Here is a 57,671-nt window from a genome sequence, read left to right as displayed (position 1 = left end):
TCGCGGATCGACTCTGCAATCACCTTGCCATGGCCCTCCGGATCAAAGCGGTAGACCTTGACCCGATCCGTGCCCAGAAAGGAGCGCACTTCCTCGACGGTGGCGGTCAAAATTTGGTTGAGTTGCAAAGATTGCCGAATTTGATTGGTAATGCGGTTGATCAGGGCATCTCGGTGGAGCCGGACATTAGAAGATGGAATCTCAACACTCATAATCGCAAGCCTGTGTAAAGGGGAGAGGGCCTGCTGACAGGGATCCAGCGTTTTCCCCTTTTTCCAGCATAGAATGCCAGCCCCTCAAATGGCGTTAAAGATTGTATCGAATAGGGATATATTAATCCGTATAAACACGTATGTTGTCAGGGAATGACTACGCCAGTATCGGCAGGCGAAACAATTGGGCGGCATTCTGGCTGGTTTGTTCCGCCAGTTGCTCGGGAGAGATATGTAACAAGTCCGCCAGGGTATGGGCAACCCGCTCCACATAGGCAGGCTCATTGCGTTTGCCACGAAAGGGAGTCGGAGCAAGAAAAGGGCAGTCGGTCTCGATTAGGAGTTGCGACAGAGGCACTTCCAAGGCAGAATCCCGCACAAGCTGTGCATTCTTGAAGGTAACAATGCCGCTAAAGCTCACAAAACAACCCAGCGCCACAAACTCCCGCGTTTCCGCCGGGGATCCACTCCAGCAATGCATCACCGCCCGCACCGGCCCTGCTTCGGCAATCGCCTGGGACAACATTTGGTGGGTGGCTTCAGCCGCATCCCGACAATGGATGATCAGGGCTAAATCTTGGCTTTGGGCAATGGCAATCTGGGCTTGAAAGGCTTGCTTTTGCAGCTCAATATCGGCTGGGTCTGACTTGTAAAAATCCAGCCCTGTCTCCCCAATCGCCACCACACGCGGATCCGCAGCTGCCAACTGGGCAATTTGAGCGGCCATGTCCGGCTGCCACTGGCGGGCCTCCAGAGGATGAAGCCCCACCGACAAAAACACCTCCGGATATTGGTCGGCAATCGCCTGTAACTGCGGAAATTCCTCCGGCGTGACACAGGAATGAACCAATCGGTGGATCCCGGCTTCGCGCCAGCGTTGGGCAACCTCAGGCAAATCCTCAGCAAAATCGGGGTAGTTGAGGTGGACGTGGGTATCCACCCATCCAGCAGGGACAACATCCAACATGACAATGGGCAAAGCTCAGCTTTGGTCGAGATCGTTACGCGTTAAAGTGGCAAGTTACAAATTGTGAATCTGCCCCTACCTTAACCGGGTCGGAGGGATCCCTTCAAGCAGGGGAGGGTCAGGTAGGGATCCCGTTTGCCAACTTTTGTCTTCATCTGGGAGCATGATGAAAAGGAATCTTACCGTTGGAGACCCCGTATGGCTCGCACCCCCTCAACCATGCTGGCCTTGGAGACCCCAGCTCCTGACTTTAGTTTGCCGGATGTGGTGACTGGCAAAACCATCTCTCTGACTAGCTTTGCCGATAAACCTGCCCTCTTGGTGATGTTCATTTGTGAACATTGCCCCTATGTGAAGCATGTCCAGGAAGAATTGGCCCGCCTCGGCAAAGACTATAAGGATCGCGGTGTCGGGATCGTGGCCATCAGTGCCAATGATGCCGAGAAATATCCGGATGATCGCCCAGAAAACCTAAAAAAAATGGCAGAAACCTTGGGCTTTACCTTCCCGTTTTGCTACGACGAAACTCAAGAGGTGGCCAAAGCGTACACCGCCGCCTGTACCCCCGACTTCTTCCTGTTCAATGCTGAGCGCAAGTTGGTGTACCGAGGCCAACTGGATGACAGCCGCCCTAGCCTGACGGATATTCCGGTGACCGGTAAAGACCTGCGCGCTGCCTTGGATAACCTTTTGGCGGGCAAACCCATCGATCCGGATCAGAAACCCAGCCTAGGCTGCAACATCAAGTGGAAACCCGGCAACGAACCCACCTATTTCGGTTAGGGACAAGGGATCCCCAACCTGCGGATGTTGAGCAGTTGCTAAAGTCTCTTTCTGAGCTGATGGCTGGCTTGCCAAAGTTGCCACCCTAACTTTAGGCCCGGCCCCAGCATTCTCCAGCCAGGAAACTGGATAAACAGGGATCCCTGACCCTGCCAACCGACGCGGGTAAACGTGAGGCGAATGTGTTGAGACCACTGAGGGGGTAAGGCTGCAATCAGCCCTAAACATTGCCCCGTTACTGCGGGATCCGCAAAGCCAATCTCCACCCCTCCCTGCCAGGATTTGAGGGAGAGCTGTTTACCGATATCCAGCAGATAAGGCCAGTAGCGAGGCCAATCGGTGGGGGAGCAACGACCCCCCATTCGTGTCGGCCAGCGCCCGTGCCTAGACAGGGATCCCCAACGCCAATGCCAGCCGTGGCGATTGACCCGTAGCCTTTGTCCCATCGGCAGGTGCCAACACCCCCTCCAACCCAAAGGGCCCATCCAGGTCTTGCGGTAGCGGAGGATCAACCTTTGTGGCCAAAGCAGAAACGTCCCCACTAGGCTCATGAGCAGCAGTCCAAACAGGGATCCAGCCACCGGAGTGCTTCCCTTCAGCTCAGTGCGTTGAACGGCAAGGCTCCTTGTAGCAAGCTCTCTCCGATCCTAAGATGAATAATGTGTCTTTTTTTGGATAGCTAGGCATGAAACATTATCTAATCTCTTGGATCAGTGCTGTGCTCCTGAGTGGCCCTATGCTGCTGTTGGGTGTTGCTAACGAGCCCGCAGTGGCTCAATCCTCTGCTCCTGCCATCCGCACTGAGGAGGCGATTCAGATCGCACGGGGTGTAGTTCCCAATGGTGTGATCAAAGAAGTGGAACTGGAACGAAAAGATGGGCGGCTGATTTGGGAAATTGAGTTCACCAATGATATTGAGGTGAAGATCGATGCCAACAGCGGCGATATTGTCGATATTGACGACTGATCCTGACTAAGACTGACAGATTAAGACCCTGCCTGACCGCCTGGATGGGGCCCGCTGAGGGGGGATCCCTTGCTTTTTACCCAGGAGAGCAACTAGAACGCCCTAAGCTAGAATGCTCTCTATCCGTCTCGCTGCCCCCCTGATGGACGACCCTCCTTTATCGTTGGCGGCTGCGGCTGCCTTCCCCGAAACTGAACTTTCCTGGGGAGATGCCTCCTTTAGCCTCCTCTGGGTCATCGGTCTTTTAGCCATTAATGCTTTTTTTGTCGCAGTCGAGTTTTCGTTGGTGTCGGCACGGCGCTCGCGCATGTTGCAGTTGGCCAGCGAGGGGAACCGTCAGGCAGCCCTAGTCCAGAAAGCACAGGAACAACTGGAATATTCCCTCTCCACCACGCAGTTGGGCATTACCCTGGCCAGTGTATTGCTGGGTTGGATTGGAGCCACCAAAGTTGCACCCACTCTGTTTCTGGCTTTAAGCCAGTTAACTTGGCTGCAAGGGATGGATGTGGCCCTAGTGCAGGGGCTGTCGGTGGTGGTGGTGTTTTCGTTGCTCACCTATTTTCAAATTGTGGCGGGGGAGCTGATCCCGAAAACTCTGGCTATTCTCTATTCAGAGCCGATTGCGTTGCGCTTGGCCTGGTTAAACCGCTTGGTCAGTCGTCTGTTGCAGCCCTTTGTGGAACTGCCACGCTTTTCCTCCCGCTGTGTGTTGCGATTCTTGGGGGCGCGGATCCCAGAGGACAGCTCTTTTTACAGCACCATGACGGTGGAGGAGCTGCAACTGTTGATCGCCTCGTCGGTAGAGTCCGGCAACATTGAGGCAGAAGAACGAGAACTCCTCAGCAACATTTTCGAGTTTGGCGAGACCGTCGCCAGTGAGGTGATGATCCCGCGTACCAGCATTGATGCGGTCCCCGAAACCGCAACGGTTCAAGAGGTATTGGCGGAGGTGGCGGAGTCAGGGCATTCCCGTTACCCCGTTTTTGGCGAATCTTTGGACGACATTCGCGGCTTGATCCATGTCAAAGAATTGGTCGGTCAGTTGGCCAAGGGATCCCTGGAACTGCAAAGCCCGATCACCGAGTTCATTCGCGAGGCCCACTTCGAGCCGGAAAACAAACTGATCGCCGAATTGTTGCCCCAGATGAAGCAGCAGCACTGGGCGATGGTGGTGGTGGTAGATGAGTTTGGCGGTACAGCGGGCCTGATCACCATTCAAGATTTGGTGGAGGAGATTGTGGGCAAGCTCTCGGATGGCCCGGATCCAGACGAGAAAGAACCGGATATCCAAGACCTTGACGAATCGACCCTTTTGATTCAAGCCCAGTTGGATATCGAAGAAATCAACGAGCGCCGTGGCCTCAACCTCCCCCTCCATGAGGATTACCAGACCCTGGGGGGCTTCTTGATCTACCACATGCAGAAGATCCCCCGTACCGGCGAAAAGTTCACCTATCAAGACCTAGAGTTTCAGGTGGTGCGGATGGAAGGGCCGCGGGTGGATCGGGTGAAGATCATCCGCCAGCCTAGCTCCATGGAAGGTTCCTTACCGGCTCTCCCCCAACCGCAAACCGCGAGGGCCCATTCATGAGAATTGGGCAGAGGTGCAGATGTAGACTAGGGATCCCCACTAAACCCAGTTCCAGCTAGTCCAGCTTGACCACCTTCAGGGTTTGCAAGCGCACATCCTCCGGGCCATTGATAAACCCGCCTGCCTCATGCACCAACAATAAATAGTCCACCGCCTCTTGGGTCACCTCCTCTCCCGGCACCAAAATCGGGATCCCGGGTGGATAGGGAGAAATGATCTCAGCACAAATGTGGCCAACCGCCTGTTGGAACGGAATGCGGTGAATCGGCGCAAAAAAGGCTTCGCGGGGAGAAAGCCGCCGGGGAGCCAGAGGGGGGCGCTGCAACAAAGAGAGTCGCTGCATTTTGTCCGCCATCGTTTGGGATTGAGGGGATCCCTGAGAGTGCTCGGACAAAGCAGTGAAGCTCTCCACCAGCCGGTCAACGTCCCTTGGAGTATTACCAATGCTGAGGATGAAAACAACATTGTGCAGAGTTGACATCTCCGGCTGCACATGAAAATGGTCGTTCACCCAGTCGTGGGCATCGAACCCAAACTGCCCCAACTCCGACACGGTTACCGTCAGGCGGGTGCGGTCAAACTCAAAAAAACCCGGCGTAGAGCCAATCCGTTCTGACCCAAAACAGTGAATGCCAGGAATCTGATTCAGGCGGGTACGGGCTTGATCGGCTAAAGCCAGGGTTTGGCTGAGCAGGGTTTCGCCCTCCAGGGCCATCTGCCGTCGGGCCACATCCAGGGACATCATCAACACATAGTTGGGGCTGGTGGATTGCAGCAGTTGCAGAATGTTGCGCACCCGGTTGGGGTTAATACGGGATCCCTTGAGGTGGAGCAGAGAAGCTTGGGTCATGCCTGAGATCACCTTATGGGTGGACTGCACCACCAGATCCGCACCCGCCTCTAGGGCAGACAAAGGCAACTCCGGGTGAAAGGCAAAATGAGGGCCATGGGCTTCATCCACCAACAAAGGTAAGCCATGGGCATGGGCAATGGTAGCCAGCGATTGCAGATCACAGCACACCCCATAATAGGTGGGGCTCACCACCAAAACTCCCTTGGCATCGGGGTGTTCCTGAAGGGCTTGTTCTAGTCCGCTTGGGGTAATGCCGTGGGCAATGCCCAGTTCTAGGTCGAAATCCGGCTCAATATAAGCAGGCACTGCTCCTGAGAGGATCACCCCGGCAATGGCAGACTTGTGGCAGTTGCGAGGCAACAAAATCTTGTCCCCCGGATCGCACACCGACATCACCAGCGTTTCCACACCACAGGTGGAGCCATTGACCAAAAACCAGCTGCGGTCTGCTCCATAAGCTTCTGCGGCCAAGGTTTGGGCTTCCAGAATTACTCCATCCGGGTCGTGCAGGTTGTCCACTTCCGGCAATTCGGTTAAATCGGCCCGGAAGACGTTTTCTCCCAACAACGCCAGCAAATCAGCCGGGATCCCGCGCCCCTGTTTATGACCGGGTGTGTGAAAAGGGGCTTTATCTAAACTGCAATAGTGACGGATGGCCTCAAATAGCGGCGCACGTTCTTGGCTCTTACGATCAAGCGAGCGTAAGCGACGGAATGCTTTTGACAGAACCACAGGCCACCCCTACACACAAAAAGGCAATGTGAAGCCATTATCCATCCCAAGTGGGGTGAAGTCCACTGCCAGAGCTGGATCTACGGCTTTGGGTCATTTTCCTGCTAGCCTGGGTTTTCAGGTTGCTTCTGATCTCCCCCAACTTGGCGCCCTATGTTTGAAAAATTGCCTCTCCCCATCAGCACCCTCATCTTATTCGCCGGAGTCGCCGCCACCGTCTGGGGCTTCATCAACTACAATGACCCGACCCTGAACTTAATCGGTATTTTCGCCGGGATCCCGTTGCTGTTGGGCGGGGTAACCATGAAAGTGGTCGAGCTCAAGCCGGTACCTGCTCTCGTCCCTGCCTCTGCGGAGGTGGTTCAAGCTCGCAACCAGCAAGCCACAGAAATTCAAAAGCAAGTGCGCGCCGACATTACCAAGTACAGCTACGGGGCCAACGCCCACCTCGAGGATGCCCTAGAGTTTCTGGGTTTGCGGGGCCCACTGGAAGCGGATCTACCCAAGGTGAAGGGGTACCAAGAAGAACTGCGAGATGGGCAGTACACTTTGGTGCTTCTGTTCGATTCTCCCGCTGTTTCCTTCGAGCAGTGGCAGGAAAGCTACCAGAAAAAAATGCAAGGTTTCTTTGGCCGAGATGTGAAGGTGCAACTGACGCAACCCCAAGAGAACCAAGTGCAATTGGCACTCATCGCTCAGCCGATATCCTCAACCACTTAAGAAAGGCTTAATCTAATTCGCTCACCCTAACCTTACGATTTCACGGCTTTTTCACAACTGGGATCCTACAATCGGCTCAACTCACACGAGTGTGTTGAGGACTGAAACACTAGAGGAAGGATATCCAGGGATCCCCCATTGGTTCGGATCCCTTTTTTGTTGAGGATTTAGCGGGATCCCTCTCTGAGCAGCACAAGGATGACCCCGGCAATAATGCTGATGGTGGCTCCAGCAATCAAACTGGTTGCTAGCCGTTCTAGCCGCTCACCAACAGACTGGGAAGCATCAAACTTGAAGCCTAACTTATCAACATCGCTGGACAGCTTATTCACACTCTGGGAGAGTCCACCCACTTGCCCAGCCAGATCATCCACCCGGTCGGTAAGGTTATCTACCCGATCGGTGAGGTTATCTACCCGGTCGGTGAGGTTATCTACCCGATCGGTGAGGTTATCTACCCGATCGGTGAGGTTATCTACGCGATCGGTCAAGTTATCCACTCGATCGGTCAAGCTATTCATTCGCTGCGACAGCTGATCAACGTGCCCCAGCACTTCCCCCTGCTGGTTAACCAAAGTTTCTACAACACGTTCAATGCGATCCAGCCGATCCTCTGTGGAAGTTGTCATACAGCTTTCGGACTTCTCAGTTCCTATCATAGGTCGCTGGCCCATCCAGGGATCCCTGCTGAGTCGCAGTTCGTTCTATCCTGAGAGGGTTTCAGCAGCCTGATCCTGAATAATCCAGGTGCGCAGAATTTGAATTTCGTGGGGGCTAAAGTGGCCCAGGCGATCCACACTGTTGCCATTGCGGCGAATATAGGCCAGATTATCCTCTCGCCCCGTCAGGGATTAGAAACCAACCCAAAAGCAACATCATCATTCATAATATAAGGAGTTAGCATAAACACTACCTCACTACGACTGTTGTTAACACTCTGAGAACGGAACAGAGAGCCCAGCAAAGGTAGATCACCCAATAATGGCACTTTCCTCACATCAACTATATCTCTATCTTCAATTAAACCAGCAATGATGAATGTTTGACCATCCCTCAACCTCAGTTGAGATGCTTCAAGTTGTCTCTTTTCAATGTTAAAAAGTTGGATGCCTGCGAAATCTCCACCTTCGAGCACGCCTGCAGGCACAGGGATGGAAATTTCTGGTTGAATAGTCAAAGTGACGAATCCGTTGTCATCCACCCTAACTTCCGAGACATCCAGAATAACCCCAGCATCTTCACGAACCAAACGCTGGGTAATGGACTGCTGATTGTCTCCTAGCGGTATGGTAATAGTTTCAACGTTTACAGGTACAGTTGAACCGATACTAACTCGGCTAGAGGATCCATCCGCCACAACAACTTTAGGATCAGTTAATACTTTCCCGGTTTGATTGGTAATTGCAGCATCAACGCGCAGAGCAAGTGATTGCTGAAGCCTATTCAGAGAATTAAATACACCGCTTATAGAACCAGATGAATCTAGAGGACCAACAGACTCCACAGAAGATCCTGCAGGTTGGTTAAGTGGTGTTCCGCCGAAGTTGCCTCCACCAAAGGTTCCAAGTGCAAAGTTACCCGAAGCTCCTCCCAAGCCAACGGATAGGCTTTCATTATTGTCTAACTGGATGTCAACAGCTCTCACCGAAATTAAAACTTGACGTTTGCGCACATCCAATTGGGCAATTTGCGCCGCTGCTATATCTTGCTGCTGGGATGTGCCAATGACTGTAATAGAGTTGGTTCGCTCATCAATCTCAACTTGGGCGGGACTCCCAGGGGTTACAGCATTCAAAACTGCACTCAACTTGGGTGCAAGCTCAGTAGCAACAGCTTGGTTAATACGATAGTTGCGAACCAATCGCTCTGTGATCCCTGGTAAATTAGTCCCAATAAATACGGTTTGCTCTCTCCGCTGGGCCTGTAATTCTTTCAGCCGCAAGATGAAGTTAAACGTTTCCTGTAAGGGTGATTCATTCACATCCAATGAAATCGTCAAGTCTGGGGGAACATCGTTCAACACCACGTTCAATCCTGCCCGGCGCACTAACAGGCTCAAAACATCGCCTACTGGGGCATCCTTCAAGGTTAAGGTGATCTTGGCATTGGAACCCAGATCAACTGTGGGAGGGCTTGGCAAAATCGTACCTACTGCAATATCTCCAGAAGGAGGCGCAATGGCCCGCCCTTGGAATTGAGATTCATTGGGCAGAGCTCCTGGAGGCAATTGGGGTTGATTGAGTTGACCTACTGCTGGAACCTGGGAAATCATCTGCGGGACAGGAGTGGCAGGAGCACCTGCAGAGGGTTGGGGAGGTATTTGGGTGGGACTTTGAGCGATAGGTTGTGGTGCTGGAGGTTGTGAAACAGGAGCTGGGGGAGCCACGACTGGCATTGTCGCTGGGCTGGGAGCGGCAGCCACTTGAGCGGAGGGCAACCCTTCAAAGTCGAAAACCAATTGAGTGGGGCTACGTTGAGCCAGTAATCCTTGGGGAGCTGCTGACGTGCCAGCAATTTGCACCCGCACACTATCACTACCCACTTGCTTGGCTTCGATAAAGCTCACCCCAGGCAATGGCGACTCTTGGCGATAGCTACCTTGGCCCATATCCAACTGAGCATTGGTGATATCGCCGATCCAGGATTGGCCCTGCTGGGTAAAGAACACCTGCGGGCGAGTTCCCCCCACTGTGTCAATCTCGAGTTTCATCCGGTTGCCGTTGGGCACCAAACGGATATCCTTGATGCGGCTGATGCTTTGGGGGTTTGCGGAGGTCAACTGTTGAGCTACAGCTTCATCAACCCGACTTTCCATAGCCAACATGGGCAATGACAGGATCAAGCTCAATGCACACCCATAAGCTACTCGACGGTTCATCATCCTCACACCTCACTCAGTTCGCCCTACCGTGTTCTTGCTTAACCTCACCACGGGTGCTCCTCTGACTCGCTCACCCAGTGCTTCCCTAATCAAACCCGAAATCTTGAGGTTTGCCACTACCTGTAGCAAGTTCATAGAAAATTTTCCCCAGATCTTCGATTAAGAAACACTACCTGTGCTTTGTCGCCGATTTCCTCCTACCTTTTACCCATCCGCCAAAAAAGGATCCTGTTGCTGCAGGATCCTTTTCTATACCAACAGTTGAGCGAGTTATCGATTATGCCAGCCACTCACTGGGTTAGGGAGTCGGCGTTTCTCCTCCTGCAGGTGCTGGAGCGGTACCCAAAGGAATCTCACTGTTGTAGATGTAGGCAATCAGGTCAAATGAACTATTCAACTCGCCGGTATCCGGGATGGGTTGTAATGTGATATTGCTGACCCGGAACAGTGTCCGCAAACGCTCTACATCCCCCATCAGGTTGATTATGTCAGTAAATGGGCCATGCAAGTTGACACGAGTGGTTTGCACCTGAATGGCCGGGGCAATAATGGCTGGAACTTCAGGATTTGCCGAGGAAGCCGGCCCTAAGGGAGAAGGGTTAAAACTGCGCAACTCGCTGCCAATCTGCCCTTGAACCAGACGATTCAAATCAAGCAACTGGGTGTCAGCATTCTCGGGAGTGGAGAGCAACGCACTGATCTGTTGCTGCTCCACGCGAGCCCTCTCGATCTGATTGGGTACATCCTGCAAGCTGGCAATCTGACCCTGTACCCCCTGTAGTTGTGTGGTTTTATTGGCTACGTCCTCTTCCGTTGCTTGTACTTGCTCAATCAGTGGGCGCAGTTGGGTAAAGGCCAAAACCCCCGCTGTACCAATACCCAAGGCCCCAATGAGCAATCCAATCCGGATCGGGGTTAGCTCTATCCCCAACAAAACTGGAGGGCCTGCCGGAGCTACTGCAACCTGTTCGTCGTAGATACTGTCTACTGGGTATTGTCCAGCCATTAGTTCGTCTCCACTTGACGCAAAATTCTGATCTTCTCAACCAAGCCAGTGGCACCCCGCAACTCCAACTCACGAGTAAACTCTGGATCGGGATCCCCCAGGGTGCGTACCGTTACAGTCAGGCCATAGTTGACACTGGGTTCAGTAGTCTGGGTACCATCCACTTTGGAGGCAGTGTTGATGACTGCCCCTGTAACAAAGTTAGAGTCTAACAGGGTCAACAAAAAGTCATTGACGAGAGGAAAATCCAGCGCTCCCCCTTGTACGCTGAGAGTATCACCGGAGGCACTGATTCCTGTTATCCATACCCCTTGACCTGGAACCCTACGGCGGAAGTCTTCAAGAATAGCCGACCAAGGCTGGACGGATCCCAGAAAAGAGCGAAACCCTTGGGTTTGGGCACGAATGGTTTGCAATTCTTGATCGAGGGCCTGCAAACGAGCCAGTTCCGCATTGGCGGTGCTTAGTTCGTTATTCAGACGGGTTTGCTCGGCTTGAAGGGTTTGGAGCTGCCGGGTAAAGCTGTCTTGGAAATAGAGAAAAGCCCCAATTGCCACAGCAGCAGCGACGGCTCCAAGGCCAATGGCCGGGATCCAATTCTGGGATCCCCCGCCAGCACCAGGAGCAACAACAGCTCCTCCACCCGTGCGAACGGTGGTGATGGCATCCGGCCTTTCTTTAAGGAAGTTAATATCCGGTGTGTACATATCTCCTGAGCGCCTCTCGATTTACATCCACTTTTTCCGATTTACCCTGGGCTGACCCATCTCTGGGTTGTCCTCTACTTGGTGTATTCCCGCAGAGCCAATCCCAGAGCTACTCCCATCGCTGGGCGCTCTTCTAAGGGCAATTCTAGGGAATCCGGTACCGCAATGTTGCCAAAGGGATCCGCCAATTCCACCGCCATACTCAGGGATTGGGACAAGAACCCATCCATTTGCCCAATGCTAGCGCCAGGGCCAGCCAGGAGCACTTTTACGACTGGAGCACTGCTTTCTGTATTGATGAAAAAGTCAATGGAGCGCTTGATCTCATCCGCCAAATCGGAGATAACCCGCGTTACAGCGGCGACCCCTGGATTGGTAGTAATGGGTTGTTCTCCGGTTGACAGAACATCGGTGGGGCTAATCAGGGGCAATTTGAGAGATTGCAACAAATCCCCTGTCCGGCTAATCGGCAGGTTCAGCGATTGGGCCAAGACCTGCCGCATATGAATGGTGCCGATATTAACGGTGCGGGTAAATTGCGGGATCCCGTTCACCAAGATGCTGATCTCGCTGCTCTCATAGCCAATCGAACTCAGCAACACCGCCTCTTGCGGGCCATATTGTGTCAGTTGTTCACGAATGGTGCGAATGAGAGAGAAGCTAGCCAGCTCCACACAGCGCACCTTCAAGTTGGCCGCTTGCAGCACTTCCAGGTAGTTGTCTACCACCTCTTTGGGGATGGCCACCAACAGCACTTCAATGCGTTCAATGCCGTCCTGGGAAAGATCCAGACCCAAGGGTTGGTAATCGACATCCGCTTGATCCCGCGGATAGGGGATGTAAAGCTCAGCTTCTTGCTCCAGCACCACCCGACGCAACTCGTCAGCAGGCAGATCAGCAGGCAAACGAATTAAACGAACAATCGCTTCCCGTACAGGTACTGCCGTTGCGGTCGGCAAGTTGGTGGGGATTTTGTTTTCATTCAGTAAATTCATGAGGGCCAAGCCAATCGTGCCCGGATCGAGGATGCGCCCTTCGATCATCGCCCCTTCTGGCATTTCCACACTGTGGTAGTGGGCCAGACGATAGCGACCATTGCCCTGCTTTTTCAGTTGGGCGACCGAGATGCGCTCAGGGTTGATATCCACCCCAAGCATGGTTTGGGTTTTGGAACCGCCGAGAAAGCTAAACACTCCGGGAAATACCGCCCTTTGCGCCACTGCTAGACGCATACTACCCAATTTATTCGGGGGTTACCACCGATTTGCCGTTGACTGTCGGGAAATGCTTGTGTTAACTGACCCGACACCGCCAGGGATCCGGTTCAAGTCCTACGCGGCTCAGGGTTCGCTCGTTTTGGAGTCCACTGCGTAGCTTGAGGCATCTGATTAACGAATCTGTTGACGAGCCCACTCCCGAAACTGTCGAATCGCTTCTATTTCCCCAATACCGTAGCGCTTCTCCAGAAATTCCTGAAGGATAGACGCTGGCAAACTGGGGAAACTCAGGCTTTGGGCAATAGGGAGGTAGGTGTCATCTTGACGTTGGAAATATTGCACAGTGCGTCCGTTGTAAGTCCACACCTCTGGAACCCCCAGCTTGGCGTAAATGGGGAGGCGTCGCTTGGAGGGATGGGTGATGTCGATTTCCAACACCAGGTCTGGGGGCGGATCAACAGCCAAGTCAATTTCCTCTTTGTGGCGGATGAGCGGCTCATGTTGAATGTAGTAGCAAGAGTCAGGCTCTGCCCCCATCTGCAAATCAGATCGCCGCATCGTCCAGGAGCCGAGTTGGCGCAAATTCAGGTTCCACTCTTCGGCAATAACCACGATCAAACTTTCCAGGAAGCGATTGCTGCCTTCGTGAGGAGCAAGGGGAGACATGATTTCTAACCTCCCTTGCCAGTAGTGGAAACGGGTATTTCGCCCTTCCCCTGCTTCTGTCAGCAATCGCTCAAATGTCTGCCAACTGATGTCATTGAGGACAACACGTTCTTCTCCAAGAAGCGGGGAGCGTTCCGTAGATGCCATCTCGGGAGTGGCATAGGTAGCCATGTCGGCCTCCTACCAGAGGAATAGAACTCAGCAACTGTTCAAAATCCATCGTCATCGAGGGCTTGCACATTTTGCACAATGCGGGAGAGCTCGTTTTTCTCATCGACATTGATGCGGGTCGGGGATCCGCTGATGATGCGCTCATAGCCCCGGAAGGAGTCACGGATTTGGATGCCGGCATTGGAGATCAAGTACTCGCGGATGCCTTTGTCGTGCCAGGAGCCACGCATTTTGAAAACATTGAGGGCACGGGCCATCTCGCCGCGGATCTCGACGTATTGCAGCAAAATAATCGTGTCGGTGATGGTGGAGATGTGGGATTCAGTGATGGAATGGGATCCCATGAATTGGTCGGTGGTATTGGTGAAAAAGCCGGTGATCTCCTCCTGTTTGGCCAGGCCGGTGACCCCAATCACAAACTGACGAAAGGCATTCTGGCTCACCCCCCGCGCTAGTGCCGAAAGGGAGTCGATGGCAATGCGAGAGGGCTTGAAGGCCATCATCTCGGTTTTGATCTTCTGGAGGTGATCTTCCAAGCCCGCGGACTCGGGATAGGCGCAGATGATCTTTAGGAGGCCCTGCCGCTCGAACTCTTCTAGGTCGATACCCCAAGAGGAGGCATTGCGGGAAAGCTGGGCCCGCGATTCTTCGTAGGCAAAAAGAATGCACCGCTCCCCATCCAGACAGCCTCGTTCCAGGAACTTGCTCACTAGTGAGGTTTTGCCGGTACCGGTGGCACCTGTGGCCAGGATGATCGAGTCCTTGAAGAACCCGCCGCCGCACATTTCGTCCAGCTTTTCGATGCCGGAGGACACTCGGACATTCGAGGAGCGCTGCGTCAGTTGCATTGCCCCCAACGGGAAGATATTGATGCCATCGTTGGTGATGGTGAAGGGATATTCTCCCTTCATGTGGGTGGTGCCCCGCAGCTTCAAGATTTCGATGGTGCGCCGTCGTTTTTCTCCTTCCAAGATGTTGCGCAAGACCACAACGTTGTCGGAGACAAATTCTTCCACCCCAAAGCGAGCAATCGGGCCGTACTCATCGGTGCGTTCAGTGGTCATGACAGTGGTGACATTGGCCTGCTTGAGGCGAGCGGTGAGGCGAAACAGCTCCCGTCGCACGATGCCGGCAGGGTCGTATTGCTGAAAGATAGCAGTCACTGAGTCGATGGAGACCCGTTTGGCTTTGTACTTACGAATGGCGTACTGAATGCGCTCGATCAGAGCGGAGAGATCGAAATTGCCGCTGACCTCATAGCCTTCCGGATCCGGGGAAGCGTCGAGAATAAACAGTTGGCCTTTGTCGATGAGCGATTGCAAATCCCAGCCAAAGCTGGAGGCATTGCGGATGATATCGGCGGGGGTCTCCTCAAAGGTGACGAAGATGCCCGGCTCTTGGTACTGAACAATGCCGTTGTAGAGAAATTGAGTAGCAAACAGGGTTTTGCCAGTGCCGGAGGTGCCACTGACTAGGGTGGTTCGCCCCAACGGTAGGCCATCGTGGCTGATGTCGTCGAAGCCTTCAATGCCAGTGGGCTTTTTCGGGATCCCGCGCGGCTCCAAAAGTCCCATGCGGCGGCTGGGTTGAGGGGGAGCGGTAGAGACTTCCGCTGCTTTATCCTGCGCCTGCGGCTCTTGTGGCTCAGAAGGCCCAAATGGCTGATTCATCACACTCTCCTCACTCCCATGGCGCGTTTCAAGCCTCTTCGTCCAGTTCTTCGTAGAGCAGATCTAGGCCAATCAGCACTTTCTCCCGGTTTGACAGGTCGCCAATGATCTTTCGTACCGGCGGCGGCAGGATTTTGGCCAAAGTTGGCGTTGCCAAGATCTTATCTTCCTCTGCCAGTTGCGGATTTTTCAAGACATCGATCACCTTGAGGCTGTACACGCCGCGAAACTCTTTTTCCAAAATGTCTTGCAGGGTATTGAGGGCACGCAGGGAATTGGGGGTGTTGCCCGCCACGTAGAGCTTGAGAACATAGGCTTTGCGAGCTTCGGCAGACATATTCAGGGATCCCTCGGCGCGGGTTTGGGAATGGAGCGGCGGTACATTTCGCTCAGGTGGGCCATCACATCGATCAGGGTAATGCGATAGTCCAGCAGGATCTCCTCACTGCGGCCCTCCAATTTCAGTTGTTTGGCAAAATCCTCCATTAAGCCCATGTGTAACTCCAACAGTTGGGCAGCGCCAATATCGGCAAAAAAGGCCAGGGCCACCAGTTCATCGATGCGGGCATTGGCGGTTTCCGGAGACTGGAAGTATTCCAGGACGATGGTTTGGTACAGACCCCGCAGCCTTTGCATTAAGGCCCGTCGCTCCGGCTCAGAAAGGCGTCGATAAAACAGCTCCGGGTCACGATGATAATACACTCCGGCATAGCCCAGCCGTTCCCGAAGCTTTTCTGCCAGCCGCTGCTGTTGCTGGTTGCTATAGGTCAGGTAGGCTTGCCCCTTCGGACGCACTTGCCCCTGCGGCAGACCGCAGGTGGGGGAAACCTGGAGAAACAAGGCGATGGCCCGCTCGATCAACAGTTCTAGAGGAGAGATCCCGCTGCGGTGGGTATGAACCAGCAGATCTCGCGGCGCTAGGGAACGCACCAAGGTGGCGTTGTGGTAAAAAAATTGCTCCCGTTTGAGGAGGGCATTAGCGCTGGCAGTCTGAGAGGAGGTAGATGGCGCTTGGGTGGTTCGCGCAGGATCCGGGACACGGATTGCTTCTTCTGGGCCAGGCTCAGGTTCTGAGGGTTGAAAAACCAGCGCCAAAACAGTGGGCAACAGGAGTCCCCATTCACACAGTTGATTGCCGATATGCTCCAGCTGATCCAGTCGGCTCGGATCCACCAGCAAGACCAGGCAGTCGATGCCGCCATTTTGCTGGTGCAGATGTTCTAGGAAGAGATCGGGTTCGCGGAAACTTTCGCTGGCAAAGCGTTCAGGGGGCAGGAGGGATTCACAAGCCAGCGGCTCCCCATCAGGTGGATCCCAGGCTTGCAGCAGGCAAATACGCAGTGGCTGTGTACTGGGGGGGGTCAATGAGGAGCAAACAGAAGGCCATTTTCGATTGTAAATCTGGCTGGGAAGCTTGCCTACGGGGATAGAAGGGCAACCATAGCCTGAGGAACCGCTTCGGTTTACCTTAGAGTCCAATACCTTAGAGTCCAACAAGGGATCCGGTGCGTACCGCTGTTGCCGTTGCCTCCTACACTAGGGGGTAAGTGAGTTCCGGTTGGGATCCCTATGGTGCGTCCCCTGATCATCGATTGTGACCCGGGACAGGATGATGCGGTGGCCCTGTTGTTGGCTTTGGCCTCGCCGGAGTTGCAGCTGCTGGGGATCACCACAGTGGCGGGGAATGTTTCGGTGCAGCAAACCAGTAGCAATGCGCGGCGCATCTGTGAGTTGGCTGGTCATCCGCAAGTGGGGGTCTATGCCGGCTGCCCGCGTCCATTGCTGCGTCCTCTGGAAACCGCCGAACAGGTGCATGGCAAAACCGGGATTGATGGAGCGGATCTGCCGGAGCCGAAAATGCCACTGGGATCCATCCACGCTGTTCAGTATCTCATCGACACCCTAATGGCCGCTCCGGCGCCGATTACCTTGGCGTTGCTCGGCCCGATGACCAACTTGGCGGTGGCTTTGGTGCAGCAGCCGCAGATTGTCGATCACATTGAGGCACTGGTGTTCATGGGCGGATCCGCTTTTGAGGGCAATGTTACCCCGGCAGCCGAGTTCAACATCCTCACGGATCCCCATGCGGCACAGGTGGTGCTCAGTGCTGGGATCCGGCGAGTGGTAATGTTGGGATTGAATGTGACCCACCAGGTGATCAGTACTCCAGAGCGGATTGAGCGGATTCGCGCCTTGGGTACAAAAGTAGGGCAGACAGTGGCTGCTATGCTGACCTTTTATGGCAAGTTCGATATCGAGCGCTATGGATTGCCCGGTGGGCCGTTGCATGACCCCTGTGTGATTGCCTATTTGCTAGAACCACACCTGTTCCAGACCCAGCCCTGTTATGTGGAAGTGGAAACTGCCAGCCCCCTCAACTTGGGCCGCACAGTGGTGGATCGCTGGGGAGCCAGTGGCCAGCCGGCCAATGCCCAGGTGGCCTTTGGGGTAAATGCCCAGGGCTTTTACGATCTGCTCACCGAGCGATTGGGCCGTTATCAATGAATTCAGGCGAAGCCAACGTGGAGAGCGGTATTCTCGGCCAGAGACCTAAGCTGGCCTGGGTAAACCTACCCACCGCCATTACCCTGCTGCGCTTGGCCGGGATCCCGTTTATTTTGCTGGGGTTAAGTTGGGGATCCCCAGCAGGAGAAGGCTTGGCCTTTTGGGCTTTTCTGCTAGCGGCGGCCACCGATTGGTTGGATGGATACTTGGCGCGGCGCTATGGGTTGGTGACGGAGGTGGGCAAGTTTCTGGATCCCTTGGTGGATAAGCTGCTGGTGCTGGCGCCACTGCTCAGTTTGCTGGAGTTGGGGCGGATCCCGGCCTGGGGGGTGTTTTTGATTGTGGGACGAGAACTGGCCATTGCCGGTTGGCGGGTCAATCAAACCCAGATTCGTGGGGCCAACCTCTGGGGCAAGGCAAAGACGGTAACCCAAATTCTGGCGATTGCTCTGTTGATCTTAGGATGGCCGGTAGGGATCCCCTGTTTTTGGCTGGCGGTGGTTCTGACCTTACTCTCGGGGTTGATGTATCTGCGCAACGACCCTGCTGAGCTAGAGCCGGATCCCAGATCCAGACTGGATAAGGAGAGCACCTCTGCGTAAACCACCCGACCCTTTGCACCAGCAGCCCCTTGCAGCAGCAGATCAGTTGATCCTAGGTCTTGATCCGGGTCTGGGCACCATGGGTTTTGGCTGCATTCTGGCGGGATCCACGGGCTTAAAACCGGTCGATTACGGCGTGATCAGCACCTCTAGCCAACAATCGATGCCAGAACGCCTACAAACGTTGCACGATGATCTGGATCAACTGCTGCGCCAACTGCGCCCCCAACAGGTGGGGCTCGAAAAACTTTTCTTCTACAAAATGGGCAACACCATTGCCGTGGCTCAGGCCCGTGGGGTGATTTTGCTGGTCTTGGCGCAGCATCAACTGCTGCCAATAGAGTTTACGCCCGCGCAAGTGAAACAAAGCCTCACCGGGTATGGACGTGCCGACAAACATGCTGTCCAAACTGCGGTGGCCCGGGAACTGAACTTGCCGAGCTTGCCCCGCCCGGATGACGCTGCCGATGCCCTGGCCATTGCCCTCACCGTTTGGCACCATCGTGCTACGCACGGCCCGGAGGGCCATCGCCCCATATCATAGGTGCATAGAATAGGTTCATAGGCATCAAAAATCCTCTCTCCCCATCGGTCTGAGATTCGGTAAAGATCGGTAAAGAAGATGGGCTAGACTCATTACAACGAAAAGCACAGACGCTATGCCTTCCTCTTCACTGGATGTTCGTGAGCTGCCGTTGTTTCCGCTACCAGAGGTGGTGCTGTTTCCAGGCCGCCCTCTGCCATTGCACATTTTTGAGCCCCGTTACCGCATGATGATTAACACCGTCTTGGAGACGGATCGGCGCTTTGGGGTGCTGATGTTTGATCCTCAGAAGGGATCCCCGGTGCGGGTGGGCTGTTGTGCCGAAGTGTTGCAGGTACAACGGTTGCCGGATGACCGCATGGATATTCTGACCCTTGGACAGCAGCGCTTCCGCCTTCTGGACTATGTACGGGAAAAACCCTTCCGGGTGGGGTTGGTGGAGTGGATCGAGGATGAGCCGACGACTTCTGATTTACAAGGCTTGGTGCGGCAAGTCTCCACTCTACTAGAAGATGTGGTACGCCTCTCGGGCAAGCTGATGGAACGGGATACCGAACTGCCGGATCAACTGCCCACCACCCCAACGGAGTTGTCCTATTGGATTGCTGGTCACTTTCATGGTGCTCCTCAAGAGCAACAGGCTCTACTAGAAATGCTCAGTACCGAGAGCCGCCTGCAACGGGAAGAAGAAATTCTTGAGTCCACCCGTAAGCACCTGGCCGCTCGCACCGCCCTCAAGGATCTGTTCACAGAAATTTCCTGAGCCTGAGGCTGACCTTTTGAGCTGCCCTTGAACAGATTGGAATGACTCGGATCCTCACCTGGGCGGATCTCACCCTGCTTTTGGTAGACAAAGCCTGGTATATCTTCGGAGGATCCCTCCTCTGGTTCCCATGTCCTATTCCCGTCAGTACTTGCGCTTCCCCTCTCGGATTTTGGGCCGGGAGATGGAGATGCTCCACTTCGGGCATCAGGGTTACCCACTGATCTGTCTGCCCACCAGCAATGGCCGCTTCTTCGACCTAGAAGATCGAGGCATTATTGCCAGCCTTAGCCATCATCTGGAGCAGGGCTATCTGCAAGCCTTTTGTGTAGAAACCCTAGACTGGGAAACCTTTTTCAACCGTAAACTGGAATTGCCACAACGGCGGGATCAATGGTTGTTGCTGGAGCAACACTGGGTGGAGGAGCTGATCCCCTATGTCAGGGACGAAGCCCAAAACGATTTTTTGGTGGTAGCCGGGTTTTCGCTAGGTGCAACCCATGCGGTCAATCTCACCTGTCGGCATCCGGGGTTGGTCCGCCGTTGTCTGGCTTTGGGTGGGCCTTACGATGTAGCAGCGCTGGGATCCATTACCGGCTGGGATCCCAAACAGGCGGAACAGGAGCTGTATTTTATCAACCCGCTCGCTTACATGTCCAACATGAGCCGGCAACTGTGGGATCAATTGGGGGGGCGCAATACGGATCTCAAGTTGTTAACGGCGCACCATGACCACTGCCTTAGCGATAATCTGCGTCTGTCAGAAGTTCTCAACCGCAACGGCATCCCCCATCAACTGGAAGTCTGGGAAGGGGATCACGACTGGCCCACGTGGCAAGCGCAAATCCGTGCCTTCGCGTAGGATCCCATGTGAGGAGTGAAGGGAAGACCATGACGGAAGACTACTGGATTGGCAGTTTGCACTTTAGCGAGCCCTTTGGGGATGAAACCGTGGAGCGGCTCAATGCTCTCCCGCCCATCGCTGCTGTCAATGGCCAAACCTATAAGATCCGAGCCGAACATGTCACCATTCACGAGGTTGATCTGGATTACCGCACCAAATATCGCCTGATCTTGGATCGCTTTAGCTATCTATACCCACAGGCAATTGGCTTGTTTATGGGCTTTGCTTTTCAAGGCGTTTATATCATCAATAATCCCTTCAGTTTCTATTATTATCTGCGGAACAAAGATGCTGCCTATATGGTAGTTAAAGACTTGGGTATCTCCATTCCAAAAACCTATATCTTGCCCCCGAAAGAAGCCCCCGCTCTCCAAGGAGACGATTTTAAGTACCACAAATTTTTCGATTGGCAAGGAATGATTGAAGAACTGGGCTGGCCCATTGTCATCAAACCTGCGGAAGGACGGGAGGCGATTGGGGTAGAACTGGCCTATAACCTCGATCAACTGCTGTATTTGTACAACCATTCGGGATCTCAGGTGATGATGCTACAGGAGAAGGTGAAAACTCCCTACCCTTGGCAAATCAGAGCTTTGTGTATTGGTCGTAAAATCATCCCGATCAAGTATATCTTTCGCAAGCTAGATGCCAGTGAATATATTTTTGATCCCGAGTTTCTAACCCCGGAGTTAGGAAGAAAAGTGATTGATACCTGTCGGATTATCAATCGGGTTTTGGGCTATGAGATGAACTCTGTAGAGATGTTTATCGATGAACAGGGAGAACTCCAAGCCATTGATTTTAATAATCCTGTGCCCGATGGCCGTCTGAAAGCCTTGGGAGAAATTTTTTACAATGATTATCAGCAGGCCCTTTGTGACTTGGTAGTCGAGATTGTACGGGAACAGCGCTCTTTCGACTTTCTGCCCCCGGACATCAATACCTTCGCTCATATTGCCCGTCGTTCTGATCTCAGCCGTGAGCAAAAGTTTCAGGCAGCCCTAGAGCTAGCCAACCGCTACTACGAGCCTCGGGATCCCGACTAGAATCAAGGGAAGATAGGCCCCGTCGGGGAGGTTCTGTCTTTGCAAGGGAGTAGCAGCATGGTTTCAGATCCCGTTTCGGAATGGTATGTGATCAAGCAGCCGCAGGGATCCTGTCAGGTGCTGTCCCTTTCTGCTGAGGATCCCTTGTTGAGCCAGCAGGAGCATTGGGGACCTTTCTCCAGCCAAGCTGAAGCAATGGCACGACGGGTTGGATTGATTCGAGCAGGCCAATGTCAACCCGTTTGAAGTTGCGTTGGTGCCACGATATCCGCGAGATCCCAGCAGCCAGCTGGAAAGCGCTGGAAACGGAGCGCACCTCTCCCTTTTTGGAATACGAATGGCTGCACAGTTTAGAAAGCTCAGGATCTGCCAGCCGGAAAACCGGGTGGATGCCCTGCCATCTCTTGGTGGAATCGGAAGGCCAGTTGATTGCTGCTGCTCCGCTGTATTTGAAAAGCCACAGCCAGGGGGAATTTGTTTTTGACCAAGAATGGGCTTCAGTCGCCAGCCAACTGGGGGAACGTTATTACCCAAAACTGATCGGCATGGCCCCGTTTACTCCGGCCACCGGCTATCGCATTCTCGTTCATCCCGAGCATTCGGAAGCAGAACTGTGGCCGCTAATGTTAATGGCGATTGATCACTTTTGCCAAGAGAATGATATTTCCGTTTTCAGTTTACTTTATGTGGATCTGGACTGGCGGTCACAACTGGAAGCGGATGGATTTATTCCCCGCATTACCCATAACTACCAATGGCACAATCCTGGCTATAGCTCTTACGAAGACTTTTTGAGTCAATTTAATGCCAATCAAAGACGGAATATCAAACGAGAACGAGCAGCCATGGAGAAAAGTGGCCTTCAACTGAATATTTATACTGGAGATAACATCTCGCCACGGCTTCTCTCACTGATGTATGACTTTTACAGCAATACCTGCGCCCAGTTTTGGAATTGGAGCAAATATCTTAACCGTCGTTTTTTTGAATCTTTACACTCCCACTATCGGGATCGCGTGGTTTTGGTAGCAGGAGAACGGGCAGGTGATGTGGTGGGGATGTCCTTCTGTATACGCAAGGGGGAGCGGTTGTTTGGACGCTACTGGGGCTGTCGGGAAGAAGTTAAGTTCCTACATTTTAATGTTTGCTATTATGAGCCGATTGCACTTGCGATTCAAGAAGGGATCCGTAATTTCGATCCTGGTGCTGGGGGATCCCATAAAATTCGGCGCGGATTTCCCGCTACACCTGTCTACAGCTACCATCGTTTCTATCACCCACGACTACAACAAGTGTTGATACCCTACCTGAATCGAGTCAATCCTCTCATGTTGGCTGAGCTGGAAAACGTTAATCAAAATGAGGTCCCCTTTCGAGAGGATATCCTGCCTTCTTTATCTACCCTGACCAATCGTTAGATTTTTGGTAAGCCTTTATTACCGACCTTGAGAAATGGAAAAAGCCCAACCTTTGTTTGTCATGTTGTCGGTTTTGGGGGGTCTGGCGCTCACAGGGTGGTCGAATTCTGAAAAGATTCTGGGGAGCTTTATTCAACCGCTGCTAGCTTTGCTGCTCTATCTGACTTTCCTGGGAATTCCGATTCAGAAATTCAAGCAAATGTATTATGCCTCCCAAGTGGTGTGGGCAAGTTTGTTCATCAACTTTCTCTGGACCCCAGCTTTGGCTTGGGGACTGGGGGCTCTTTTTTTGTCGGATCAGCCGGATTTGTGGGTTGGCCTGATCCTGCTGATGGTAACCTCTTGCACAGACTGGTATCTGGTGTTTACAGGGATAGCAGGTGGGGATGTGGTACTGGCCACCGCCCTGTTGCCCCTCAACTGGATTCTGCAAATCCTACTTTTGCCAGTTTATCTGTTATTTTTAGCAGGAGATCTGGTTGAGTTAAATCCTGAAAATCTACTGACTGGATTGCTGTGGATTCTTTTTTTGCCGTTTTTTAGATTTAACGTACGAGGAGTTAGCCTGTTTAACCTGTACCACTTTGGCTCGCAATTCTCCACTCTCTCTGGCGATTGCTGCTTCTGCTTTTACTGAGCGTCCACTGATCCCGTTAGCTTTGGTGATCGGCCCCCTGATTGAGTTACCAGTTTTGACCTTGGTTGCCCAGGTGTTGTTGCGAATTCGAAGAAAAGGATACTGGAATCAGTCTTGATTTAGTCTTGACTTATCTTGGTCTTGATTGGCTCTCCTGACATTTTGGTGTCGATAGTATAATGAGATACTGAGTTCCATGACGAACATTGGTTTCTTTTGATAAGTTATTGGGTCTTGCTGGAGTCAAAACCCAAGAGTTTGTAGAGTTAGAACACCGCGTTGTCCTCAAACTAGAGCTGAATACTAACGAGAGGATTTGTCCTCATTTTGAAGGAATATTCAACTGTCAGTTTGAGCAGCGACAAGCAAAAAAGCCCAAGGGTTTCAGCTCAAGAAAATCAGTATCGACGAGATAAGCATGCGAAAAGGGCATAATCAATATGTGAGAGTTATCAGCGATCTGGAGAATCATTGTCTCATTGAGGTGATTGATGTTCACAAGGCGGAAGAGCTTACTGAATATCTAGAAAGCCTATGGACAGAGGAAGAGAGGCTGAATATCGAAGAGGTTAGCATCGATATAGGGGCTGGATTTGCCAGGGTAGTCAAGCCGGTATTTCCCAAAGCACATATTGTCTATGACAGATTTCATGTGATAAGCTAATCAAACGACAAGGGCATGGGTTTACCAACATGACTAACCTCAGAGCTAGGTTATTAGCAGCTTTCTAGCCTTAGTAATCCTTGATCACCATAAGTCCGGGAGAGCCTCGCTTGACTCTTTGTGGTCAACTCCTTTCGGGTCTACTGAATGTCATTCAACGCACAAATTCGGGAACTTCTTTTCACAGCTTTTCTTGACCAATTTCAAGCCAGGTTCTAGCTTCTTGACCAATTCCTAAATCTTCTCAGCTTTGCAAGATTTAATTTTTTGCAAGATTTAATTTCGTCCCCAGTGCATTCCATTCGCACAATTAAAGCTATTCGCGCCATCCGTCCACATCCCTATAAGATGATTAGGTATCCATTATTTTATTTTTATTTTATTTATTATGTATAGCTTATGTATAGCAGATTGTATAGTGGTATGGTAAGAACAAACACACTACCCATTCGCCTGACAGACATTGAACTTGCAAAGCTAAAAGCTGAAGCCGAAAGGCTCGACATCTCAATGTCAGATCAATGTCAGAGGTTGTCAGAGCGTGGATTAATACCCTGCCTGAACCGAAAGCCAAGTAGCGATAGGTCATCTGTCATTCCGAGAGATTGTTGGCAGGCTCAAGCCCGTCGAGGGCATCGTGCTCCGCACGACCCGGAGGGTCATCGCCTGCCTTGAGGGGTAGGCTTCCCTCCCCGTGTCTGGTCGCGTAAGCGTTGCGTAGCAACAAGCCAGGGGCTTCGCCGCACAAGCTAAACACCACTGGTACGAGCCTGGGTTTGCAGCATTCTCCAGCGAGCCTCCCCGTATACCCCCGATGTGGCGCCGGCAAAGATAAGCGCTCCGCCCAAACAGGTCCACCAATCCGGGATCTCAGCAAACACCCAAAATCCGATCAGGCTAGCCCAGATCAATCGCGAGAAATCCAGGGGCATTACCGTTGTGACATCCGCCAACTTATAGGCTTGGGTAAGGGCCACCTGCCCGATCGTCCCCAGCAACCCCATGGCCACCATCCACAGCCATTGCTCAGGAGAGGGCCAAGTCCAAACCCAAACGGCGGCTAGAAACGACATGGGGGTTTGCAATAGGCCCATGTAGGCCGTAATCGTGATGCTGGACTCGGTGCGGGATAGCATTTTGATCACGATTGTCACCCAGGCGAAGAGGGCCGAAGCGATCAAGGTGAGCCCGATACCCAGGGATCCCTCCTGAAACCCTGGCCTCAACATCACCAAAGCTCCGGCAAACCCAAGGCCCAGAGCCAGCCAACGATAAGGCCGCATCCGTTCCTGTAAAACCAACACCGCAATCAAGCTGGCAAACAACAACTGGGTAAAGCTCAGCGCCGTCGCCTCCGCCAAAGGTAAAATACTGGCGGCCCAAAAGGAAAGCAACATCCCCACCGTGCTGATCACCCCGCGCGACAGGTAAAGACCGATCTTGGTGGTCCGTAAAGACTGGATCCCGGCCTGGAGTAGCAAGGGCGAAAGGGTAAGAAACCCAAACAGATTTCGCAAAAAGACAATTTGAAACGGATGAATCGCAGGAGAGTTAAGCCGGATAATCGCCCCCAAAGAGGCAAAACAGCCGGTGGCCAACAACATCAGGGCAACCCCTTGCCAAGCCTCTACCTGGCTCAGTTCTCCGAAGCGGCCCATCTGACGGCGATACCACGTCCCGAACACCACAGCTCACACCCAAATGTTTTAAGCGCTAAATAATTAGCCTAAGGGGATCCCTATTGGACTGGACTGTGCTCCTCCGCAAAAAACAGATACAAAAGATACTGAGTTCAGGATTTCTGCAGGATCTCCTGCAAGTAGCGAATCACGGTTTCGGGGGGGAGATGGGCCATGCAGGGGTGTCCTTCCACCAGGCAGCCTTCGTTCTTAAATTTGTTCTCCAGGCAGAGCCGACATTTGTACGTTGTTTGGGTAATGTACACGTGGGGCATGCGAGGTGCCCACAGCCGGACTGGGCTAGCCCCGTCTCCGTCGGCATCGTTGCCAAACAAAGCAATGGTCGGACAACCCACCGCCGCCGCGATGTGCATCGGGCCAGCATCTACAGAAATGCACACCTTAGCTCGTTTCAGTGCCCCCGCCAGCTCAATCAGAGAGGTTTTGCCCCGCAGGTCGATCATCCCGGTCTGGGCCAGTAGGTCATCCTCGCTACTGCCCGCATGATAGAGCGCGCGCTGCACATCCGGGGCACTGCCGATCAAGCCCACCTGCAACCCCTGTCCCTCACACCACTCGATCACCTGTTTCCAGTAATCCAGCCGCCACATTTTGGCGCTGCGGGTGGTGGTGATGTGAACCAAGACATCGGGCACCGCAAAGTCGGGATCCCGACTGGGCAGCTCCAAGCGGAAAAAATCCGTCTCGACATAGGCCAGACGACAAAAAATCTCGGCGATGTAGTTGCTGGTGAGCAGATCTCGGTAGCGGTGCAAAAACTCGGGGCTGTTCCAGTTGTCCTCCTGAAGCATCCGTTGCACAGGATCGGATCCCGCTTCCAGCTTGCGCCGGAAGTCCAAGGTTAGGCCCGCGCCCGCAATGTACTGCGGTCGGAGCGCCGTCACTGCCACCAGGTTCAATTCGCTAAATTCATCGCAATTCACCGCCAGATCATAGGGGCCTGCTTGGGTCACCCGTTCCCGTACCGCTGTGGTCAGGGCCTCCAGATAATCAGGGCGGCGATTGTAGAGCGGAAAACTAAAGTCGATGTAGGGGCAGTGGATTTCAAAGTCGTGGGTGATTTCGCTGCCGAAAAAATCCAGCACACAACCGGGGTATTTCTCCTTGAGGCCCCGCAGCAACGGAATCGTGACGACGAAGTTCCCCACTTTGGTGGAGGAAAACACAGCGATATGAGGACGTTCTCGCAAAGGCTGATCAGCGAACCGTTGCATGGGGAAAGCATCACGAGAGTAAGGACAGCCGTTAGGCTAACATCATCCGCCCTTTTGCTTGTTCCTGTGCTTTTAAGGATCCCAGACCCTCAAGGCAAGCTGGCCTGATTGGCATCCCAAATCACCACCACCGCAAAGTTATTCAAGAATCCATCCACCTCGTTCATCTGGCGCAGGCTAAAGGCATCTTCAGCCGTGATCACCAAGTCATAGCCAAGAGTGCGAACGGCACGAATGAGATGGGGGCGTTCCCCAATGCGATTCACCAGCGAGCGGGCCTGCTCTTCAGAAGTGGCATAGGCGGCAGTGCCCTCGCTGCCCACAAAGGCCGCATTCAGGTCTTGGCTGAGATTGACAGGGGTATACACCTGGTTGCCATCGGGGTCGAACAGGCGCATCGACTGGCTGGGGAGGAAATCTAGGCCACGGGCATCCACAATCAGCCCTGTGGTTTGTGGCCCCCGCTGTTGGGCCCCCGCTTCTAACCCTGTTCCCCCACCTGGCCCTTGGCCGGAACCAACCCCCGCCCCTGGACTGGAGCCGCGCACACCACTCTGACCGGTACCGGGGCCAGTCACCTCTCCCTGCCGGGATCCCGACCCACTACCCCCGGGGCTGGTGCCAAATTGTTGTAACAGATCCAAATTAAAGACAGGGCCTTCCGCCAGCTCCGCATCCGGTGGCTCTACGGGATCCACCACTGCATCGGATCCCACCACACGCCAAGGGGCTTCTTCCGAGGGCGTCAGCGGGACGGAGTTCTGAATGGGTTGTGAGATGGGTTGCTCGACAACAGGCTCCACTGCTGGCGAAGCGGCTGGCAGGGATCCCCCTTGCAGGCGGTCAATGACTCGGGGTGTGGGGGCAGTACTGGGAAACAAGGCTTGCGCATGAGCCGTTCCGCTCAAGTTAGTGGGCCAGAGGCCATTTCCTGTTGCGGCGGCAAAACCCAACGCCAAACTTGCTGAAAAAAACCGGCCAATGTTGACGGTTATTTGCCGATTCCATCCCTGCATCCGCGCACCTCACTTTGCCACTCACTCTCCCCCATCCTACTGACCCAACACTTATCTGGCAGGGGATCCCGCGCAATCCAACCCTCCGAGAGATGCAGCCGTGGATCCTCAATCCTTACATCAGATTGACCTTTTAACGAGACAAAACCTGATTTGATCCCGAGTGATCCCCAAGCTCTTGACCCTCAGACAAAAATACGTAAACATAAGTTCATTATTTCTTTGATCCCCGTTGATCCCCAACCTCCGGTTATCAGCGGCTGGAGAGCGAAAAAGTAGGCCATTCACGTCAGCGAGCCGGGGGCCATACTTGGCTCAAGCGGGTATTGGCCTTTCCCAAAGAGAAGCTTGAATGTTCGCACAACGCCCGATTTGTTGAGGACAGGAGACCCCGACCATGCCACAAGAGCGGATCCCACTAGAGGAAATGACCATCCGGCAGTTGCGAGAAGAAGCAGCTCGGTACGAAATTCCCAAATACAGCCGCATGACCAAGGATCAGCTGGTGCTCGCTATCCGAGAGGCACAGGCTATTCGAAGTGGTCGTCCCACCGATGCAATGCCTGAGCCTAGAGGACAAGAACCTGTGAGTGGAGCAAAATTTAATAGCCAAACCGATACCAAGCTGCACCTAGCAGATGTAGACCAAGCTCTAGGAGATTTACCCGGTGGCTATGGGGAGAGCCGCATTGTGCTGCTGCCGCGGGATCCCCAGTGGGCTTATACCTATTGGGATGTTCCCAACGATGCTAAAGAAAGCAAGCGCCGGGAAGGGGGCCAGCAGTTGGCTTTGCGCCTTTACGATGTCACGGACATTGATTTCAACTACCAACCCGCCCACAGTATGCAGGAATATCCCTGTGATGAATTGGCGCGGGAATGGTACCTGCCGATCCCGGTAAGCGATCGTTCCTACATTGTGGAAATTGGTTACCGAGCTGGAGATGGCCGTTGGTTGGTCTTGGCCCGCTCTGCTGCTGTGGCGGTGCCCCCGGTTTATCCCTCCGACTGGTTTGAGGAGCAATTCCTGACGGTGCCCTTCGATATGGCCCTGCAAGGTCGCACCCTGTATCAACTCAATGAACCCTACAAGCGCAGTGCGACTGGTCTGGGTGTCGTGGCCTACAAAGGCAATGAACCTCAGCAAGGAACGGTCAGTGATCGCTTCTTTGAGATGGTGGGTGGCTTTGAATCAATGCGGGTGGCCGGATCCCTGTTTGGTAGCCATCAGATGGGTAGCCGCCAGATGTTGCCGGAAGAAACCCTCAGCTCGTTTGTCATTCCGTCTGGGGTGGGCATGATGTCGATGTCCATGTCAGAGGTGCCTGCTGCTCCCTGGATGGCCTCCGGCTCGGGCTTGGGCCTGTTCTCCGGGGCTTCTGAGGTGATGCCGCAGCGCTCCCGCAAGTTCTGGTTGGTGGCGGATGCGGAGTTGATCGTTTACGGGGCTACTGAACCCGATGCGACGGTCACCATTGGTGGGCGGCAGATCCAGCTGAACCCAGACGGTACTTTCCGCTTCCACATGGCTTTCCCGGATGGCAATATCGACTTCCCCATCTTTGCTGTAGCTGTGGATGGCGAACAAAACCGGGAGATTCACCTTACCTTTGACCGTAGGACACTGTCTCGCCGCACCAATACCAAGGAAGAGGCCGTGGAGGAGCTGCTGCCCTAATGCCTTCTAGTTCTTGTTAGAGTTCCATTGGCTCTCCCAAGGAGGGCCTTTTTTACTTCAGTTTTTTGCTTCAAAAATATAGGTCTGGGATCCCAGTCTGGAATCTCTTTTGGAAGGGGCGATAAAGAAAGGGATCCCGCCCCAAGATCCCTCTCCCTGTTGAGCCCCCGATTCCGGTGCTGCCTCTCCCTCTGCCAAAAACAGATGACGTTCAATGGCAGGGCATCTTCAATGTTTGTGTAGCTTTGCGTAGCACTTATGCTACAGGTTGTGCAGTGCCTCCATCAGGGGATTTTCCAGGCAGGGATCCCTTTGGGCCCCTAGAGGTAGGAAGGTTGGACGAGGTGAGTCAATTGCCGCACCTTGTCCATCACCCGCCCAGAGCAGAACAATTCCCGAGCCAGTTGGATCCCCTCTTCGAGGGATGGGGCATGGCCGAGGTGCCAGAGGTAGCTACCTCCATTCCACAGCGCGGCAGGAGTCAGTTCGCAGGGTTGGCCCGCCAACATGTGCTGCATCTGCCGGATCAGATCCTCCGGGCTGCCCAAGGGGATTTCTGAGCCAGCCAGGGCGTAATCGTGGGCTTTCAAGAGCAGTCTTTTTCCGGCATGGTTGAGAATGGCTGTCCGATCCCGCGGTAGATCACAACTGCCCTCCAGCCCTTTGACAGTGGTAAAGGTAGGGATCCCGCGCAGGGCAAAAAGCTGTACCATCGTCGCCTCGGTGGGGGGATGCACATACCCAGCAATCAGGTGAAAAGGGCCGTCATAGGGAGCCCAAACCAGCTCAAGGGTAGCCAGAGGAGGGCGCTTGCCAATTTGATCCCGATAGTCCATCAGGGCTTGGGCTTGGGGAAAGCAATCGGGCAAATATAAGAACCCCAAGCCGGTTTGTTCCAACAGTTGGCCCACCCGTTCCAAGGACAAACCCCGCCATTCCACGCCTAACCCCCGCCAGAGGGCTTCTAGGGGCAGCCCATACTTGGTGGGACACAGCCCCGAACCATGCAACAAGACGGCTGATCCCGCTGTGGCCAGTAGTAACGCCACCAAAACCCCTACCGGAGCGGTGCGGGAGCGTCCATCATAGGGGTGCCCAAAGATGATCAATGGGCCTGGCAGATCCCGTTTCGGCAGGAGTGGCCCATATTCTTCGTAGGCATCGAGCATGCCCGCCAATTCTTCTGCTGTGGGGCGTTTGATACGATGGGCAATTAAAAAGGCACCGATCTGGGCCGGTGTTGCCTCACCCGTCAGGAGTAAGCGGGTAGCGGTGGCCGCTTCGGCACGGGTGAGATCTTTGTGGGTATGGGTGCCACTGCCGATTTTTTTTAACAGTTCCCGAAATTCATGGCTCATAGAGAAGCTCATAGAGACAGTGACTGTTACAAAGTCTGCAACAGCTTAGCGGATAGATGGGGTGACGTTGCCTCTGCTGTCGAGCGGATCAACTGGGCGGCCAACTGCAAAAAACGCTGAATCGGCGGGATCCGGTAACGGTCGGTGGTGGTGACCATGACCACTTTCCGCTCCAACAGGGGTGCTTCTGTGGGTCTGACCTGCAACTCTGCATCGGCGTAACAATCCACCAGTGCCGATTGGGGCAACAAGGCGATCAACTGTCCCTGCCGCACGACACCGCGAAAGGCATCGAGGGTATTCAGCTCCAAAGCGGCTTTCAAAGTCAGACCCTGTGCAGCCAAATGGGATCCCACCAAAGAGCGCATCGCGTAGCCATCCTTAAACACCGCCTGCGGATACTCCGCCAACACCGACCAAGGGATCCGTTCGTATTGACTGAGGGGATGGGTGGCGGTCATCAACACCTGAATCGGCTCAGAATACAGCGGCTCCACCACCAGTTCTCCGCCACGGGTCAGGAGCGGGTTATCCATCACCAACGCCAAATCCACCAGGCCATCTTTCAAGACCTTCAAAGCGCGGTCACTACCCAAGGCTGTCACCCGTAACTGCACCTCCGGGTATTCCCGACAAAACTGTTGCAGCACCGGCGGCAACTGATGGGCAATCAGGGAATGGATCCCGGCAATACACAATTCCGTTTGTTTGCCCTGCAGCAATTCCGAAATACTCTCCTGGGCCCGTTGCCACTCTTGACACATCCGGCGAGCATGAGGCAACAATCGCTCCCCTGCCACTGTGAGCACCACCGGACTTTTGCGATGCAACAAGAGGGTACCCACTTCTTCTTCTAAGGCTTGGATTTGGCGGCTAATGGCCGATTGGGTCAAGCCACTGACACGGGCGGTAGCCAAAAAACTGCCCGTTTCCACCACTTTCAAGAAGGTCTGCAACAGCTCAATGCGCACCGGGGATCCTCTTGCGGCCAAAACCCATTTCGTGGTGGCATCCTATCTAGGGAATTCATAGGCTTTTGTAGGCGCTGTTACAAGACCCAGAAGCCAGACACCAACCCAATACAAACGGGAGATGGCAGCCGGTGCCCTGGGATCCCACACCCCTAGAAACTCTGATCCATTCTGCGATACCGGGACTTTTTCCAGCAGCGCAAGTGGCGATTCGGCAGGGGGGGAAACTCCTGTTTGCCCGTGCTTTTGGATGCCTGGATCCGGGGGCCGACAGGCAACCTGTGCAGCTGGAGACCTGTTTTGATTTGGCCTCCCTCACCAAGCTCTACACCGCCACCGCCTGCATGGCCCTGGTGGAAACTGGGGCGTTGCAACTGGATCAGCCGGTCAGCCGGCTTTTGCCGGAGCTACAAGGATCCCGCCCCCTACACCCTTATGAGGATCCGTTGCAACCGGGGAAATGGATTGACCTAGAGCCGGAGACTGGGATCCCGATTGGGGTGGATCAGGTGAGCTGGCGGCAGTTGCTTACCCACACGTCCGGCTTACCCGCCTGGCGCCCTTTATTTCGAGAGCCGGATGCGGCATCGGCCCGTCAGATGGCCTTGCACACTTTCTTTTCCTACAGGCCAGGATCCCGTGTGGTGTATAGCGACATCGGCTTCATCCTATTGGGGTTGGGTCTAGAACGCTTGCTGGGCAAAAGTCTGGATTTGATTTTGCAAGGGCAGGTGTTGCAACCCCTGGGTCTCCGTCACACCCGGTTTTACCCAGGGGATCCCTGGAATCCCCCCGTCCCCCCCCCTCCCTGTGCCCCAACCGAGTGGTGTCTCTGGCGACAGCGCCGCCTCTGCGGGCAAGTTCACGATGAAAATGCCGCTCGTCTGGGTGGTATTGCCCCCCATGCCGGGTTGTTTGCGACTGCGCTGGAGGTGGCTGCCTTTGGGGAAAGTTTTTTGCGGGGATCCCTGCTGCAACCGGAAACCGTGGCTGAAATGACCCGCGAGCAGGTGGAAGGTCGGGGCTTGGGGTTTGCCTTACGCTCTTCGGATCCCTTGGCCAGTAGTTACCCCTTTAGCCCAGCCGCCTTTGGTCATACGGGGTTTACTGGAACATCCCTGTGGATTGATCCGCAGCGGCAGCTGGTGGTGGCGCTGCTTACCAATGCCGTTTACCACGGTCGGCAGGACAATGGGTTTCAGGCCTTTCGGGTGGCGGCGCATCAGGCCATTCTAAAAGGGCTTTCGTGAACCGGTGGCAGTGGAAGAGGCATGAACTGGGTAGCTGCGAAGAGAACCGGTTGCTATTGTTATCGGGATCCCTTCTCTTTGCTCCTTACGCATCTCCGCCTATGCTGCTGTTGCTGGCCAATCTGATCGCTGTTTTGCTGTTTTTGCTCTGCCCCTGGTGGGTCCTGAAACGGGAGTTTGGTGGAGCAGGGGTGCTGGCGGGAACCTTTGGCCTGCTCGATCCTCAGAATTTGGGGATCCCGGATACGTTGGCGGTGGGTTGGATCCCGGGGTTCAGTTGGGCTTGGGTGCTGTTGGCGCTAGGCTCCAGTTTGGCTCTGTTGATCCGGGAGCGGCAGTTGCGGGCCCGTTGGCTGTACAGCTTGGGAATAGCTGGGCTGCTGCTGTTTGGGCTGGGGTTGCTGCGCTTTTATGGGGCAATCGGGGCGGTGAATGGGGTGGCCTTGGCGGAAGGGATCCTGCCGGCTCGCTTGCCGTTGCGACGGTTTAGCCCTTCCTTGGCCAGTTATGCCAGCTTGGCCTATGCCCTGCTGCTGTTGCTGTTGGGGCGGCTGCAACTGCCGGGGGGAAAAGCCTTTTTGGTGCGGCGGCGGCAGATTGTGGTACCTCTCAGTGCATTGGGGTTGGCGGTGGCTGTCGGAGCGCTGGTGGTGTGGATGTTGCGTCCTGGCTTAGGGGCCTCGCCAGATCTCACCCCTTTCCTGAACTTGACCACCAAGTTGGATTTGATCACCTACACGTTTCAGTTGTTGTTTAGCCCCCTCACCCATTGGTCCGGGTTGTTCCAGAGTTTGCTCTTAGCTACTCCTTTGATTTTTACGGGGTTGGCAGTGGCCTTCGGCTTTCAGGCGGGCTTGTTCAATATCGGCGCTCCTGGGCAACTGACGATGGGAGCCATTGCCACGATGCTGGTGGGGGTGTACGTGCCGGGGCCAGGTTGGTTGACGTTGCCCCTGTCAATTTTGGCGGCGGCGGCGGGTGGGGCTTTTTGGGGCGGGATCCCCGGTTGGTTGAAGGCCCGTTTTGGCACCCACGAGGTGATCAACACGATCATGATGAATTACATCGCCGCCTCGATCTTTTTGTTCTTAATTTCCGCCAACCAGTACCGTTTCTTTGGGTATCCGGTCACGTTGCCCTTCAAAGCCCCTGGCCCAGAAGCCCGCAGCTATGAAATTCGCCCCGAGTCGCGGATCCCGACCCTGTTGGAGTTGCTGGGATTACAGGGATCCGGTGCGGGAGAACTGTCCTGGGCTTGGCCCCTGGCTCTGGTGGCGGGAGTGGGGGTTTACCTGCTCTGGAAAGGTGTATCGATTCAAAAGCGGCTGATTGCATCCCTGGGGGCGGGGGTGCTGGGCTATCTGCTGGGGGGAATCCTACCCGGTTGGCCGGTGGAAGTTCCGGCAGGGTTGGCGGCCATCCGCTTGAATGGGGCATTTCTAATTGCCCTCTTGGCGGTGGCAGTGGTGAATGTTTACCTGTGGCGGACGATTGAGGGCTATGAGCTGCGGGCCATGGGCCTTTCCCCGAAAGCGGCGGAGTATGCCGGGGTGAACTTGGGTCAGAAGCGGATCTTGGCCATGGCCGTTTCTGGCGCGTTGGCGGGGTTGGCGGCGACCCACTATGTGTTGGGAGCGGGCATTGAGGAATATCGCCTTAAACAGTCTCTGCCTGCCAATGTTGGTTTTGATGGGATTGCCGTGGCCTTGATGGGACAAAACTCACCGCTGGGGATTACCCTCACCGCCCTTTTGTTCGGGGTGCTGTTGACGGGGGGGCTGCAACTGAATTTGGAACTGGGCATCAGTCGGGAATTGGTCACGACGTTACAAGCCTTGATCGTCTTGTTCATTGCTGCCGGCGGACTGTTGCCCACCTATTTTACGGATCCCTTACAAGCGGCGCAGGTGGAAATGGATGCGCAAAGGGCTATGACCTCACCTGTAGAAAAAGAAGGGATCCCGGAGTCTAACCCCCCTTCCGCCCCCCAACCGCAATCTTGACCTCCCTCTGAGCAGAAGACCCCCATGTCTATCCCTTTCTTAGCCCTGATTCCCGCCACGCTTCGCTCCACTACCCCGCTCTTGCTCACGGCCTTAGGAGGCATGTACTCCGAACGCAGCGGTGTGGTCAATATCGCTCTGGAAGGGATTATGCTGTTTGGGGCATTGGCGGCAGCGGTGACCACCCAACAACTGGAGGCTCCCATCCTGGCGCAAACTCCGGCGGCACAGGTGGCTTGGATCCCTTGGGTGGGGCTGCTGGCGGGGGCCTTGGGGGGCGTGGCGATTGCCTTTGTCCATGCTTTGGTGTGCATTCACTACAAAGCCGATCAAATTGTCAGCGGCACTGCCATTAACCTGTTGGCCCTGAGCGTTCCCTCACTGGTGCTGCAATCTTTCTACGGCAACACCACCAACTCCCAGGAAGTGGTGAATCGGTTGCCACTGTGGAATGGTTTTAGCCCCTTGGTGTATCTGGCCTTTGCCTTGGTGCCGGTGTCTTGGTGGTTGTTGTTCAAAACCCCTTGGGGCCTGCGGCTACGGGCAGTCGGGGAACACCCTCAGGCTGCCGATACGGTGGGGGTGGATATTCTGCGCATGCGCTATGGGGCGGTGATGCTCTCCGGTCTGCTGGGGGGCTTGGCGGGAGCTTATCTCTCGATTGGCTTTTTGAACCAATTTGTCCGCAATATGTCGGCGGGAAAGGGTTTTATCTCTCTAGCCGCCATGATCTTTGGCAAATGGCACCCTCTGGGCATTCTGGGTTCTACCCTGCTGTTTGGGGCCACCGATGCCCTGGCCATTCAACTGCAGGGGGGGGATGTGATGCCGCCGGTTTTGATTCAGGCTTTGCCCTTTGTGTTGACCATGTTGGTGCTCTCGGGAATGTTGAGTCGGATTCGTCAGGCCCGCCCACCGGCAGCCCTGGGCAAGGCTTACAGCAAGTAATGCTTTGGCTCTGGGATCCCTGGGGATCAGCGGGGATGCTGAGCGGTTCAGGGTTTGGCCTGCCGATCGCGTCAGCGGGAGATCATCCTTGATGTAATTCACTTGATGTAATTCATCTGGAATGTCCTCAACTGGCCTACACTTTTTGACTGCAAATTTTACCGATGGACTTTTCTCCGAAATTTCCCCCGGTGCATTAAGACATCCTGGTAAAATGAGATACATAACTTGAGCGTGAGTCTCTCAGCAGTCTTCCTATGCCCTGTTCCGCCTGTGAAACTCTGCCAACCCTACCGCAAGGGCGGGGACGGTTGTTTCTTTGGGTGCCGATCCCCCATAGCCACAGTAAACTGCTGCATGCTCTAACTGCACAGCCGATAGAGGCCCAAACGCTTGCACAGTCAGATGTCCAAGCCTTGGAGGATCTGGGATTGGCCATCTCCATTGCGGAGGGCAGTCTTAAATCCACGTTGGAACGCATTGCCGGGATCCTAGCTCGCGAAGAAATGCACTCCAGTCGCGCCTTGTTTTTGCCGGGGGATGTGGAGCCACGCTGGCAGGATTGTGGGCGGGTGGAGCCGTTGACGCAGTTGTTACACCGTGCCCATGCGGAGCTTCTATTGCAGGTTTTGGCAGAGAATCGACTCACCAGCCATTTTCAGCCGATTGTCTGTGCTCGGGATCCCAAACAGGTGGTGGCTCATGAAGCCCTGGTGCGGGGGACTGATGGTGATGGGAATTGGATCAGCCCCGGCCCATTGTTTGAGATGGCACGGGAGGCTCACCTGCTCTACCAGTTGGATTTGGCTGCCCGTCGCTCCGCCATTCAAGCCGCAACCCTACAGAAGTTAGAGGGGGATCTGTTCATTAACTTCAACCCCACCGCCATTTACGATCCCGCCTTTTGTCTGCGCTCCACCGTTTGGGCCATCCATCGGGCCGGGATCCCGCCGGAGCGGGTGGTGTTTGAGGTGAATGAATCGGATCGCAGCCAAGATATCCGCCATTTACCGCCATTTACAGGAGATCTTGCAGTTTTATCGGCAGGCGGGCTTTCGTATGGCCCTGGACGATCTCGGCTCTGGCTATGCTTCCTTGAACTTGATCCATCAATTACACCCGGACTTGATCAAGCTGGATATGCAGTTGATCCAGGGGGTGGATCGGGATCCCTACAAGGCCGCCATCGCCCAAAAGATCCTAGAACTGGCGCAAAGCTTGGGGATCACCACCGTTGCAGAAGGAGTCGAAACCCCGGCAGAGTTGCAATGGGTTCAAGAGCATGGCGTAGATCTGGTGCAAGGGTTTTTGATCGGCAAACCCGCTGCAGTTCCCGTCCGTACTACTGCCCGAGAAGATGCGGGGATCCCTTGCACCGCCGCTCGCTCACATCCCTAGCCTCATCCTCGGAGCTGGGATCCTGGAGAAGACAGCAATAGGGCCACCAGAATGACCGCCCCCAACCCTTGTGCTGCCACAGAGAAGATCACCAAGCTGCGCAAGGACAGATCGTAGAGAAGGCCCATGAGGGTGCTGCCCAAGAACCAAGCCAACCCGTAGCCACTGGTAAACAGGCCAAAGGCCACCCCTCGGCATTCTGGAGGCACCATACCCGCTACAGCCGCTTTCATGATCGACTCCTGTGCTCCCATGCCAATCCCCCACAGCACCATGCCCAGCACCGTCAGGTCGTAGCGCCCAGAAAAAGCCAGAGGCGCAAAGCCACAGGCCAACAACACCGCCCCCAACAAGCTCCACAGACCGACCCGATCAAACAGCCGCCCACAGATCAGGGCCGCCACCGCGTCCACCCCCATCGCCAGAGCATACAGCAGGGGGATCCCTATCCCTACTCCCGCGCTCCCCTGCCCATTCACCTGCTGCAGATGCAAAGCAATCAAGGGGAAATCCGCAAAGCCCATCGCCACACAGCCAGCAGAAAGCAGGTAAATCCAAAACAGTCCTGGCAGCCCTTTGGCTGTGGCCTCCGGCCCACTGACGGGAACGGCAGACGGGGGATCCGGTTCAAAAGCTCTCGGGTTGGGATAAAGCTGTTGCCCCAGCAGCAAGACCCCTAACCCGATCAAGGCCGGGATCCCGAGTACCAGAAACCCACTGCGAAACCCTTGCCCAGCCCAGAGCATCGCCACCACCAACAGCGGTCCCCCTACGGCCCCAATTTGATCCATGGCCTCGTGCAGCCCAAACCCAAAGCCTCGGCCCACCTGCATAGCGGCATGAGAAAGCAACACATCACGCGGGGGCGTGCGGATCCCTTTGCCCGTTCGTTCTGCCAACAGCAGCAAAGCCGCCAGGGGCCATTGGGCCACCCCAGCCAGAGCAGGGATCACCAGTGTATTGATGACATAGCCCAGGGTGGTGAGCTGCCAGTAGCGCCCCGTGCGATCGCTCAAAACCCCAATCCCGAGGCGCAATCCGTAGGCCAACAACTCGCCGCCGCCAGCCACCAGGCCCACGACGGTGCCACTGGCCCCCAGGGATCCCAAAAAAGCACCCGAAATGCTGCGCGCCCCTTCATAAGTGGCATCCGCACACAAACTGACGATCCCCAACAGCAGAATAAAGCGCAGGGCACTGGGTGAATCAGGCATAGGAATCTCTTAGGTGACTCTAATCGCGTTGGGGTACATGGATTTTTGTAATTATCATAGAAACGTTTAATGCATTGCCACGCTCTTTCAGCCGAGACTTGACGGGCTTGAGAGTTAAGTTTCTTCACCCATTCATACTCTTTTGCCAAAACCCCGCAGAGGGTTGACAGGTCATATTGCCCACACCATGATTATTCACCTGGTGCCGAATACAACTATTTCTGATCAAGCCAGCTGATCAAGCCAGTCGTGCGAATCATTTCGTCAATGACCGCAAACTGCTTCACGGAACCTCTGAGTTTGCCTTCGAGCACGAACACGATCAAGAGATCAAATTTATGGCTGTATGCTATCATAGCTTTTGTTTGTTGGTCGAAATTCTCAATCAAAAATTAGAGTGCGATCCTTCTTTCGACATTAAGGTGACAAAAAGGGATCCCTGCTGGGGATATCGTCACCCTATCTGAAGCCAAACTGATTTGAGTTTCATGAAGAACATCTCTTCAAAACGATCATTGTTCCTGATGATAACCTGCGCCTGGATTATTTTGTTGGGCTGTAGTGTAGTGCGACATCATTTGTTTCAATCTGGGGGCTACGATCTTGGTATTTTCGATCAATCTGTTTATCTAATCAGTCGTGGAGAAGTGCCTTTTTCCACCATTCGAGGGATCCATATTCTTGGAGATCATGCTGCCTTTATTCTTTATCCTATCAGCTTGCTTTATCGAATTTTTCCCTCTGTCTACTGGCTGTTTGGGATCCAAGCCTTAGCACTGGCTTTAGGGGCACTGCCAACCTACCACCTTGCCTTACAAGCAACCATCGGTCACAGGCAAGCTCTGTTCATTGCAGGAGCTTACTTAGTTTATCCAGCCATTTTCAATGCCAACCTTTTTGACTTTCATCCAGAGGTCTTGGCTGTTCCCCTGATGCTGGCAGCGGTGTTGGCTGTACGTGCTGGTCAAGTGGGAGTCTTCTACCTCTGTCTAGTCGGTATCCTCAGTTGCAAGGCTGTCTTGTCCTTGACTGTCATTGCCTTGGGGATCTGGCTATTGATTTGGGAACATCGTCGAGTTGAGGATCTCTGGCAAAAGCGATGTCAAGTGGCCGGGTGGATGGCTGTGGTGCTGGGATCGGTGTGGTTTGTTATTGCAGTGTTCTGGGTTATTCCTCAATTTAGTGGTGATGCTCCGGCAGCGATCTCTCACTATAGTTATCTCGGCCACTCGGTGGTTGAGGTTGTCCAGAACCTATTTTTCAAGCCAAGGCTTGTCGGGAGTCGTTTGGTTTCTCTGGACACTCTATTTTACCTATTCTTGCTGATTTCACCCTTGATTTGGGGTCTTTCTTGGCGACATTGGGATCCCTTGTTCCCAGCCTTACCCACATTGGTTCTTAATATTTTGTCTAGCAATCCTGCTTATCGAGATCTCGTTCACCATTATGCCTTGCCCATCATTCCCTTTTTAATCTTAGCGACCATCGAAAACCTGAGGACAATTTCGTTGAATATTCGTTTTATGAGAATGAGTTTGGCATGGTCAATTTTGGCTTTTCTAGCTTTGGGAAAATATGGTTTTTTCGGGTCAATTTATCTCAATTCTTTAGAGACTTGGCAGGCAACTCGACAGGCTATTGCTCAGATCACTTCTGACGGGGGGGTGTTAACAACCCATGAACTCAGTCCCCATCTGAGCCATCGCTCGGTGATCTACTTCACTGATGAGAGCAGAATGTCTCAGGGACTTACCTCAATGCAATGGGATCTCTTTGATTATGTTTTGTTAAACACTCGTTTTCCAGGATGGCAAAGCAGTGGTGAGTTTTCTAAGGCTTTGGTCAGGGAACTGCAGCGCCAAGAACAATTTCAGCTGCTCTATCACCGGGATGGGGTATACCTATACTCCCGTTTACGGCCCTTTGCGCCAAGGGCACGCTAGCGCGACCGCTAGTCACCTAGCACGGGGTCAATCCCTTTCGCGCCAGCGGTGCGGAGCACTCTAGCCCTTTTGAAATCGATGATGGAAACTACCGTTGTTGTGGCAAACCCGCATTCACTTTTGGGGTGGCGCAGCCTGCCGTAGGCATTGTTGCTACGCAACGCTAATGCTATGCGACACGCGACTGCGGAGCATTAAAGGGCTGTAGGTAAACAACAGTTGGTCAATTCACCCAAACCTGCTCAGCCAAGCCCAGTTGTATCCGTGCTGTTTGACAATCCTGCTGAATTTGTTCGATCAACTCCGCCACACCAGGGAAGCGCCGCTCTGTACGAATAAAGCCTTCTAGTACCACCTGTAACTCTTGCCCGTACAAATCCCCAGCCCAATCCAGTAGATGCACCTCAACAGTATGTTGCAGGCCCGCAAACGTAGGACGATGTCCAATGTTCATCACACCCGGTAAAGCCTGAACAGCGCCCGGCAAATACACCCAAACGCTGTACACCCCATCCCGAGGCAAAAATTTCTCCGGGGGCAACCGCAAGTTGGCGGTGGGAAAGCCCAGTTGGCGGCCCCGTTGATCCCCCTGCACCACCTCCCCGATCAGTCGGTAGGGACGTCCCAACAGATCCGCTGCTGTTGACACCTCTCCGGTAGCCAAAGCCGCGCGAATGCGTGAGCTACTGACCCGTTCCCCATGAAATTGGGTTTCTGGGATCACCTCCACCGGAATGCAATGGTCGGATCCCCAGGTTTGCAGGGTTTGGGCATTGCCGGAGCGGCGATGGGCAAAGCAGAAATCCCATCCCACACTGAGATGACGGGCTCGTAAACCCTGCTCCAGAATGTCCCGAATAAATTCTTGAGGATTTTGGCGGGCAAAGGCAGCGGTAAAGGGGAACAAAATTACTTGTTCAAAGCCCATTTGAGCCAACAGGGCTAGCTTTTCTGTGGGGGGGGTGAGCAACAGTTGGGAGCGCCCCGTCAAGACCTCCTGTGGGTGAGGATGAAAGGTGAGGACAGTGCGTACTCCCCGTTCAGACTCTTGAATAGGCCGCAGTACCCTCTGATGGCCAAGGTGCAACCCATCAAAATTCCCAATGGCGACAGCGGTGGGTCGCAAGGTTTGAGCCAGATCAGAGGTGATATGCACAGTTTGGGATCCCAATCAAAAACACCAAGACAACCGTTTCTTACCAAAGCGGCCAACACAAGGCCACCAACCCACTCAGCCCCAGCACCCCCCAGAAGCTTCGCCGCACTCGCCGCAAAACAGGGTCGATCTGATAACTAACGACCAACCGATGCTGAGCCACTTCTTCTTCAGATTTGACATACATCGCCCCGTCGTACCAGCCGCTTTCTTCGTAGGGGATCCGCACCTGCACCAAGCGTCGCCGAATGTAGGCCCACCCCAAATACAGATGCATCAGCACCAAACTCAGCAGGGCATTGGCCCCCAACAGGGATCCCGAAGCAAAATGGCCCCAATCTCCGGCAAAGCTGCTCCAAACTATGGGGGAAATCAAGATTAACACCCCTCCCCAAACCCCCAAGATCCGTTTGAGATAGGGGATCCATTCCAACACCGGCCAGCAAAAGGGAAAAGCTTCCCGCAACTCTTCGTACTGTTGTAGCGGCTGCTGCTCCACAGGAATGGGATGGGAAGGCTCCACCATACATCCTTAATGTATCTACACAAAATCATACCGGTCAGGTCAGTCCCCCGCCAACCCTGCACTGAGTACCTCTAGGGTTGAGGGAACTGTACATGGGGCTCATCTTGGGGCGGTCAAGGTATCGTATTAAGGTGCGGTCATGCCCACGAACCCACGAGTATCTGAGTCATGAGCATCATGAGCCAATCTGCCACCACTGCTGCTCCTTATGTGCTTTTGAAAGAGCCCGATGGCAGCCAGAGGAAGCATATTTTGGCTGGAGCTACGGCTTGGACGTTGGGCCGCGATGAAGACAATGCCATTGTACTGACGGATCCCAGCGTTTCCCGCCAACATGCTCTGCTGCAATACCTAGATGACAACAGCATTTATCTGATTGATCTGGGCAGCCGTAACGGATCGTTTGTCAACAATCGCCGGGTCAGCATTCCCACCCTCCTGCAAGATGGGGATCACCTCACCCTGGGGCAATCGGAGATCGAGTTTCGCAGCGGATCCCTGGCCAGTCCAGAGCCTAGCCCCTCGGTGGGACCCAAACAGTCCGACACCCTAGTTTTACAAACCCGCTGGCTGATCTCGGTGGCGGTGGTGGATGTGCGGGGATATGGACAATTGACCCAACAACTGGACGAACGCCTGCTTTCCCAGGTGATGGGGGATTGGTTCCGGCGCGGCGGCGATATCATTCAGCAGCATGGCGGCACCGTCGATAAGTACATCGGCGATGCGATTATGGCGGTTTGGTTTCATGCACCTCAGGCCAATACCGCTCCATTTGGGGCGGGACAGCTGGAGGTGAACCCGGATGTGAAGTCGGTGCTGCGGGCCTTGGTCAAGCTTTTTCAGATGACCGAGCAACTGAACCACGAATTTCCGCTCCCTTCCCCGATTCGCCTGGGGGCCGGGGTCAATACTGGTTCAGCCATTGTCCGTCAGGTGGGCAACAACACCCGTCAGGAATACACCGCTCTTGGGGATACGGTCAATTTGGCCTTCCGTATCGAAAGTTCCACCCGCGCCCTCAATGCCGATTTGGCCATCAGCCAGGATAGCTATGCCTGCTTGGTCAAACAACTGGGGCAGCCTGCTTCCTGTTTCTTGCAACAGGCGGTGGAGCTGAAGGGGTATGCCGAACATCACCAGGTGTATCACTGCGATGTGGGATCTTTACAGGCTTTGCTGGGTGCGTAGACCAGAGGCAGGGATCCTGTTGTTCTCTAAGAACCTTCCGTAAACCCTTGTCCCCTTAGGATGACAAGGCCCTTGTTGAGAGGTGAAGAGTTTGACCCATGACTGTGGTGAATCGTCCCGAGGTGGTGGCAGAGTTAACGGCCCTCTATCAACAGTACGAAACGGCCCTTACCTGCAATGATGTACCCACCCTGACCCGTCTATTTTGGGATGGGCCGCAGGTGGTGCGGTTTGGAGTCGGAGAAAACCTCTACGGGGGGGAAGAAATCGAGGCTTTTCGCAAACAACGCCCCGCCATGAACTTGGCCCGTGAGATGCTGCGGCTGGAGGTGGTCACCTTTGGAGAAGACTGTGGTTCGGTCACCCTAGAGTTTCGCCGCCCCGTGAACGGGATCCCGCGTTTGGGCCGCCAAAGCCAGATGTGGTACAAATTTCCCGATATTGGCTGGAAGATCGTTTCTGCCCATGTTTCTTTTTTGCCGGAGGGATCCTAGCTAAGGTAGAGGGCTGGGAAAACGATGGGGATCCAACTCGCCAACATAAGTATTCAAGCCTATCGCCGTCGCCACCAAAGCGCCATCCACCTCCACACCTCGATACTGAGCCACCGCCTCCGCCAAAGGGACAGCCACCACACGCCGATTTTGCCAAGCCACCATACAGTCAAATTGACCACGGGCGATCAAATCCACTGCCGCTACCCCAAAGGCCGCCCCCAGCAGCCGATCCAAAGGAGAGGGGGTTCCCCCCCGCTGCAAATGACCCAGGATCATCACTCGGGTTTCAATGCCGGTGCGCAGGGCAATCTCGTTGCCAATATACTGACCAATGCCACCATAGAGACACTGCCCCAGGCTGTTGGTGTAGGTGATGGGTGCACCGGATTCGGTTTTAACCGCCTCAGCCACTACCACAATGCTGAAGTTATTGCCCCGTTCTTTACGGTCGATGATTTTTTTGCAGACATTCTCCAAGGTATAGGGAATCTCTGGGATCAAGATGACGTGGGCTCCACCGGCAATTCCGGCACTAATAGCAATGTGACCGGCATCTCGCCCCATCACCTCCATGACCATGACCCGACTATGGCTAATGGCGGTGTAGGTCAGTTGATCCAGGGCTTCCACCGCAACACTCAGGGCCGTATTAAACCCGACGGAATACTCGGTGGCACCGACATCATTGTCGATGGTTTTGGGTACGCCGACAAAGTTCCAATTGCCCTGCAAAGCCAACTTGCGCAGGATGGCCAAGCTCCCATCCCCGCCCACCCCAATCAGCGCATCCAACCCCAGCCGGTGATAGCCCTCGATCACTTCTGCGGAGCGATCCGCCAGGCTGCCATCGGGCATGGGGAAAGCAAAAGGGTTGCCTTTGTTGACAGTACCCAGAATCGTGCCGCCATAGCGCAAAATGCCAGATACCCGCTTGACATCCAGCAGTTCTGCTTCGACTGGACGAGCCATGAGCCCTACTGTCGCATCTTTGATGCCAAAAACCTCCATGTCATAGTCGCGTGCCCGGCGTACCACCGCCCGAGTCACCGCATTCAGGCCGCCACAGTCGCCACCGCTGGTGAGGATCCCAATCCGCTTACGCTTTGGCATAGATCTCCAGTTAGAACCCGTCAACGCCTAGCCCATCAAAAGGGAGTAGGGATGAGTGTCCAACCCAAAGCAGGGAAATGGAGAAAATTTAAGACGATCTACAAGATCAGGGTTGGGTTCATTGTCAGTATAAGCTCAACCCACTCACCCGGACTCACTCCCACATCCTGGCATTCTGCCCATGAGTATCGACGGTGTGGAACGAAGGTTGATGTAAAAGGCATATCAAGTTGAGAGTACAATTTTTCCCAACTCCATGGAGATTTTGAGGCAGCCCAGAATCCCTGTCGGGCTGAACATGAACCGATGTGAGCTGTCGCCAGCAAAAAGCTACATCCTGCTAGAGGAAGCTCTGGAAGAAATTGTAAAACTAATTTTCTTTGTGTTTACCAACAAATCAGGACTAATTCTGCAGATTTCTTTATAGACGTTGACAAAATGTGCTGGTTCTCAAAGCCGCCCTAGAATGGATATATGCAGGATAAAGCCAAGGGCAAAAAAACAACATGATTGTTGAGAAATGTCGACCACATTCTTCGGACTGAATGCAATCTCAAATGCAATCTCAACTGTAGTCCCTTTGCTCTTGGTTGAAAAGATTCTGTCTTTGCACCCAATCCTAGGAGAGCAGATATGGTTGTCGATGTATTATCACGGCCTCAAGAACACGAAATCGCCAGTCAGGTTGCTCCACAGCCTTTTGTAGCCGGATCCTGGCAAACCACCATCGATGTCAGAGACTTCATTCAGCGCAATGTCACCCCCTACACAGGCGATGAGTCTTTTCTGGTGGGGGCCACCGAGCGCACAGAGCAACTGTGGGCCAAGGTTAAAGACCTGATGGCGCAGGAACGGGAACGGGGGATCCTGGATGTGGATACGGCTGTACCCTCCACCATCACCAGCCATGCCCCTGGTTACATTGACCCAGATCTAGAGCAAATTGTTGGGCTTCAAACCGACAAGCCCCTGAAACGGGCCATCATGCCCTTCGGCGGCATTCGCGTGGTACAGGGATCCCTGGAGGACTACGGCTACAAACTGGATCCCCTAACGGAGGAGATTTTCACAAAATATCGCAAAACCCACAACGACGGGGTTTTTGATGCCTATACCGAAGAGATGCGCCGCTGCCGCCGCTCCGGGATCATCACAGGACTGCCAGATGCCTATGGTCGGGGTCGAATCATTGGGGATTACCGGCGGGTGCCTCTCTACGGGGTGGATCGGCTGATTGCCGACAAACAGGCGCAAAAAGAGAGCCTTGATCTAGATGTCATGGACGAGGCCACCATCCGTCTGCGGGAAGAGATCTCCGAGCAGATCAAGGCGCTGCAGGAGCTTAAGGAATTGGGCTCCCGCTATGGGTTTGATCTGTCTCGTCCGGCAACCAACGCCCGCGAAGCCATCCAGTGGCTGTATTTGGCCTACCTGGCGGCGGTGAAGGAGCAAAACGGGGCGGCCATGTCCCTGGGACGGGTTTCCACCTTTTTGGATATCTACATCCAGCGGGATCTGCAAGCCGGGATCCTCACCGAAACCGAAGCCCAGGAACTGATCGACCACTTTGTGATGAAGCTGCGCATGGTGCGGTTTTTGCGTACCCAGGAGTACAACGAGCTGTTCAGTGGGGATCCCACCTGGGTGACGGAGTGCATCGGTGGCATGGGCATCGACGGGCGCCCCCTGGTGACCCAAACCAGCTTCCGGGTTCTGCATACCCTCACCACCCTCGGCCCTGCTCCTGAACCCAACCTAACGGTGCTCTGGTCGGAGCGACTGCCGGAGCCCTTCAAACGCTACTGCGCCAAAGTCTCCATTCAAACCAGCTCCATCCAGTACGAAAATGACGACTTGATGCGGCCCTACTGGGGGGATGACTACGGCATCGCCTGCTGTGTCTCCGCCATGCGCATTGGCAAGCAGATGCAGTTTTTCGGGGCACGGGTGAACCTGGCCAAATGCCTGCTCTACGCCATCAACGGCGGCAAGGATGAAAAAACAGGGGTACAGGTGGCTCCGGCCTATGCCCCCATTACTGGTGATGTGCTGGACTACGAGGAAGTTTGGCCCCGCATGCAACAGATGATGGCTTGGTTGGCGAAAACCTACGTCAACACCATGAACATCATTCACTACATGCACGACAAATACTGCTACGAGCGCATCGAGATGGCCCTACACGACCGGGATGTCCTGCGGACGATGGCCTTTGGGATTGCCGGTTTGTCGGTGGTGGCGGATTCTCTCTCGGCTATCAAACACGCACGGGTGCGGGTGATCCGGGATGAGCGGGGTCTGGCCGTCGATTACGTCATTGATGGGGACTTTCCCAAATATGGCAACAACGATGACCGAGCCGATCAACTGGCGGTGCAACTGGTGCAAACCTTTATGGCGGAACTGCGCAAGCACAAAACCTATCGGGATGCCGTGCCCACCCAGTCCATCCTCACCATCACCTCCAATGTGGTGTACGGCAAAAAGACGGGTAATACCCCCGATGGCCGGCGAGCCGGGGATCCCTTTGCGCCGGGGGCTAACCCAATGCATGGGCGGGATACCAAGGGGGCAGTGGCCTCTCTGGCTTCGGTGGCCAAGTTGCCCTATGCCGATGCCCAGGATGGCATTTCCAACACCTTCTCGATTGTGCCGGGGGCCTTGGGCCGCACCGAGTCGGAGCGGGTGGAGAACCTGGTGGGGTTGCTGGATGGCTATGTGCAGGACGGAGGCTTCCATCTGAATGTGAATGTCTTTAGCCGTGAGACCCTGCTGGATGCCATGGATCACCCAGAACTCTATCCACAACTGACGATCCGAGTCTCCGGTTACGCGGTGAACTTCATCAAGCTCACCCGTGAACAGCAGCTGGATGTCATCAACCGTACGTTCCATCACCACTGTTGAGGATCTAGCTGAGCGAGCAGGGATCCCTGTCATTCCCCGCAAGCTGGGTCGAAAGAGGGGATCCCTGATGAATTCATTGAGGAGGCCCTATGACCATGACTGCCTATCGTGTTGAAGATGTTGTCCGTCACTATGCATCCGGACGACGAGATTTTCAGGAGATTGAACTGCAATACACTGATCTACGCGGGATCCACTTGGCGGGAGCTGATCTGAGCTATGCCGACTTCAGCGGGGCCAACCTAACGAGGGCCAATTTGCGCGGGTGTGATCTCAGTTTTGCGGATTTTAGTGGCGCTAACCTATCAGGAGCTGACTTGCGAGGATGTCTACTCTTTGGCAGCAATTTCCAGGGAGCGGTCTTAGCAGACGCTTTGCTGGATCAGTCAGATTTCGACACCTATACCCACTTTCCCAAAGAGTTTGATCCCAGAGCTCATCGCATGCACAACACATCTATGTAAGTATGTAAGCCGCCTAGAATCACCCAAAACATTCCTTTTCTGAAGGAAAACAAAAACCGTATTGGATTTAACACAAGAACATCAATTCGAAAGAAAACCTCAAGATCGGTTGAGGTTTTCAAAAAGCAATCCAGGATGAAAGCATGGACACTGTGATCAACACCCTTACTCCAGTCACGGGACGGATTCACTCCATCGAGACCTGTGGTACTGTCGATGGCCCTGGGATCCGCTTTGTGATTTTTACTCAGGGGTGCCCATTGCGCTGTCTGTATTGCCATAACCCCGATTGTCGGGATCCCCATGACGGGAAAGCAGTAACTGTCGAAGAGTTGATGTCGGAGGTACGAAAGTACAAACCCTATTTGCGCAAAGGGGGCGTCACGATCACTGGGGGGGAACCCTTGATGCAGCCCCATTTTGTTGCCGAGATCTTGCGTCGCTGCCATGAATTGGGGTTACACACAGCCTTGGATACATCCGGTTTTGTGGAGCTTGAAGCGGCAAAATCTGTGTTGGAGCATACGGATTTGGTGTTGCTGGATATCAAGTCTTTTCTGCCAGATCTGTACCGCGAAGTCACCCATGTGCCACTGGAGCCAACGTTGATATTTGCCCGCCATTTGGCCCAAATTAACAAGCCTACCTGGATCCGTTTTGTGCTTGTCCCAGGGCTGACGGATCCCGAAGAAAATGTGAAAGGATTGGCTCAGTTTGTAGCGACTTTATCCAATGTCGAGCGAGTAGAGGTGCTGCCCTTTCACAAGATGGGGGAATACAAATGGCAGCAGTTGGGTCTGCCCTATCTACTCAAGGATGTGGAGCCACCCTCGCCAGAACAAGTGGCCAAGGTGGTGCAGATATTTCGGGATCAGGGCCTCAAGGCCAGTTGAGTTTTAGGAGTTTTGGTATGGATGTACGCATCACCTATCAAGATGGGGTCAAATTTCAAGCCGAAAGTCGCGGGCATCGCATCTTGAGCGATCAACCCCTGGATAACCACGGCCAAGATGGCGGCATGACCCCGCCGGAATGGTTTTTGGCTTCGTTGGGGGCCTGTGTTGGCTTTTATGCCGTGAAATATCTGGAAGCGCGACAGCTGGATCCAAGTGGGTTGGAGGTGGTGGTGACGGCAGAAAAAGTCCTCAATCCCACTCGTCTAGACAACATTCGCATTCAAGTTAAAACCGGCATCCCGTTGGATGACCGCCATCAAAAGGGCCTGGAAAAAGCCGTCGATGCCTGCATTATTCACAACACTCTCACCCACAACCCAACCTTGATCACTGAGATTCAAGTTCCTGCTGGGGTTTAGAGATGGGATCACACTATCCTCTGTGATTCTGTGATGATGTAAGACTTCATAGTTGCCATTGTGTTCGTAATCGCTGACTAGCTTTGGAGGGATCTATGCCTGTATCCAACCTCGCAGACCTAGAAGAATTGATCCAACAGGTAAAAGCCGCCCAAGCCCAATACGCCACCTTCACCCAAGAACAAGTGGATCAAATCTTCCGCAAGGCAGCCTTGGCGGCCAATAATGAACGGATCCCGTTGGCTAAGCTAGCCGTGCAGGAAACCGGCATGGGCATTGTGGAAGACAAGGTGATCAAAAATCACTTTGCTTCGGAATATATCTACAACAAATACAAACATGAAAAAACCTGTGGTGTGATTGAGCGAGATGAAAGCTTTGGTTACGAAAAAATTGCTGAACCAGTTGGGCTTCTGGCCGGTATTGTGCCCGTGACCAACCCCACCTCCACCACAATTTTCAAAGCACTGATTGCTCTCAAAACCCGTAACGCCATTATCTTTTCGCCTCACCCCAGAGCCAAAGGCTGTACCATTGCTGCGGCCAAGATCGTTAAGGAGGCTGCTGAGGCTGCGGGTGCTCCCGTAGGCTTGATTGGCTGGATTGATGAACCCACGGTCGAACTGTCCCAGGCTTTGATGCAGCACCCTGAGGTGAAATTGATCCTGGCTACCGGTGGCCCCGGCATGGTCAAAGCCGCCTACTCCTCTGGGCATCCTTCGTTAGGGGTGGGGGCGGGCAATACCCCGGCGGTGATCGATGCCAGTGCGGATATTCCAATGGCAGTCAGCTCGATTTTGTTGAGCAAAACCTTCGACAACGGCATGATCTGTGCCTCTGAGCAATCGGTAGTGGTGGTGGATGCCATTTATGAACAGGTGAAAGCTGAGTTTCAGAATCGGGGAGCGTACCTTTTGGATGCCGAACAAACGGCAGCAGTCCGACAAATTATCCTCAAAGATGGCCGCTTGAACCCAGCGATAGTGGGTCAACCGGTTGAGGCGATCGCAGCCTTGGCTGGGATCCGGGTGCCTGAAGAAGCCAAAGTGTTGATTGGGGAAGTGGATAGCGTTGGCGTTGAGGAACCCTTCTCCTACGAAAAATTAGCCCCGGTCTTGGCCCTCTATCGCGCCCAAGATTTTCATGCTGCTGTCGAGATTGCTTCGCAACTGGTCAATTTTGGCGGTAAAGGCCATACTTCAGTCCTCTACACGGATCCCGCCAATCGGGACGATATCGCCTACTTTGAAAATGCCCTGCAAACTGCGCGAGTCCTGATCAATACACCCTCCTCTCAAGGGGCGATTGGGGATCTCTACAACTTCAAGTTGGATCCCTCCCTCACCCTCGGCTGCGGTACCTGGGGAGGCAACTCGGTTTCCGAAAATGTCGGGCCGCACCATCTGCTCAATCTCAAAACCGTCACCCAACGCCGAGAAAACATGCTCTGGTTCCGGATCCCACCGAAGATCTATTTCAAGCCGGGTTGTTTGCCGGTGGCCTTGCGGGAGTTGGAAGGGAAAAAACGGGCCTTTTTAGTCACCGATAAACCCCTCTTTGACTTGGGTATGTTGCAGCCCATCACCCAGGTGTTGGATGAGATCAAGGTGAACTGGGATGTTTACCACGATGTGGAGCCGGATCCCACCCTCAGCAACGTCAATCGCGGCCTGGAGCAACTGCGTAACTTCCAGCCGGATGTGATCATTGCCGTTGGCGGGGGATCCCCGATGGATGCGGCCAAGGTGATGTGGCTGATGTACGAGCAGCCCCAGGTGGAGTTTGAGGGGCTGGCGATGCGCTTCATGGATATCCGCAAGCGCGTCTATGAGTTGCCAGCGTTGGGCCAAAAAGCTCAGTTGATCTGTATTCCCACGACTTCTGGCACGGGATCGGAAGTCACCCCCTTTGCAGTGGTCACCGACGACCGGGTGGGGATCAAGTATCCCCTAGCAGACTACGCCCTCACCCCCAATATGGCCATTGTGGATCCCGACTTGACCTTGAACATGCCCCGACGACTGACCGCCTATGGTGGCATCGATGCCCTCACCCATGCCCTGGAGAGCTACGTGTCGGTCATGGCCAGCGACTTTACCGATGGACTGGCGCTGCAGGCGATCAAGCTGCTGCTCACCTATCTGCCGCGAGCCTACCAAAAAGGAGCGGAGGATCCCGAAGCCCGTGAGAAGGTTCACTACGCCGCCACCATCGCCGGGATGGCCTTTGCCAACGCCTTTTTGGGGGTGTGTCACTCGCTGGCCCACAAACTGGGATCCACCTTCCATGTACCCCATGGGTTAGCCAATGCCTTGATGATCAGCCATGTGATCCGCTATAACGCCACGGATGCCCCCTTCAAACAGGCCATCTTCCCGCAATACCGTTATCCCAACGCCAAGCACCGCTATGCCGAGATTGCCGATCACCTGCAACTGGGCGGAGCCAACGACGATGAAAAGGTGATGCGGCTCATCGATGCCATTGAGGATCTGAAGCAAAAAGTCGGGATCCCGATGACCATTCGGGAAACCCTCAGCGAAAGTGAGCAGGAGTTTTACGATCACCTGGAAACCATGGCGGAGCAAGCCTTTGACGACCAATGCACCGGAGCCAACCCCCGCTACCCCCTGATTCGGGATATGAAGGAGTTGTACGTTCTGGCCTATCGCGGCTTTAAGGTGGATGCCACCCTCTACCACCAAGAGGATCCTGTGTTGGCTTGAGGGAGCTAGTGTCATGCAAATCAAGTACTTTGAAGCTACCGACACTCTCTTCTATATTGTTTTCAATCAAAACTCTCCGATCGAGACTCGTGACTTAGATGAGAACACTCTGTTGGATTTCGATCAAGAAGGTCAGCTTTGCAGCATGACCCTGGAACATGCCAAAGAACGGGCAGGGATCCCTGAGATTGACTACCAAACTCTGAGAGGATAGCTATGCTGATCGAATCTCTGCGAGCACAAAAGGAAAAGATCGAAGCCCTTGGTCGGGAACATGGAGCACGTAAAATTCGAGTTTTTGGTTCAGTTGCTAGGAGGGAAGAGCATTCTGATAGTGATGTTGACTTTCTGGTAGATTTTCCGCCTGGCTACGATCTATTTGCCCAGCGTTTATCTCTCAACGAGTGCCTGACACAACTGTTGGGCCGTCCTGTTCAAATTGTCCCAGAACACGAACTGAATCGACATATTCGAGAGAGTGTATTGAAAGAGGCTGTTGATTTGTGAGTAAATCCTGGCGATTGTATGCCCTCCATATTCCATATTTTGGATGCCATTGCCAAGATTCGGCGGATTCAAGAGCGGGGAGATTTGACTCAAGATGAGATCCTCTATGATGCAGCTCTACGAAATCTGCAAACTCTTTCAGAATCAACCCAAAGACTGCCCTCTGAATTGAAAGATCTATATCCAGGGATCCCGTGGCAAAACATCAGTGGCTTTCGTAATATCTTGGTGCACAACTATCTCGGCGACATTGATCCATTGATCCTTTGACGATTTCCTCTGTCATTCAAAATCATCTTCAGCCGTTAGAATCCGCCATCAAAGCCATGCTGGAGAGGGATCCCCCATTACCCAAGAAGTGAAGGCTATGCTGTACTGCCCAGACCCTGTCACCGATGTGTGGAAAACGGGATCCCATCCCCTAGATCCGATCTTTTCACCGCGCTCAGTTGCCGTGATTGGCGCTACGGAACGGGAAGGGAGTGTGGGGCGAACGGTCTTGTGGAACCTGATCAGCCATCCCTTTGGGGGGACAGTTTATCCCATCAATCCCAAACGGCACAATGTCTTGGGAATCCGCGCCTATGACCGGATTCAATCTTTGCCCGAGCCGGTGGATTTGGCGATAATTGCCATTCCTGCCGCTGGGGTGCCTGCTGTGGTTCAAGAGTGTGTTGAAGTTGGAGTCAAAGGCGCGATTATTCTCTCCGCCGGTTTCAAAGAAACGGGAGCCGCAGGGATCCAACTGGAACATCAAATTCAGCAAATTGCCCAGGGAAAACTGCGCCTCATCGGCCCCAATTGCCTAGGGATCCAAAACCCCCACATTGGATTCAATGCCACCTTTGCCAGCCAAATGGCCCGCCCTGGCAATGTCGGATTTATCAGCCAAAGTGGGGCCTTGTGTACCTCGATTTTGGATTGGAGCCTGCAAGAAAATGTCGGCTTCAGCGCCTTTATTTCCCTGGGATCCATGCTGGATGTGGGCTGGGGCGATCTGATCGACTATTTGGGGGACGATCCCCATACCCACAGCATTGTGCTTTACATGGAATCCATTGGCGATGCCCGCTCCTTTCTCTCAGCGGCCCGCGAAGTGGCCTTGAGCAAACCGATCATCGTCATCAAAGCCGGACGAACCCAGGCGGCAGCCCAAGCGGCGGCCTCCCATACAGGATCCCTGACCGGCAGCGATGATGTACTGGATGCGGCCTTTCGCCGCTGCGGCGTGTTGCGGGTGGATCACATCGAAGATCTGTTCGATATGGCCGAGGTCTTGGCTAAGCAACCCCGACCTAAGGGTCCCTATCTCACCATTATCACCAATGCGGGCGGGCCTGGAGTATTGGCCACCGATGCCCTGATCCGGGCGGGTGGATCCCTGACGGAACTCTCGCCGACAACTGTCGAGGCCCTCAATCCGTTTTTGCCCCCCCACTGGAGCCACGGCAACCCCATCGACATCTTGGGGGATGCAGAGCCGGAGCGCTTTGCCCAAGCCCTGCAAGTGGTGTTGCGGGATCCCGACAGTCACGGCTGTCTGCTCATCCTCACCCCGCAAGCGATGACGGATCCCACCCGGACCGCCACCCAAGTGGTGGAAACCTGGCGCAACAGCGGATCCCGACAGCCGATTTTGGCCAGTTGGATGGGAGGAGCTGAGGTGGATCCGGGCGAAGCCATTCTCAACCAAGCCGGGATCCCCACCTATCGCTATCCCGACCAGGCGGCCCGTGTCTTCAGCCATCTCTGGCGGTTTAGCTACAGTCTTAAGGCCCTCTACGAAACCCCCACCCTCGCCACCCACGAGCAGATCGAGCGGGACAAAGTGGAGCAGCTCCTGCAGCAAGCGGAGGTGGAACAACGCACCCTTCTGACGGAAGCGGAATCCAAAGGGATCCTCGCCGCCTACGGGATCCCAGTAGTGCCCACCCTGGTGGCGGATAGCCCTGAAGGCGCGGTACGAGCCGCCGAAGGCATCGGGTATCCGGTGGTGCTCAAGCTCTATTCCCATACCCTGACCCACAAAACCGATGTGGGCGGGGTGCAGCTCAACCTACCGGATGCAGAAGCGGTGCGCCGAGCCTACCAACAGATTCAAAGCAATGTCACCGAAAAAGCTGGGCCGGAGCATTTCCAAGGGGTGACGGTGCAGCCGATGATCCGCACTGATGGCTATGAGCTCATCCTGGGCAGCAGTCAGGATCCGCAATTTGGGCCGGTGTTGGTGTTTGGCAGCGGTGGCCAACTGGTGGAGGTGTTTCAGGATCGCTCCATTGGCCTGCCCCCCCTCAACAGCACTCTGGCCCGCCGCATGATGGAGAACACCCTCATCTACAAGGCTCTTAAAGGGGTACGGGGCCGCAAAGCGGTGGATTTGGAGGCCCTAGAACAACTTCTGGTGCACTTCAGCCAATTGGTGGCCGAACAACCTCGCATCAAGGAGATTGACATCAATCCACTACTGGCCTCTCCGGAGGGGTTGCTGGCTCTGGATGCCCGCGTCATTTTGCGATCCGAGCAGGATCCGCAGGTGCCGTTAGCGATTCGGCCTTACCCGATGCAATACACCTGGCCCTTCCGGGATGGCATCACCATTCGCCCGATTCGCCCGGAAGACGAACCCCTGATCATTGCCTTTCATAAACACGTATCCGACAAGAGCGTCTATCTTCGCTATTTCCACGCCATGAAATACAGTGCCCGCGTGGACCACGACCGCCTCACCCGCATCTGTTTCAACGACTATGACCGTGAGATTGCCCTCGTAGCAGAACGGCTGGAGCCAGAGCCTGCCATTCTAGGGGTCTGCCGTCTGACCAAAAAACACGGGATCCCTGAGGCAGAGTTTGCCATGCTGGTGCCGGATCCCTATCAGCGGCAGGGGATTGGCACCGCCTTGCTGACCCATCTGACAGAAGTAGCTCGCTGGGAAGGACTCAACCGCTTGACAGGGGAGATGTTGTCGGAGAACGAAGCCATGTGCCGTCTGTGTAAACGAATCGGCTTCCAACTGCAACCTGCAGGTGAACCCGGAATCCTCAATGCTTCCCTAGCCCTGACTCCACTCCCCGAGTCTTAAAGAACTGACTTACGGCTCCCGTTCAGGTACAGTGCTTTGCCAATATTCTGCTGGAACCTCACCTACTGCGCTGATCGAATCGAGTACGGATCCCTGTGGGAGCTTAAACCGACTCCGTCAGAACCTCGGGCAAACAGACCTTGGTACCACCCAAGCCGCAGTAACCACCAGGATTTTTGGCCAAATACTGCTGATGATAATCTTCGGCGTAGTAGAACTCAGGTGCATCCAGAATTTCTGTGGTGATCTTCCCGTAACCCCGTGCTTGCAGCGCCTCTTGATAGATGTCCCGAGTTTTTTCCGCCCATTCTCGCTGAGCCTTAGAGTAAACATAGATGCCAGAGCGGTACTGAGTGCCGACATCATTGCCTTGGCGCATCCCTTGAGTGGGATCGTGATTTTCCCAGAACACTTTCAGCAACTGCCTATAGCTGACCTGAGCCGGGTCATAAACCACCCGCACCACCTCGTTGTGTCCTGTGAGACCGCTGCACACTTCTTGATAGGTGGGGTTGGGAGTAAACCCACCAGCATAACCCACAGAGGTGCTAAACACTCCAGGCACTTGCCAAAACTTGCGCTCTGCCCCCCAGAAGCAGCCCATACCAAACAAGGCCAGCTCCATCCCCTCTGGAAAGGGCGGTTGCAACGGATTGCCGTTTACAAAGTGCCGATTAACAATTGGCATAGGCTCAGCCCGCCCCGGCAAAGCCTCACGTTCGGTGGGTAGGGAGAGCTTCTTGCCAAATCCAAAGAGCACCATAGGAACAATCCGATACGTTTGTTCAACATTCGTTAGTCTAACGCAATCCCCTTGGAGGTGTCTTTGGGCAGAATCGCACACGATCAGGATAGGGCCCAAATAAAATACTTTTTGGTGATCCTGAATACAGTTAGATCAGAAGCAGACCAGAGACATGATGATGGAACTGAATGGAACCCTGATGCCGTATTTGCAGCGTTACCCGCTCTGGAATCGGTTGCTGCTAGAACCTAGTTCTCAATAGGGTTTAAGATGCATTTACCCTGCTATCGCTAGTAGAATCTTTTTTTTGCTGGGGGCAAAGTACCATGCTCTGCGCTCTTTTTTCGTAGCTTAATCTAACTTGTAATACTTCTGGGATCCCGGCTTTACAGGGGTAGTAAGTCGGTATGCACTTCTTCGGATTGCTTGGAGAGGAGCCGTTGCAGACTTCCTTTGGCCTCGGGGAAGTTGGGGTAAATTTCTAGTGCCAGGCGAAATTGCTCGATCGCTTGCTCAAGCTTACCTT

The 57,671-nt window shown here is 54.2% G+C and carries 54 protein-coding genes (1 of these 54 running past the window's edge); 31 read left to right on the top strand and 23 right to left on the bottom strand.

What is annotated here, in order from left to right:
- Nucleotides 1–212, bottom strand: the 5' end (the start) of a protein-coding gene (locus tag JX360_RS06610; RefSeq protein ID WP_244349854.1) for a sensor histidine kinase. 2,350 nt of this gene lie to the left of the window's left edge; 212 of the gene's 2,562 nt are visible here — the first part of the coding sequence; the start codon lies at nucleotides 210–212; the stop codon falls past the left edge of the window.
- A gap of 157 nt (nucleotides 213–369) precedes the next feature.
- Nucleotides 370–1,179, bottom strand: coding sequence for a TatD family hydrolase (locus JX360_RS06605; RefSeq protein ID WP_244349872.1), 810 nt, complete (start codon nucleotides 1,177–1,179; stop codon nucleotides 370–372).
- 198 nt (nucleotides 1,180–1,377) lie between these two features.
- Between JX360_RS06605 and JX360_RS06600 the strand changes: the two genes are divergently transcribed.
- Nucleotides 1,378–1,962 (top strand): thioredoxin family protein, encoded by a 585-nt coding sequence (locus tag JX360_RS06600; protein WP_244349853.1) that lies wholly within the window; start codon nucleotides 1,378–1,380, stop codon nucleotides 1,960–1,962.
- 38 nt (nucleotides 1,963–2,000) lie between these two features.
- On the opposite strand, the gene JX360_RS06595 is transcribed toward JX360_RS06600, so the two are convergent.
- Complete coding sequence (locus tag JX360_RS06595; protein WP_244349852.1) at nucleotides 2,001–2,543, bottom strand: hypothetical protein; 543 nt, start codon at nucleotides 2,541–2,543, stop codon at nucleotides 2,001–2,003.
- 104 nt (nucleotides 2,544–2,647) lie between these two features.
- Between JX360_RS06595 and JX360_RS06590 the strand changes: the two genes are divergently transcribed.
- A complete protein-coding gene (locus JX360_RS06590; protein WP_244349851.1) occupies nucleotides 2,648–2,929 on the top strand; it encodes a PepSY domain-containing protein in 282 nt (93 codons plus the stop codon).
- Between the two features lie 142 nt (nucleotides 2,930–3,071).
- The gene (locus tag JX360_RS06585; protein WP_244349850.1) at nucleotides 3,072–4,520 is read left to right on the top strand and encodes a hemolysin family protein; all 1,449 of its coding nucleotides are present in this window, start codon (nucleotides 3,072–3,074) and stop codon (nucleotides 4,518–4,520) included.
- Between the two features lie 55 nt (nucleotides 4,521–4,575).
- On the opposite strand, the gene JX360_RS06580 is transcribed toward JX360_RS06585, so the two are convergent.
- Nucleotides 4,576–6,105 carry an aminotransferase class I/II-fold pyridoxal phosphate-dependent enzyme gene (locus JX360_RS06580; protein WP_244349849.1) on the bottom strand — a complete coding sequence of 510 codons (1,530 nt, stop codon included), beginning with the start codon at nucleotides 6,103–6,105 and terminating at the stop codon, nucleotides 4,576–4,578.
- A 153-nt stretch (nucleotides 6,106–6,258) separates the two neighbouring features.
- Here JX360_RS06580 and JX360_RS06575 point away from each other — a divergent pair, with 153 nt between their 5' ends.
- Entirely contained in the window at nucleotides 6,259–6,825 is a 567-nt protein-coding gene (locus JX360_RS06575; RefSeq protein ID WP_244349848.1) for a DUF2854 domain-containing protein, read from the top strand.
- 167 nt (nucleotides 6,826–6,992) lie between these two features.
- Here the strand turns inward: JX360_RS06575 and JX360_RS06570 are convergent, their stop codons facing one another.
- The 9 genes from JX360_RS06570 to JX360_RS06530 all read right to left on the bottom strand — a co-directional run bounded on the left by JX360_RS06570 (nucleotide 6,993) and on the right by JX360_RS06530 (nucleotide 16,508).
- Nucleotides 6,993–7,454, bottom strand: coding sequence for a ssr2422 family thylakoid membrane protein (locus JX360_RS06570; protein WP_244349847.1), 462 nt, complete (start codon nucleotides 7,452–7,454; stop codon nucleotides 6,993–6,995).
- Nucleotides 7,455–7,669: 215 nt separating this feature from the next.
- Nucleotides 7,670–9,706: an AMIN domain-containing protein gene (locus tag JX360_RS06565; RefSeq protein ID WP_244349846.1), complete on the bottom strand. Its 2,037-nt coding sequence runs from the start codon at nucleotides 9,704–9,706 to the stop codon at nucleotides 7,670–7,672.
- Nucleotides 9,707–10,004: 298 nt separating this feature from the next.
- A complete protein-coding gene (locus JX360_RS06560; RefSeq protein WP_244349845.1) occupies nucleotides 10,005–10,712 on the bottom strand; it encodes a hypothetical protein in 708 nt (235 codons plus the stop codon).
- Nucleotides 10,712–11,419 carry a PilN domain-containing protein gene (locus tag JX360_RS06555; RefSeq protein WP_244349844.1) on the bottom strand — a complete coding sequence of 236 codons (708 nt, stop codon included), beginning with the start codon at nucleotides 11,417–11,419 and terminating at the stop codon, nucleotides 10,712–10,714. The genes JX360_RS06560 and JX360_RS06555 overlap by 1 nt, the downstream gene beginning before the upstream one ends.
- Nucleotides 11,420–11,493: 74 nt before the next feature.
- A complete protein-coding gene (pilM, locus tag JX360_RS06550; RefSeq protein WP_244349843.1) occupies nucleotides 11,494–12,651 on the bottom strand; it encodes a type IV pilus biogenesis protein PilM in 1,158 nt (385 codons plus the stop codon).
- Between the two features lie 156 nt (nucleotides 12,652–12,807).
- Nucleotides 12,808–13,473 carry a Uma2 family endonuclease gene (locus tag JX360_RS06545; RefSeq protein ID WP_244349842.1) on the bottom strand — a complete coding sequence of 222 codons (666 nt, stop codon included), beginning with the start codon at nucleotides 13,471–13,473 and terminating at the stop codon, nucleotides 12,808–12,810.
- A gap of 38 nt (nucleotides 13,474–13,511) precedes the next feature.
- Nucleotides 13,512–15,143: a circadian clock protein KaiC gene (kaiC, locus tag JX360_RS06540; protein WP_279611301.1), complete on the bottom strand. Its 1,632-nt coding sequence runs from the start codon at nucleotides 15,141–15,143 to the stop codon at nucleotides 13,512–13,514.
- 28 nt (nucleotides 15,144–15,171) lie between these two features.
- Nucleotides 15,172–15,480, bottom strand: coding sequence for a circadian clock protein KaiB (kaiB, locus tag JX360_RS06535; RefSeq protein ID WP_244349841.1), 309 nt, complete (start codon nucleotides 15,478–15,480; stop codon nucleotides 15,172–15,174).
- 2 nt (nucleotides 15,481–15,482) lie between these two features.
- Nucleotides 15,483–16,508, bottom strand: a complete 1,026-nt coding sequence (locus JX360_RS06530; protein ID WP_244349840.1) for a circadian clock protein KaiA — start codon at nucleotides 16,506–16,508, stop codon at nucleotides 15,483–15,485.
- Between the two features lie 204 nt (nucleotides 16,509–16,712).
- Here JX360_RS06530 and JX360_RS06525 point away from each other — a divergent pair, with 204 nt between their 5' ends.
- From JX360_RS06525 to JX360_RS06480, 10 genes are all read left to right on the top strand, one after another.
- The gene (locus tag JX360_RS06525) at nucleotides 16,713–17,648 is read left to right on the top strand and encodes a nucleoside hydrolase (RefSeq protein WP_244349839.1); all 936 of its coding nucleotides are present in this window, start codon (nucleotides 16,713–16,715) and stop codon (nucleotides 17,646–17,648) included.
- Nucleotides 17,645–18,250: a CDP-diacylglycerol--glycerol-3-phosphate 3-phosphatidyltransferase gene (gene pgsA, locus JX360_RS06520; RefSeq protein WP_244349838.1), complete on the top strand. Its 606-nt coding sequence runs from the start codon at nucleotides 17,645–17,647 to the stop codon at nucleotides 18,248–18,250. Before JX360_RS06525 ends, pgsA begins: the two co-directional genes overlap by 4 nt.
- A gap of 46 nt (nucleotides 18,251–18,296) precedes the next feature.
- On the top strand, nucleotides 18,297–18,794 hold the full coding sequence (gene ruvC, locus JX360_RS06515; protein ID WP_279611300.1) for a crossover junction endodeoxyribonuclease RuvC: 498 nt from the start codon (nucleotides 18,297–18,299) through the stop codon (nucleotides 18,792–18,794).
- A 115-nt stretch (nucleotides 18,795–18,909) separates the two neighbouring features.
- Nucleotides 18,910–19,557, top strand: a complete 648-nt coding sequence (locus tag JX360_RS06510) for an LON peptidase substrate-binding domain-containing protein (protein WP_244349837.1) — start codon at nucleotides 18,910–18,912, stop codon at nucleotides 19,555–19,557.
- A gap of 130 nt (nucleotides 19,558–19,687) precedes the next feature.
- Entirely contained in the window at nucleotides 19,688–20,419 is a 732-nt protein-coding gene (locus JX360_RS06505) for an alpha/beta hydrolase-fold protein (protein WP_244349836.1), read from the top strand.
- Nucleotides 20,420–20,448: 29 nt separating this feature from the next.
- On the top strand, nucleotides 20,449–21,507 hold the full coding sequence (locus JX360_RS06500; RefSeq protein ID WP_244349835.1) for an ATP-grasp domain-containing protein: 1,059 nt from the start codon (nucleotides 20,449–20,451) through the stop codon (nucleotides 21,505–21,507).
- Nucleotides 21,508–21,564: 57 nt separating this feature from the next.
- Entirely contained in the window at nucleotides 21,565–21,753 is a 189-nt protein-coding gene (locus JX360_RS06495) for a hypothetical protein (protein WP_244349834.1), read from the top strand.
- A complete protein-coding gene (locus tag JX360_RS06490; protein WP_244349833.1) occupies nucleotides 21,738–22,925 on the top strand; it encodes a GNAT family N-acetyltransferase in 1,188 nt (395 codons plus the stop codon). The genes JX360_RS06495 and JX360_RS06490 overlap by 16 nt, the downstream gene beginning before the upstream one ends.
- 34 nt (nucleotides 22,926–22,959) lie before the next feature.
- A complete protein-coding gene (locus tag JX360_RS06485; protein WP_244349832.1) occupies nucleotides 22,960–23,562 on the top strand; it encodes an arsenic resistance protein in 603 nt (200 codons plus the stop codon).
- A 397-nt stretch (nucleotides 23,563–23,959) separates the two neighbouring features.
- Nucleotides 23,960–24,226, top strand: coding sequence for a transposase (locus tag JX360_RS06480; protein ID WP_341830534.1), 267 nt, complete (start codon nucleotides 23,960–23,962; stop codon nucleotides 24,224–24,226).
- Between the two features lie 749 nt (nucleotides 24,227–24,975).
- Here the strand turns inward: JX360_RS06480 and JX360_RS06475 are convergent.
- The 3 genes from JX360_RS06475 to JX360_RS06465 form a co-directional block, all read right to left on the bottom strand.
- Nucleotides 24,976–25,911, bottom strand: coding sequence for a DMT family transporter (locus tag JX360_RS06475; RefSeq protein WP_244349830.1), 936 nt, complete (start codon nucleotides 25,909–25,911; stop codon nucleotides 24,976–24,978).
- Between the two features lie 107 nt (nucleotides 25,912–26,018).
- Nucleotides 26,019–27,140, bottom strand: coding sequence for a glycosyltransferase family 9 protein (locus JX360_RS06470; protein ID WP_244349829.1), 1,122 nt, complete (start codon nucleotides 27,138–27,140; stop codon nucleotides 26,019–26,021).
- 89 nt (nucleotides 27,141–27,229) lie between these two features.
- The gene (locus JX360_RS06465) at nucleotides 27,230–28,156 is read right to left on the bottom strand and encodes a hypothetical protein (RefSeq protein WP_244349828.1); all 927 of its coding nucleotides are present in this window, start codon (nucleotides 28,154–28,156) and stop codon (nucleotides 27,230–27,232) included.
- A gap of 397 nt (nucleotides 28,157–28,553) precedes the next feature.
- Between JX360_RS06465 and JX360_RS06460 the strand changes: the two genes are divergently transcribed.
- Nucleotides 28,554–29,834: a DUF4912 domain-containing protein gene (locus JX360_RS06460; RefSeq protein WP_244349827.1), complete on the top strand. Its 1,281-nt coding sequence runs from the start codon at nucleotides 28,554–28,556 to the stop codon at nucleotides 29,832–29,834.
- A gap of 320 nt (nucleotides 29,835–30,154) precedes the next feature.
- Here JX360_RS06460 and JX360_RS06455 read toward each other — a convergent pair whose 3' ends face one another.
- Both JX360_RS06455 and JX360_RS06450 read right to left on the bottom strand, forming a co-directional pair.
- Nucleotides 30,155–31,192, bottom strand: coding sequence for an anthranilate phosphoribosyltransferase family protein (locus JX360_RS06455; RefSeq protein ID WP_244349826.1), 1,038 nt, complete (start codon nucleotides 31,190–31,192; stop codon nucleotides 30,155–30,157).
- A 26-nt stretch (nucleotides 31,193–31,218) separates the two neighbouring features.
- On the bottom strand, nucleotides 31,219–32,163 hold the full coding sequence (locus JX360_RS06450) for a LysR family transcriptional regulator (protein ID WP_244349825.1): 945 nt from the start codon (nucleotides 32,161–32,163) through the stop codon (nucleotides 31,219–31,221).
- A 131-nt stretch (nucleotides 32,164–32,294) separates the two neighbouring features.
- On the opposite strand from JX360_RS06450, the gene JX360_RS06445 reads away from it, so the two are divergent.
- From JX360_RS06445 to JX360_RS06430, 4 genes are all read left to right on the top strand, one after another.
- Nucleotides 32,295–33,413 (top strand): serine hydrolase domain-containing protein, encoded by a 1,119-nt coding sequence (locus tag JX360_RS06445; RefSeq protein WP_244349824.1) that lies wholly within the window; start codon nucleotides 32,295–32,297, stop codon nucleotides 33,411–33,413.
- A gap of 101 nt (nucleotides 33,414–33,514) precedes the next feature.
- On the top strand, nucleotides 33,515–35,416 hold the full coding sequence (locus JX360_RS06440) for an ABC transporter permease (protein ID WP_244349823.1): 1,902 nt from the start codon (nucleotides 33,515–33,517) through the stop codon (nucleotides 35,414–35,416).
- A gap of 24 nt (nucleotides 35,417–35,440) precedes the next feature.
- A complete protein-coding gene (locus tag JX360_RS06435) occupies nucleotides 35,441–36,364 on the top strand; it encodes an ABC transporter permease (RefSeq protein WP_244349822.1) in 924 nt (307 codons plus the stop codon).
- A gap of 257 nt (nucleotides 36,365–36,621) precedes the next feature.
- On the top strand, nucleotides 36,622–37,803 hold the full coding sequence (locus JX360_RS06430; RefSeq protein WP_244349821.1) for an EAL domain-containing protein: 1,182 nt from the start codon (nucleotides 36,622–36,624) through the stop codon (nucleotides 37,801–37,803).
- Here the strand turns inward: JX360_RS06430 and JX360_RS06425 are convergent.
- Nucleotides 37,765–38,976, bottom strand: coding sequence for an MFS transporter (locus tag JX360_RS06425; protein ID WP_244349820.1), 1,212 nt, complete (start codon nucleotides 38,974–38,976; stop codon nucleotides 37,765–37,767). The genes JX360_RS06430 and JX360_RS06425 overlap by 39 nt on opposite strands.
- Before the next feature lie 524 nt (nucleotides 38,977–39,500).
- On the opposite strand from JX360_RS06425, the gene JX360_RS06420 reads away from it, so the two are divergent.
- A complete protein-coding gene (locus JX360_RS06420; protein WP_244349819.1) occupies nucleotides 39,501–40,919 on the top strand; it encodes a DUF2079 domain-containing protein in 1,419 nt (472 codons plus the stop codon).
- Nucleotides 40,920–41,142: 223 nt separating this feature from the next.
- Here the strand turns inward: JX360_RS06420 and JX360_RS06415 are convergent, their stop codons facing one another.
- The gene (locus JX360_RS06415; RefSeq protein ID WP_244349818.1) at nucleotides 41,143–42,075 is read right to left on the bottom strand and encodes a bifunctional riboflavin kinase/FAD synthetase; all 933 of its coding nucleotides are present in this window, start codon (nucleotides 42,073–42,075) and stop codon (nucleotides 41,143–41,145) included.
- A 40-nt stretch (nucleotides 42,076–42,115) separates the two neighbouring features.
- The gene (locus tag JX360_RS06410) at nucleotides 42,116–42,601 is read right to left on the bottom strand and encodes a CGLD27 family protein (protein ID WP_244349817.1); all 486 of its coding nucleotides are present in this window, start codon (nucleotides 42,599–42,601) and stop codon (nucleotides 42,116–42,118) included.
- 177 nt (nucleotides 42,602–42,778) lie between these two features.
- Between JX360_RS06410 and JX360_RS06405 the strand changes: the two genes are divergently transcribed.
- Both JX360_RS06405 and hpxZ read left to right on the top strand, forming a co-directional pair.
- Nucleotides 42,779–43,792: an adenylate/guanylate cyclase domain-containing protein gene (locus JX360_RS06405; RefSeq protein WP_244349816.1), complete on the top strand. Its 1,014-nt coding sequence runs from the start codon at nucleotides 42,779–42,781 to the stop codon at nucleotides 43,790–43,792.
- 98 nt (nucleotides 43,793–43,890) lie between these two features.
- Complete coding sequence (gene hpxZ, locus JX360_RS06400; RefSeq protein WP_244349815.1) at nucleotides 43,891–44,286, top strand: oxalurate catabolism protein HpxZ; 396 nt, start codon at nucleotides 43,891–43,893, stop codon at nucleotides 44,284–44,286.
- Here the strand turns inward: hpxZ and JX360_RS06395 are convergent, their stop codons facing one another.
- Entirely contained in the window at nucleotides 44,287–45,399 is a 1,113-nt protein-coding gene (locus JX360_RS06395; RefSeq protein WP_244349814.1) for an ATP-dependent 6-phosphofructokinase, read from the bottom strand. It abuts the gene before it with no gap.
- A gap of 633 nt (nucleotides 45,400–46,032) precedes the next feature.
- Here JX360_RS06395 and pflB point away from each other — a divergent pair.
- From pflB to JX360_RS06350, 9 genes are all read left to right on the top strand, one after another.
- Nucleotides 46,033–48,306, top strand: coding sequence for a formate C-acetyltransferase (gene pflB / locus JX360_RS06390; RefSeq protein ID WP_244349813.1), 2,274 nt, complete (start codon nucleotides 46,033–46,035; stop codon nucleotides 48,304–48,306).
- An 89-nt stretch (nucleotides 48,307–48,395) separates the two neighbouring features.
- The gene (locus JX360_RS06385; RefSeq protein WP_244349812.1) at nucleotides 48,396–48,770 is read left to right on the top strand and encodes an Alr5209 family pentapeptide repeat protein; all 375 of its coding nucleotides are present in this window, start codon (nucleotides 48,396–48,398) and stop codon (nucleotides 48,768–48,770) included.
- Nucleotides 48,771–48,913: 143 nt separating this feature from the next.
- Nucleotides 48,914–49,663: a pyruvate formate-lyase-activating protein gene (pflA, locus tag JX360_RS06380; RefSeq protein ID WP_244349811.1), complete on the top strand. Its 750-nt coding sequence runs from the start codon at nucleotides 48,914–48,916 to the stop codon at nucleotides 49,661–49,663.
- A 17-nt stretch (nucleotides 49,664–49,680) separates the two neighbouring features.
- Nucleotides 49,681–50,085: an OsmC family protein gene (locus JX360_RS06375; protein ID WP_244349810.1), complete on the top strand. Its 405-nt coding sequence runs from the start codon at nucleotides 49,681–49,683 to the stop codon at nucleotides 50,083–50,085.
- A 95-nt stretch (nucleotides 50,086–50,180) separates the two neighbouring features.
- The gene (gene adhE / locus JX360_RS06370) at nucleotides 50,181–52,811 is read left to right on the top strand and encodes a bifunctional acetaldehyde-CoA/alcohol dehydrogenase (protein ID WP_244349809.1); all 2,631 of its coding nucleotides are present in this window, start codon (nucleotides 50,181–50,183) and stop codon (nucleotides 52,809–52,811) included.
- 13 nt (nucleotides 52,812–52,824) lie between these two features.
- Nucleotides 52,825–53,025 carry a DUF2283 domain-containing protein gene (locus tag JX360_RS06365; protein WP_244349808.1) on the top strand — a complete coding sequence of 67 codons (201 nt, stop codon included), beginning with the start codon at nucleotides 52,825–52,827 and terminating at the stop codon, nucleotides 53,023–53,025.
- A gap of 2 nt (nucleotides 53,026–53,027) precedes the next feature.
- On the top strand, nucleotides 53,028–53,318 hold the full coding sequence (locus JX360_RS06360) for a nucleotidyltransferase family protein (protein ID WP_244349807.1): 291 nt from the start codon (nucleotides 53,028–53,030) through the stop codon (nucleotides 53,316–53,318).
- A gap of 18 nt (nucleotides 53,319–53,336) precedes the next feature.
- Nucleotides 53,337–53,588, top strand: a complete 252-nt coding sequence (locus tag JX360_RS06355; RefSeq protein WP_244349806.1) for a HepT-like ribonuclease domain-containing protein — start codon at nucleotides 53,337–53,339, stop codon at nucleotides 53,586–53,588.
- Between the two features lie 97 nt (nucleotides 53,589–53,685).
- Entirely contained in the window at nucleotides 53,686–56,400 is a 2,715-nt protein-coding gene (locus tag JX360_RS06350) for a bifunctional acetate--CoA ligase family protein/GNAT family N-acetyltransferase (protein WP_244349805.1), read from the top strand.
- Nucleotides 56,401–56,503: 103 nt separating this feature from the next.
- On the opposite strand, the gene msrA is transcribed toward JX360_RS06350, so the two are convergent.
- Nucleotides 56,504–57,163 carry a peptide-methionine (S)-S-oxide reductase MsrA gene (msrA, locus tag JX360_RS06345; RefSeq protein WP_244349804.1) on the bottom strand — a complete coding sequence of 220 codons (660 nt, stop codon included), beginning with the start codon at nucleotides 57,161–57,163 and terminating at the stop codon, nucleotides 56,504–56,506.
- Nucleotides 57,164–57,671: the final 508 nt, after the last annotated feature.

The organism is Thermostichus vulcanus str. 'Rupite' (genome assembly GCF_022848905.1).
Classification (GTDB): domain Bacteria; phylum Cyanobacteriota; class Cyanobacteriia; order Thermostichales; family Thermostichaceae; genus Thermostichus; species Thermostichus vulcanus_A.
Note: the sequence above shows the minus strand (reverse complement) of the source record. Positions and strands in the feature narration are given on the sequence as shown.

Bases quoted from the DNA above. Each gene is read 5' to 3' on its own strand.
- JX360_RS06605 (WP_244349872.1), bottom strand. From the start codon at position 1,179: ATGTTGGATGTTGTCCCTGCTGGATGGGTGGATACCCACGTCCACCTC.
- JX360_RS06600 (WP_244349853.1), top strand. From the start codon at position 1,378: ATGGCTCGCACCCCCTCAACCATGCTGGCCTTGGAGACCCCAGCTCCT.
- JX360_RS06590 (WP_244349851.1), top strand. From the start codon at position 2,648: ATGAAACATTATCTAATCTCTTGGATCAGTGCTGTGCTCCTGAGTGGC.
- JX360_RS06585 (WP_244349850.1), top strand. From the start codon at position 3,072: ATGGACGACCCTCCTTTATCGTTGGCGGCTGCGGCTGCCTTCCCCGAA.
- JX360_RS06575 (WP_244349848.1), top strand. From the start codon at position 6,259: ATGTTTGAAAAATTGCCTCTCCCCATCAGCACCCTCATCTTATTCGCC.
- JX360_RS06570 (WP_244349847.1), bottom strand. From the start codon at position 7,454: ATGACAACTTCCACAGAGGATCGGCTGGATCGCATTGAACGTGTTGTA.
- JX360_RS06565 (WP_244349846.1), bottom strand. From the start codon at position 9,706: ATGATGAACCGTCGAGTAGCTTATGGGTGTGCATTGAGCTTGATCCTG.
- JX360_RS06560 (WP_244349845.1), bottom strand. From the start codon at position 10,712: ATGGCTGGACAATACCCAGTAGACAGTATCTACGACGAACAGGTTGCA.
- JX360_RS06555 (WP_244349844.1), bottom strand. From the start codon at position 11,419: ATGTACACACCGGATATTAACTTCCTTAAAGAAAGGCCGGATGCCATC.
- pilM (WP_244349843.1), bottom strand. From the start codon at position 12,651: ATGCGTCTAGCAGTGGCGCAAAGGGCGGTATTTCCCGGAGTGTTTAGC.
- JX360_RS06545 (WP_244349842.1), bottom strand. From the start codon at position 13,473: ATGGCTACCTATGCCACTCCCGAGATGGCATCTACGGAACGCTCCCCG.
- kaiC (WP_279611301.1), bottom strand. From the start codon at position 15,143: ATGAATCAGCCATTTGGGCCTTCTGAGCCACAAGAGCCGCAGGCGCAG.
- kaiB (WP_244349841.1), bottom strand. From the start codon at position 15,480: ATGTCTGCCGAAGCTCGCAAAGCCTATGTTCTCAAGCTCTACGTGGCG.
- JX360_RS06525 (WP_244349839.1), top strand. From the start codon at position 16,713: ATGGTGCGTCCCCTGATCATCGATTGTGACCCGGGACAGGATGATGCG.
- pgsA (WP_244349838.1), top strand. From the start codon at position 17,645: ATGAATTCAGGCGAAGCCAACGTGGAGAGCGGTATTCTCGGCCAGAGA.
- JX360_RS06510 (WP_244349837.1), top strand. From the start codon at position 18,910: ATGCCTTCCTCTTCACTGGATGTTCGTGAGCTGCCGTTGTTTCCGCTA.
- JX360_RS06505 (WP_244349836.1), top strand. From the start codon at position 19,688: ATGTCCTATTCCCGTCAGTACTTGCGCTTCCCCTCTCGGATTTTGGGC.
- JX360_RS06500 (WP_244349835.1), top strand. From the start codon at position 20,449: ATGACGGAAGACTACTGGATTGGCAGTTTGCACTTTAGCGAGCCCTTT.
- JX360_RS06495 (WP_244349834.1), top strand. From the start codon at position 21,565: ATGGTTTCAGATCCCGTTTCGGAATGGTATGTGATCAAGCAGCCGCAG.
- JX360_RS06490 (WP_244349833.1), top strand. From the start codon at position 21,738: ATGTCAACCCGTTTGAAGTTGCGTTGGTGCCACGATATCCGCGAGATC.
- JX360_RS06485 (WP_244349832.1), top strand. From the start codon at position 22,960: ATGGAAAAAGCCCAACCTTTGTTTGTCATGTTGTCGGTTTTGGGGGGT.
- JX360_RS06470 (WP_244349829.1), bottom strand. From the start codon at position 27,140: ATGCAACGGTTCGCTGATCAGCCTTTGCGAGAACGTCCTCATATCGCT.
- JX360_RS06465 (WP_244349828.1), bottom strand. From the start codon at position 28,156: ATGCAGGGATGGAATCGGCAAATAACCGTCAACATTGGCCGGTTTTTT.
- JX360_RS06460 (WP_244349827.1), top strand. From the start codon at position 28,554: ATGCCACAAGAGCGGATCCCACTAGAGGAAATGACCATCCGGCAGTTG.
- JX360_RS06455 (WP_244349826.1), bottom strand. From the start codon at position 31,192: ATGAGCCATGAATTTCGGGAACTGTTAAAAAAAATCGGCAGTGGCACC.
- JX360_RS06440 (WP_244349823.1), top strand. From the start codon at position 33,515: ATGCTGCTGTTGCTGGCCAATCTGATCGCTGTTTTGCTGTTTTTGCTC.
- JX360_RS06435 (WP_244349822.1), top strand. From the start codon at position 35,441: ATGTCTATCCCTTTCTTAGCCCTGATTCCCGCCACGCTTCGCTCCACT.
- JX360_RS06430 (WP_244349821.1), top strand. From the start codon at position 36,622: ATGCCCTGTTCCGCCTGTGAAACTCTGCCAACCCTACCGCAAGGGCGG.
- JX360_RS06425 (WP_244349820.1), bottom strand. From the start codon at position 38,976: ATGCCTGATTCACCCAGTGCCCTGCGCTTTATTCTGCTGTTGGGGATC.
- JX360_RS06420 (WP_244349819.1), top strand. From the start codon at position 39,501: ATGATAACCTGCGCCTGGATTATTTTGTTGGGCTGTAGTGTAGTGCGA.
- JX360_RS06410 (WP_244349817.1), bottom strand. From the start codon at position 42,601: ATGGTGGAGCCTTCCCATCCCATTCCTGTGGAGCAGCAGCCGCTACAA.
- JX360_RS06405 (WP_244349816.1), top strand. From the start codon at position 42,779: ATGAGCCAATCTGCCACCACTGCTGCTCCTTATGTGCTTTTGAAAGAG.
- hpxZ (WP_244349815.1), top strand. From the start codon at position 43,891: ATGACTGTGGTGAATCGTCCCGAGGTGGTGGCAGAGTTAACGGCCCTC.
- JX360_RS06395 (WP_244349814.1), bottom strand. From the start codon at position 45,399: ATGCCAAAGCGTAAGCGGATTGGGATCCTCACCAGCGGTGGCGACTGT.
- pflB (WP_244349813.1), top strand. From the start codon at position 46,033: ATGGTTGTCGATGTATTATCACGGCCTCAAGAACACGAAATCGCCAGT.
- JX360_RS06385 (WP_244349812.1), top strand. From the start codon at position 48,396: ATGACCATGACTGCCTATCGTGTTGAAGATGTTGTCCGTCACTATGCA.
- pflA (WP_244349811.1), top strand. From the start codon at position 48,914: ATGGACACTGTGATCAACACCCTTACTCCAGTCACGGGACGGATTCAC.
- JX360_RS06375 (WP_244349810.1), top strand. From the start codon at position 49,681: ATGGATGTACGCATCACCTATCAAGATGGGGTCAAATTTCAAGCCGAA.
- adhE (WP_244349809.1), top strand. From the start codon at position 50,181: ATGCCTGTATCCAACCTCGCAGACCTAGAAGAATTGATCCAACAGGTA.
- JX360_RS06365 (WP_244349808.1), top strand. From the start codon at position 52,825: ATGCAAATCAAGTACTTTGAAGCTACCGACACTCTCTTCTATATTGTT.
- JX360_RS06360 (WP_244349807.1), top strand. From the start codon at position 53,028: ATGCTGATCGAATCTCTGCGAGCACAAAAGGAAAAGATCGAAGCCCTT.
- JX360_RS06355 (WP_244349806.1), top strand. From the start codon at position 53,337: ATGCCCTCCATATTCCATATTTTGGATGCCATTGCCAAGATTCGGCGG.
- JX360_RS06350 (WP_244349805.1), top strand. From the start codon at position 53,686: ATGCTGTACTGCCCAGACCCTGTCACCGATGTGTGGAAAACGGGATCC.
- msrA (WP_244349804.1), bottom strand. From the start codon at position 57,163: ATGGTGCTCTTTGGATTTGGCAAGAAGCTCTCCCTACCCACCGAACGT.